The sequence below is a fragment of the Pararhizobium mangrovi genome, from assembly GCF_006516965.1.
GTDB classification, from domain to species: Bacteria; Pseudomonadota; Alphaproteobacteria; order Rhizobiales; family Rhizobiaceae; genus Pararhizobium_B; species Pararhizobium_B mangrovi.
This window is the reverse complement of the sequence record NZ_VHLH01000025.1, coordinates 1-55,492: the sequence shown is the minus strand read 5'-3', so window position 1 is coordinate 55,492 and position 55,492 is coordinate 1. Positions and strand designations below refer to the sequence as shown.

Annotated in this window: 56 protein-coding genes and 2 tRNA genes (1 of these 58 cut by a window edge); 17 read left to right on the top strand and 41 right to left on the bottom strand. The window is 65.4% G+C overall.

What is annotated here, in order from left to right:
- The 3 genes from FJU11_RS13285 to dinB form a co-directional block, all read left to right on the top strand.
- Nucleotides 1-148, top strand: partial view of a TIGR02300 family protein gene (locus FJU11_RS13285; protein WP_141167549.1) — the final stretch only. 263 nt of this gene lie to the left of the window's left edge; 148 of the gene's 411 nt are visible here — the last part of the coding sequence; the start codon falls outside the window, past its left edge; its stop codon occupies nt 146-148.
- A 149-nt stretch (nt 149-297) separates the two neighbouring features.
- Nucleotides 298-373 (top strand) — tRNA-Ala (locus tag FJU11_RS13280).
- Nucleotides 374-750: 377 nt separating this feature from the next.
- Nucleotides 751-1,884, top strand: coding sequence for a DNA polymerase IV (gene dinB, locus FJU11_RS13275; RefSeq protein ID WP_141167548.1), 1,134 nt, complete (start codon nt 751-753; stop codon nt 1,882-1,884).
- 187 nt (nt 1,885-2,071) lie between these two features.
- Here the strand turns inward: dinB and FJU11_RS13270 are convergent, their stop codons facing one another.
- Nucleotides 2,072-2,782 (bottom strand): nucleoside hydrolase, encoded by a 711-nt coding sequence (locus FJU11_RS13270; RefSeq protein WP_235891026.1) that lies wholly within the window; start codon nt 2,780-2,782, stop codon nt 2,072-2,074.
- Between the two features lie 237 nt (nt 2,783-3,019).
- Between FJU11_RS13270 and FJU11_RS13265 the strand changes: the two genes are divergently transcribed.
- The 3 genes from FJU11_RS13265 (at nt 3,020) to FJU11_RS13255 (ending at nt 4,435) form a co-directional block, all read left to right on the top strand.
- Nucleotides 3,020-3,346 (top strand): TOBE domain-containing protein, encoded by a 327-nt coding sequence (locus FJU11_RS13265; RefSeq protein WP_141167547.1) that lies wholly within the window; start codon nt 3,020-3,022, stop codon nt 3,344-3,346.
- A 461-nt stretch (nt 3,347-3,807) separates the two neighbouring features.
- Nucleotides 3,808-4,053 (top strand): hypothetical protein, encoded by a 246-nt coding sequence (locus tag FJU11_RS13260; RefSeq protein WP_141167546.1) that lies wholly within the window; start codon nt 3,808-3,810, stop codon nt 4,051-4,053.
- A 169-nt stretch (nt 4,054-4,222) separates the two neighbouring features.
- Entirely contained in the window at nt 4,223-4,435 is a 213-nt protein-coding gene (locus FJU11_RS13255; RefSeq protein WP_141167545.1) for a cold-shock protein, read from the top strand.
- A gap of 646 nt (nt 4,436-5,081) precedes the next feature.
- On the opposite strand, the gene FJU11_RS13250 is transcribed toward FJU11_RS13255, so the two are convergent.
- The 5 genes from FJU11_RS13250 to FJU11_RS13230 all read right to left on the bottom strand — a co-directional run bounded on the left by FJU11_RS13250 (nt 5,082) and on the right by FJU11_RS13230 (nt 8,928).
- Nucleotides 5,082-5,166: transfer RNA gene (locus FJU11_RS13250), tRNA-Leu, on the bottom strand.
- 36 nt (nt 5,167-5,202) lie between these two features.
- The gene (locus tag FJU11_RS13245; protein ID WP_141167544.1) at nt 5,203-5,898 is read right to left on the bottom strand and encodes a nucleoside triphosphate hydrolase; all 696 of its coding nucleotides are present in this window, start codon (nt 5,896-5,898) and stop codon (nt 5,203-5,205) included.
- The gene (locus FJU11_RS13240; protein WP_141167562.1) at nt 5,895-6,683 is read right to left on the bottom strand and encodes an ATP-binding cassette domain-containing protein; all 789 of its coding nucleotides are present in this window, start codon (nt 6,681-6,683) and stop codon (nt 5,895-5,897) included. The genes FJU11_RS13245 and FJU11_RS13240 overlap by 4 nt, the downstream gene beginning before the upstream one ends.
- Entirely contained in the window at nt 6,680-7,726 is a 1,047-nt protein-coding gene (locus FJU11_RS13235; RefSeq protein ID WP_141167543.1) for an ABC transporter permease, read from the bottom strand. Before FJU11_RS13235 ends, FJU11_RS13240 begins: the two co-directional genes overlap by 4 nt.
- 137 nt (nt 7,727-7,863) lie before the next feature.
- A complete protein-coding gene (locus FJU11_RS13230; protein WP_141167542.1) occupies nt 7,864-8,928 on the bottom strand; it encodes a sugar ABC transporter substrate-binding protein in 1,065 nt (354 codons plus the stop codon).
- 282 nt (nt 8,929-9,210) lie between these two features.
- Here FJU11_RS13230 and FJU11_RS13225 point away from each other — a divergent pair, with 282 nt between their 5' ends.
- From FJU11_RS13225 to FJU11_RS13205, 5 genes are all read left to right on the top strand, one after another.
- Nucleotides 9,211-10,362, top strand: a complete 1,152-nt coding sequence (locus FJU11_RS13225) for an ROK family transcriptional regulator (protein ID WP_141167561.1) — start codon at nt 9,211-9,213, stop codon at nt 10,360-10,362.
- A 166-nt stretch (nt 10,363-10,528) separates the two neighbouring features.
- Complete coding sequence (gene doeA / locus FJU11_RS13220; RefSeq protein ID WP_141167541.1) at nt 10,529-11,713, top strand: ectoine hydrolase DoeA; 1,185 nt, start codon at nt 10,529-10,531, stop codon at nt 11,711-11,713.
- 8 nt (nt 11,714-11,721) lie between these two features.
- Entirely contained in the window at nt 11,722-12,897 is a 1,176-nt protein-coding gene (argE, locus tag FJU11_RS13215; protein ID WP_328591728.1) for an acetylornithine deacetylase, read from the top strand.
- Between the two features lie 165 nt (nt 12,898-13,062).
- Entirely contained in the window at nt 13,063-15,360 is a 2,298-nt protein-coding gene (locus tag FJU11_RS13210) for a putative bifunctional diguanylate cyclase/phosphodiesterase (protein WP_141167540.1), read from the top strand.
- Between the two features lie 308 nt (nt 15,361-15,668).
- Nucleotides 15,669-16,445 (top strand): N-acyl amino acid synthase FeeM domain-containing protein, encoded by a 777-nt coding sequence (locus tag FJU11_RS13205; RefSeq protein WP_235891025.1) that lies wholly within the window; start codon nt 15,669-15,671, stop codon nt 16,443-16,445.
- A 133-nt stretch (nt 16,446-16,578) separates the two neighbouring features.
- On the opposite strand, the gene FJU11_RS13200 is transcribed toward FJU11_RS13205, so the two are convergent.
- From FJU11_RS13200 to FJU11_RS13190, 3 genes are all read right to left on the bottom strand, one after another.
- Nucleotides 16,579-17,415, bottom strand: a complete 837-nt coding sequence (locus FJU11_RS13200) for an aldo/keto reductase (protein ID WP_141167539.1) — start codon at nt 17,413-17,415, stop codon at nt 16,579-16,581.
- 250 nt (nt 17,416-17,665) lie between these two features.
- On the bottom strand, nt 17,666-19,447 hold the full coding sequence (gene recQ / locus FJU11_RS13195) for a DNA helicase RecQ (protein WP_141167538.1): 1,782 nt from the start codon (nt 19,445-19,447) through the stop codon (nt 17,666-17,668).
- Between the two features lie 78 nt (nt 19,448-19,525).
- On the bottom strand, nt 19,526-19,864 hold the full coding sequence (locus FJU11_RS13190) for a BLUF domain-containing protein (protein ID WP_141167537.1): 339 nt from the start codon (nt 19,862-19,864) through the stop codon (nt 19,526-19,528).
- Nucleotides 19,865-20,065: 201 nt separating this feature from the next.
- Between FJU11_RS13190 and FJU11_RS13185 the strand changes: the two genes are divergently transcribed.
- From FJU11_RS13185 to FJU11_RS13175, 3 genes are all read left to right on the top strand, one after another.
- Nucleotides 20,066-21,781: an AMP-binding protein gene (locus FJU11_RS13185; RefSeq protein ID WP_141167536.1), complete on the top strand. Its 1,716-nt coding sequence runs from the start codon at nt 20,066-20,068 to the stop codon at nt 21,779-21,781.
- Between the two features lie 66 nt (nt 21,782-21,847).
- On the top strand, nt 21,848-23,500 hold the full coding sequence (pgi, locus tag FJU11_RS13180) for a glucose-6-phosphate isomerase (RefSeq protein WP_141167535.1): 1,653 nt from the start codon (nt 21,848-21,850) through the stop codon (nt 23,498-23,500).
- Nucleotides 23,501-23,621: 121 nt separating this feature from the next.
- A complete protein-coding gene (locus FJU11_RS13175; RefSeq protein ID WP_141167534.1) occupies nt 23,622-23,810 on the top strand; it encodes a hypothetical protein in 189 nt (62 codons plus the stop codon).
- A gap of 76 nt (nt 23,811-23,886) precedes the next feature.
- Here the strand turns inward: FJU11_RS13175 and FJU11_RS13170 are convergent, their stop codons facing one another.
- The gene (locus FJU11_RS13170) at nt 23,887-24,465 is read right to left on the bottom strand and encodes a hypothetical protein (RefSeq protein ID WP_141167533.1); all 579 of its coding nucleotides are present in this window, start codon (nt 24,463-24,465) and stop codon (nt 23,887-23,889) included.
- A gap of 219 nt (nt 24,466-24,684) precedes the next feature.
- Here FJU11_RS13170 and FJU11_RS13165 point away from each other — a divergent pair, with 219 nt between their 5' ends.
- The 3 genes from FJU11_RS13165 (at nt 24,685) to FJU11_RS13155 (ending at nt 30,619) form a co-directional block, all read left to right on the top strand.
- Nucleotides 24,685-28,566: a peptidoglycan-binding protein gene (locus FJU11_RS13165; protein WP_181408183.1), complete on the top strand. Its 3,882-nt coding sequence runs from the start codon at nt 24,685-24,687 to the stop codon at nt 28,564-28,566.
- A 224-nt stretch (nt 28,567-28,790) separates the two neighbouring features.
- Complete coding sequence (locus FJU11_RS13160; RefSeq protein WP_141167531.1) at nt 28,791-29,735, top strand: sulfite exporter TauE/SafE family protein; 945 nt, start codon at nt 28,791-28,793, stop codon at nt 29,733-29,735.
- Entirely contained in the window at nt 29,732-30,619 is an 888-nt protein-coding gene (locus FJU11_RS13155; RefSeq protein WP_181408182.1) for a TIGR02186 family protein, read from the top strand. The genes FJU11_RS13160 and FJU11_RS13155 overlap by 4 nt, the downstream gene beginning before the upstream one ends.
- A 22-nt stretch (nt 30,620-30,641) precedes the next feature.
- Here FJU11_RS13155 and FJU11_RS13150 read toward each other — a convergent pair whose 3' ends face one another.
- The 31 genes from FJU11_RS13150 to flgB form a co-directional block, all read right to left on the bottom strand.
- Nucleotides 30,642-31,163: a hypothetical protein gene (locus FJU11_RS13150; protein ID WP_141167529.1), complete on the bottom strand. Its 522-nt coding sequence runs from the start codon at nt 31,161-31,163 to the stop codon at nt 30,642-30,644.
- A 35-nt stretch (nt 31,164-31,198) separates the two neighbouring features.
- Complete coding sequence (locus FJU11_RS13145) at nt 31,199-31,567, bottom strand: hypothetical protein (protein WP_141167528.1); 369 nt, start codon at nt 31,565-31,567, stop codon at nt 31,199-31,201.
- Nucleotides 31,567-32,139 (bottom strand): rod-binding protein, encoded by a 573-nt coding sequence (locus FJU11_RS13140; protein WP_141167527.1) that lies wholly within the window; start codon nt 32,137-32,139, stop codon nt 31,567-31,569. The genes FJU11_RS13145 and FJU11_RS13140 overlap by 1 nt, the downstream gene beginning before the upstream one ends.
- Nucleotides 32,140-32,248: 109 nt before the next feature.
- A complete protein-coding gene (locus tag FJU11_RS13135) occupies nt 32,249-32,650 on the bottom strand; it encodes a hypothetical protein (RefSeq protein WP_141167526.1) in 402 nt (133 codons plus the stop codon).
- Between the two features lie 10 nt (nt 32,651-32,660).
- A complete protein-coding gene (fliR, locus tag FJU11_RS13130) occupies nt 32,661-33,425 on the bottom strand; it encodes a flagellar biosynthetic protein FliR (RefSeq protein WP_141167525.1) in 765 nt (254 codons plus the stop codon).
- Complete coding sequence (gene flhA / locus FJU11_RS13125; protein ID WP_141167524.1) at nt 33,422-35,512, bottom strand: flagellar biosynthesis protein FlhA; 2,091 nt, start codon at nt 35,510-35,512, stop codon at nt 33,422-33,424. Before flhA ends, fliR begins: the two co-directional genes overlap by 4 nt.
- A gap of 138 nt (nt 35,513-35,650) precedes the next feature.
- On the bottom strand, nt 35,651-35,917 hold the full coding sequence (gene fliQ / locus FJU11_RS13120) for a flagellar biosynthesis protein FliQ (protein WP_141167523.1): 267 nt from the start codon (nt 35,915-35,917) through the stop codon (nt 35,651-35,653).
- Between the two features lies 1 nt (nt 35,918).
- On the bottom strand, nt 35,919-36,338 hold the full coding sequence (gene flgD / locus FJU11_RS13115) for a flagellar hook assembly protein FlgD (RefSeq protein WP_141167522.1): 420 nt from the start codon (nt 36,336-36,338) through the stop codon (nt 35,919-35,921).
- Nucleotides 36,329-36,781 (bottom strand): flagellar biosynthesis repressor FlbT, encoded by a 453-nt coding sequence (flbT, locus tag FJU11_RS13110; protein WP_141167521.1) that lies wholly within the window; start codon nt 36,779-36,781, stop codon nt 36,329-36,331. Before flbT ends, flgD begins: the two co-directional genes overlap by 10 nt.
- Entirely contained in the window at nt 36,778-37,125 is a 348-nt protein-coding gene (gene flaF, locus FJU11_RS13105; RefSeq protein ID WP_141167520.1) for a flagellar biosynthesis regulator FlaF, read from the bottom strand. The genes flbT and flaF overlap by 4 nt, the downstream gene beginning before the upstream one ends.
- A 30-nt stretch (nt 37,126-37,155) precedes the next feature.
- On the bottom strand, nt 37,156-38,181 hold the full coding sequence (locus FJU11_RS13100) for a flagellar hook-associated family protein (RefSeq protein ID WP_141167519.1): 1,026 nt from the start codon (nt 38,179-38,181) through the stop codon (nt 37,156-37,158).
- A 4-nt stretch (nt 38,182-38,185) separates the two neighbouring features.
- On the bottom strand, nt 38,186-39,595 hold the full coding sequence (flgK, locus tag FJU11_RS13095; protein ID WP_141167518.1) for a flagellar hook-associated protein FlgK: 1,410 nt from the start codon (nt 39,593-39,595) through the stop codon (nt 38,186-38,188).
- 27 nt (nt 39,596-39,622) lie between these two features.
- Nucleotides 39,623-40,837, bottom strand: coding sequence for a flagellar hook protein FlgE (locus FJU11_RS13090; protein WP_141167517.1), 1,215 nt, complete (start codon nt 40,835-40,837; stop codon nt 39,623-39,625).
- Between the two features lie 155 nt (nt 40,838-40,992).
- On the bottom strand, nt 40,993-41,664 hold the full coding sequence (locus FJU11_RS13085) for a response regulator transcription factor (RefSeq protein WP_141167516.1): 672 nt from the start codon (nt 41,662-41,664) through the stop codon (nt 40,993-40,995).
- Nucleotides 41,665-41,920: 256 nt separating this feature from the next.
- Nucleotides 41,921-42,544: a transglycosylase SLT domain-containing protein gene (locus tag FJU11_RS13080; protein WP_141167515.1), complete on the bottom strand. Its 624-nt coding sequence runs from the start codon at nt 42,542-42,544 to the stop codon at nt 41,921-41,923.
- Nucleotides 42,441-44,381, bottom strand: coding sequence for a flagellar hook-length control protein FliK (locus FJU11_RS13075; protein WP_141167514.1), 1,941 nt, complete (start codon nt 44,379-44,381; stop codon nt 42,441-42,443). Before FJU11_RS13075 ends, FJU11_RS13080 begins: the two co-directional genes overlap by 104 nt.
- On the bottom strand, nt 44,378-45,574 hold the full coding sequence (locus FJU11_RS13070) for a chemotaxis protein (protein WP_141167513.1): 1,197 nt from the start codon (nt 45,572-45,574) through the stop codon (nt 44,378-44,380). Before FJU11_RS13070 ends, FJU11_RS13075 begins: the two co-directional genes overlap by 4 nt.
- Complete coding sequence (locus FJU11_RS13065) at nt 45,571-46,755, bottom strand: MotB family protein (protein ID WP_235891024.1); 1,185 nt, start codon at nt 46,753-46,755, stop codon at nt 45,571-45,573. The genes FJU11_RS13070 and FJU11_RS13065 overlap by 4 nt, the downstream gene beginning before the upstream one ends.
- Entirely contained in the window at nt 46,752-47,363 is a 612-nt protein-coding gene (locus FJU11_RS18630) for a hypothetical protein (RefSeq protein WP_235891023.1), read from the bottom strand. The genes FJU11_RS13065 and FJU11_RS18630 overlap by 4 nt, the downstream gene beginning before the upstream one ends.
- Nucleotides 47,360-47,491, bottom strand: a complete 132-nt coding sequence (locus FJU11_RS18750) for a hypothetical protein (RefSeq protein WP_268935215.1) — start codon at nt 47,489-47,491, stop codon at nt 47,360-47,362. The genes FJU11_RS18630 and FJU11_RS18750 overlap by 4 nt, the downstream gene beginning before the upstream one ends.
- 138 nt (nt 47,492-47,629) lie before the next feature.
- Nucleotides 47,630-48,979, bottom strand: coding sequence for a flagellin N-terminal helical domain-containing protein (locus FJU11_RS13060; protein ID WP_141167511.1), 1,350 nt, complete (start codon nt 48,977-48,979; stop codon nt 47,630-47,632).
- A 225-nt stretch (nt 48,980-49,204) separates the two neighbouring features.
- Complete coding sequence (fliP, locus tag FJU11_RS13055) at nt 49,205-49,942, bottom strand: flagellar type III secretion system pore protein FliP (RefSeq protein WP_141167510.1); 738 nt, start codon at nt 49,940-49,942, stop codon at nt 49,205-49,207.
- On the bottom strand, nt 49,939-50,460 hold the full coding sequence (locus FJU11_RS13050; protein ID WP_141167509.1) for a flagellar basal body-associated FliL family protein: 522 nt from the start codon (nt 50,458-50,460) through the stop codon (nt 49,939-49,941). The genes fliP and FJU11_RS13050 overlap by 4 nt, the downstream gene beginning before the upstream one ends.
- A 24-nt stretch (nt 50,461-50,484) precedes the next feature.
- Nucleotides 50,485-51,171, bottom strand: coding sequence for a flagellar basal body L-ring protein FlgH (gene flgH / locus FJU11_RS13045; RefSeq protein ID WP_235891027.1), 687 nt, complete (start codon nt 51,169-51,171; stop codon nt 50,485-50,487).
- 38 nt (nt 51,172-51,209) lie between these two features.
- Entirely contained in the window at nt 51,210-51,737 is a 528-nt protein-coding gene (locus tag FJU11_RS13040; protein WP_141167508.1) for a MotE family protein, read from the bottom strand.
- Nucleotides 51,734-52,849 (bottom strand): flagellar basal body P-ring protein FlgI, encoded by a 1,116-nt coding sequence (locus FJU11_RS13035; RefSeq protein WP_141167507.1) that lies wholly within the window; start codon nt 52,847-52,849, stop codon nt 51,734-51,736. Before FJU11_RS13035 ends, FJU11_RS13040 begins: the two co-directional genes overlap by 4 nt.
- Nucleotides 52,846-53,346: a flagellar basal body P-ring formation chaperone FlgA gene (gene flgA / locus FJU11_RS13030; RefSeq protein WP_141167506.1), complete on the bottom strand. Its 501-nt coding sequence runs from the start codon at nt 53,344-53,346 to the stop codon at nt 52,846-52,848. The genes FJU11_RS13035 and flgA overlap by 4 nt, the downstream gene beginning before the upstream one ends.
- Before the next feature lie 7 nt (nt 53,347-53,353).
- On the bottom strand, nt 53,354-54,139 hold the full coding sequence (gene flgG / locus FJU11_RS13025) for a flagellar basal-body rod protein FlgG (protein WP_141167505.1): 786 nt from the start codon (nt 54,137-54,139) through the stop codon (nt 53,354-53,356).
- Between the two features lie 11 nt (nt 54,140-54,150).
- Nucleotides 54,151-54,498 carry a flagellar hook-basal body complex protein FliE gene (locus FJU11_RS13020; RefSeq protein WP_141167504.1) on the bottom strand — a complete coding sequence of 116 codons (348 nt, stop codon included), beginning with the start codon at nt 54,496-54,498 and terminating at the stop codon, nt 54,151-54,153.
- A gap of 5 nt (nt 54,499-54,503) precedes the next feature.
- On the bottom strand, nt 54,504-54,920 hold the full coding sequence (flgC, locus tag FJU11_RS13015; RefSeq protein ID WP_141167503.1) for a flagellar basal body rod protein FlgC: 417 nt from the start codon (nt 54,918-54,920) through the stop codon (nt 54,504-54,506).
- Nucleotides 54,917-55,303, bottom strand: a complete 387-nt coding sequence (gene flgB / locus FJU11_RS13010) for a flagellar basal body rod protein FlgB (protein WP_141167502.1) — start codon at nt 55,301-55,303, stop codon at nt 54,917-54,919. Before flgB ends, flgC begins: the two co-directional genes overlap by 4 nt.
- Between the last annotated feature and the right edge of the window lie 189 nt (nt 55,304-55,492).

Below are 55,492 nucleotides of genomic sequence, written 5' to 3'. Positions count from 1 at the left end.
CTCGACCTCGAACTCGAACGACGACAGCGAAGTCGATCTCGACGACGACGATTCCGACACGTTCATCGAGGATGCCGACGACGACGAGAACGACGATGTCAGCGACATCATCGGCGAGCGTTCCGACGACAACGAGGAAGACCGCTGAGCCGTCCACGGCACACCGGAATCTTCGCCCGCCGATCGATTTTCGACACGCCGGCCCTTGATCGCAAGGCTCGGCGGAAGTAAGAGACGGCCCGGCCCACACGGGCCGCGGACCCGGCCGGAGCCCCAACTCCAAGGCCGAGAAACGATGGGGCCATAGCTCAGTTGGGAGAGCGCTACAATGGCATTGTAGAGGTCGGGGGTTCGACTCCCCCTGGCTCCACCAATCTCTCTCTTTTTAATCGATGAGAGCTGAGCGAAGTCTGTTTTAGCTTGGCGCGAATTTCTTAGTTTTGACAGCCGGTTTTATGGCACGGCATCAGTTGCCAAGATCGCTTTAAACGGCTCCCAGACGCCCTTCGAAGACACGATAAGCGCTCGGGCCTTTTTTTACCGGCACCGCGTGCTGCCGCGTAGGGCACTTCGACCTCGGTGATGCTGAAGTGTCCCGGATCTCCGCTTTGGCAACGGTCGTCCTTGCGAAGGGCACCCGGAACTGCGATCAGCTTCCTGCGCAAAATTTGTTCTAGCTTTGTTCGTCTGAACTATGGAATCAATCTCTGTTCGGATAAGCCGTGTGCGAAGGTAGTATGGGCTCGCGGGATGAAAGACGCGCCATCGGCAACAGCGGAACCGGACGACGACGACGTCGAGCGACGTGACGATGGCCGCAAGATCGTCCATGTCGATATGGATGCCTTCTTCGCCTCGGTCGAACAGCGCGACGATCCGGCGCTTCGCGGGCTACCGGTCGCCGTCGGTGGGTCGGCCGCGCGCGGGGTCGTCGCTGCGGCGAGCTACGAGGCGCGCGTCTTCGGTGTGCGCTCCGCTATGCCCTCCGTCACCGCGCGGCGCCGCTGCCCGGACCTGATCTTCGTGAAGTCCCGTTTCGACGTCTACCGTTCCGTCTCCAACCAGATCCGCGAGATCTTCGCCGAGTTCACCGACCTGATCGAGCCGCTCTCGCTCGACGAGGCCTATCTGGACGTGACCGAGAACAAGCAGGGCATTCCCCATGCGAGCGCCGTGGCGCTCGAGGTGCGCAAGCGCATCAAGGAGGTGACCGGCCTCAACGCGTCGGCGGGTATTTCCTACAACAAGTTCCTCGCCAAGATGGCGAGCGATCTCAACAAGCCGAACGGTCAGGCCGTCATCACGCCGGCGATGGGTCCGGCCTTCGTCGCGGACCTGCCGGTGAAGAAGTTCCACGGCGTCGGGCCGGCGACGGCCAGGCGCATGGAAGCGCACGGGCTGTTGACGGGCAGGGACCTGCGGGACAAGCCGCTTGGCTGGCTGCGCGAACATTTCGGCAAGTCCGGCCAATGGTACTACCGCATCTCGCGCGGGATCGACCACCGACCGGTGCAATCCCATCGCGAGCGCAAGTCCGTCGGTTCGGAAGATACGTTCTCGCAGGACATCGCGGACCTGGCGCCGGCATGCGCCGAACTCGGCAAGCTCGCCGCGAAAGTATGGGAAAGCTGCGAGGCGAAGGGGCTTTCCGGACGAACGGTGACCGTAAAGGTCAAGTACAACGATTTCCGGCAGATCACCCGCCGATCGACGCAGCCGGGGCCGTTGCGTTCGGCGAGTGAACTCGAAGACGCCGCGGTGGCACTGCTCGCACCGCTCTACCCGTTCGAACGAAGCGTCAGGCTGCTCGGCGTCACGGTCTCGACCTTCGACCGTCCCGACACCGCCGTCCCCGAGCTCCACGAACAGTTGTCGCTCTGGTAGACCAGGCGTTTCCCGATGCCTGGAAAGCAGCCATGGCCATGAACGCGTGGCGCCGCGCATCCGGTGGCCTGAAGGCGACGGCATGCATGCGGCGTCCGTCGTCGGGTACGACGTCGAGGACGCGATAGCGGTCACGCTCAGGCACGGGCAGGTGTCCGGCGACGATCCGAAGCGAAAGGTCTCGATCCTACGGTTGCCGTGCCTTCAGTTTCGCAAAGAAGTCGCGCAGGATACCGTCCCGATCGATCCAGTTGACGTAGCGGATGGGATGGCGGCTTCGGTCGACGCTCCATGTGACCTGATCCGTCAGGATCGGCCTCGGAACGATGACGCTGCGTGCCCAGCTTTCGTCCAGAAGCCAGCCGATCGGCGCCATGTCCCAGATCTCTTTCGTCCAGCCGACATGGTCGTCCGAATACGACTTGAATCGCATCGCGAGAAACTCGCCGATGGCGCCGTGCGGTTCGACGTAGCGTTCGATCTCCGGAACGCTGGCATGCAGATGGGAGACGACGCCCATGCAGGGAACGAGGACGAGCGGCACGCCGCTGTCGAAGAGGACCTGCGCTCCGCCGACATCCTGGCGCAGGTTGAATTCCCGCGTATCCGGCCATTCCAGGGCATGCCCGCCGAGCCAGACGACCACGATGCGCTCGATGATGTCGGGCGCCTTCAGGAGTGCCGAAGCGATGTTGCTGATCGCGGCGATCGCGACGACGTAAAGCGGATCTTCGGGCGTCCTCGCGCGGGCCCGTTCGATGAGATCGTCGACGGCGGGCGCTTCCCGCACGACTTTTTCCTTGCCGACATAGGCCCTGACGCCCTTGAAGACGAAGTCGTCCGGGCTGCGATCGAGGCGTTCGAGCAAACGCAGGATCTCGTCGTAGCTGAGCTCCATGCCGTCTTCGGGGCCGCTCGACTTCGCATTGTGAAAGGGCGCGGCGTAGATGGCCTGCAGGTCGATCTTCTCCGGCGAAAGCAGCGCCTGGACGATCGCGAACTGGTCGAGGCGAGCGCTTGATCGGAGGATGTGAGGAAGCGCTGTTCGGGCAGGCCGAGGGCTGCGAGCAGGGCGTTTACGGGCCCGTCCGGACGCAGGACAACGCCCCACAGGACGGCCGACACGCTCTGGGGAATGGCAACGGGAAGAAAGATCATCGTCCGCCAGAAGCCGATCAGCAGAATCGATGCCTATTCGAGTCGATCCGGACGGACCGTTGTTCTCGGTCTGCGGCCGGAGCACCTGAAAACGAGCAGTTCCAACGGTATCTCGGCGACATTGTCCCAGATAGAGCCTACCGGCGCATTTACGATCCAACTTTTTGATGTCGATGGCGTTGAAGTTACTCAGATGTTCGAGGGACTGCCGAGTGCACGGATCGGCGATCAGACCTTTCTCACGTCTTCGCCGGATCTCATCCACCTCTTCGATCCTGACGACGGCTCTCGTATTCAGAGTTAGTCATTGGAATCGTCCTTTCCGAGTCGGGCGCAGTACCGTCCGTTCGTAAATGCGACCGCCGCTTCGCCATCGACCGGCAACGCGTTCGCAGATGCCGGAGCGGTCGACCACGCCGCCCTTGCACTGCTCGACGCAGCGACGACGGCGAAGTGTCGATGCGTTGCGAACTCGCCCGGACGTGGCCACCGAGCGCTCCGGTTCCCGTCTCAGGCGACGTTTGTCCGCGTAGCAGCCACGTGATCGCCATCGCGGCGCAGGCGCATGTTGCGATAGCCGTCTGTGGTGGGCGGAGGCGGGCCAAGAAAAGTGGAGCTTCTCCGCGTTTGGCGGTAATCGGATCGAGGACCATGACGGTGGGCACCGACCGCATGCTGGAAGCGGATGCATATAACCGTCGCGCTCATTGCCGTGGTCGCGGTATGAGGCGGATGATCGAAAGCCGATTTCGGAAGGTACCGCAGGTGAGCGAAAAGACGCTTTACATCGTTCAGCAGTTCGAAAAGCAGGGGCGAAAGCTCGTTCAGGGGAGGCAGATGGAGTTCAAGACGTCCGACGAGGCGAGAGGCAGGGCCGAGCGAGACGCCGAGCGTGTGGCCGGTGTGGTCGCCGTCGCACAGACCGTCGACACCGAGACCGGCGAAGTGCTGGAAGAGCCCGAGATCCTGGCGCATTACGGCGAGCTTCCGCCCGGCATGCTCGGCGACTGAAGACGAGGCTTGTGTAGAAGCGTCGCAGCCCCTATATGAACATCTCGATCTTGTCGTTGAACTTTGTTCCCGCGTCCCGAAGGGCGCTTACGATCTTCCCTCTTCAAAATCGATAGGCAAACCCGTCGCCAATGGCGGGCATTCTCATGTGCGATTGAAAGGAAATCGTATGGCTACTGGTACCGTTAAGTTCTTCAACTCGACCAAGGGTTTCGGGTTCATTCAGCCCGACGACGGCAATCAGGACGTTTTTGTCCATATCTCCGCCGTCGAGCGCGCTGGCATGGGTACCCTGGTCGAAGGCCAGAAGGTCCACTTCGACGTCGTCCAGGACAAGCGCAGCGGCAAGTCCGCGGCGGACAATCTCGAAGCTGCCGATTGATCAACTCGACCGCATGACGCGATGGCCACGGATGTACTGGCATCGCGACATGCGGTCGGGACAGGTCGGGGTTCCCTCTGGCCTTTAATTTACGATTTTACTTTATCACGTGCACAAAGACGCGGCGCTCCTACGTTCTCGGCTACCCGATAGAACGCAAATGGCGGCGACGTCGAGTTCGGCTGGCCAATTCTCCCGGAAAGCTCCTCCGCCTCACGCGGAGGATCGCTTGATTCAGCCATTGTTCTCCGGCGCATTGTCACCGTTCTAGCGTAGCGGTACGCAGCCCACCGGAATGTTCTGCTCGTCCGGCATCTTCCGGCTGACGAAGCATCGGCGCGAAAACGAGATTTTCGCTCGTCGGAAGCAATAGGCGCCTCGCCACAGCTCCGAGCCAATCGTCGATATCACAGGAATGGCGACTGCAATCCCTGTGTTTCTCACGCCGTTCCGAAGCCCTTACATCCTTGTTTTGCGATCCGAAGAAGCCATGCCGGCATCCATATGTTGGCGTCGGATCGACGTACGCCATCATGAAAGCCGCGATACCGACAGACCGCGTCGGACACGGTAGAATCGAAAAGTTGGAATTTTCAGGGGAATGAAGAGCTGTTCGGGCTGGATCGGACGATCTCGAACAGGGGAATGGTGCCCAGAAGAGGACTCGAACCTCCACGCCTTTCGGCACACGGACCTGAACCGTGCGCGTCTACCAATTCCGCCATCTGGGCAGCGCTGCGTGACATAGAGGGTTGCGTGGCGGGTTGTCAACCGGACGGGACGGGGCGTCCGGTGGGACGGGTGGCCTGGTCTTCCGGGTCAGGCGGGCTTTGGAAGACCATCGTGGCAGGGCGGCTTGCCGACTGGACGAGGTCGGCGTTCGGGGCGTCGTTTTCTTCGACTTTGGCGCGGGCTGCGGCTTCGTCCAGGCCATGGCCGAGCCAGCGTTCCGTCAGGCGGCGGCGGAGTGTTGTCCGGTCCGATTCGATCATGATCGTCATGTCGAAGAGGGGTGCGAGATCGCACCATGGCGCCTCTTCGAGAAGAAGGTAATTGCCTTCGACGAGGACGATGCGATGCCTTGGCTCGACGATGCAGGCGCCGGCGCGTGCGAGCTCGAGGCTACGATCGAAGACGGGGACGGCGACCGCTTCCTTGCCGTTTTCGATGCGTGCGAGCGTGGCGTGAAGACCCGCGACGTCGAAGGTGAACGGGGCGCCCTTGCGCGCGCGATGGCCACGCGCCTCGAGCACCGTGTCGTCGAGATGGAACCCGTCCATGCCGACGACGATCGCCGTGCCGCTGCCGGCCCCAGTCTCGAGCGTATCGGCGAGATGGCCGGCGAGCGTCGACTTTCCGGCGCCGGGCGGGCCGGCGATGGCGACGATGAGGCGGTCTTTCCGCACGTTCGCAAGGGCTGCAAGCAGGTGCTCGGCGAGTGCTTCGGCCGTTACCGGCATCATGCGGCGGCCAGTTCCTGCGGCTTCATTGCGCCCGTCATGATGGCCACCGCGTCGGAGGCCGACATCTGCTTCGGGTCGACGACGGCGATGCGCCGGCCGAGGCGGTGGATGTGCACCCGGTCGGCCACCTCGAAGACATGCGGCATGTTGTGCGAGATAAGCACGATCGGCAGGCCGCGCTTCTTCACGTCGCGGATGAGTTCGAGCACGCGGCCGGACTCCTTCACGCCGAGGGCGGCCGTCGGCTCGTCCATGATGATGACCTTCGCTGCGAAGGCCGCGGCGCGGGCGACGGCGACGCCCTGGCGCTGGCCGCCGGAAAGCGTTTCAACGGCCTGGCCGATGTTCTGGATCGTCATCAGCCCGAGGTCGGAGAGCTTCTCGCGCGAGTAGCGCTCCATCTCCGGCCGGTCGAGCATGCGGAAAACCTTGCCGAGCATGCCTTTCTTGCGGATTTCGCGACCGAGGAACATGTTGTCTGAAATAGAAAGGGCAGGCGAGAGCGCAAGCGTCTGGTAGACGGTCTCGATGCCCGCGGCGCGCGCCTGCATGGGCGAGGTGAACTGCACCGGCTGGCCGTTCAGCCGGATCTCGCCTTCGTCGGGGATCACCGCGCCTGAGATCGCCTTGATGAGCGTCGATTTGCCGGCGCCGTTGTCGCCGATGACCGCCAGCACTTCGCCCGGATAAAGATCAAAATCGGCGTTGTTGAGTGCGGTCACGCGGCCATAGCGTTTCACGAGGTTGCGGGCCGAAAGGATCGGCTCTTGCGCACGGTCGCTCATGTCGAGACCTTTCTGATCCACTGGTCGGTCGCCACGGCGACGATGATGAGGGCGCCGACGGTAAGCTGCGTCCATTGCGGGTCGGTGCCGACGAGCCTCAGGCCGAGCGAGAAGACGCCGACGATGAGGGCGCCGAAGAGCGTGCCGAGGATCGAGCCGCGACCGCCGAAGAGCGACGTGCCGCCGATCACGACGGCGGTGATGGCGTTGATGTTCTCGAGCTGGCCAGCCTGCGGCGAGACCGAACCGATACGCCCGATGAGCGTCCAGCCGGCGACGGCGCAGATGAGCCCGGCGACGGCGTAGACGGAAATCAGCACGCGCGAGACGCGAATGCCGGAAAGAAGCGAGGCATCCTTGTCGTCACCGACGGCATAGAGATGCCGGCCCCATGCGGTATGGTTCAGCGCGTACCAGAGGATCGCGGCGATCACGACCATGAGCACGACGCCATAGGTGAAGACGGCGCCGCCGATGCGGAAGGACTGGCCGAAGAAATGCAGGATCGGCGCCGTGGCGTCGATGTCCTGGCTGCGCACGGTCTCGTTGCCCGAATAGATGAAGGTCGCCGCGCCGTAGATCGACCAGGTGCCGAGCGTGACGATGAAGGGCGGCAGTCTCACGAAGGCGACGAGAAGCCCGTTGATGACGCCGCACAGCGTTCCGACTGCAAGCCCGGCAAGGACGGCGATCGGCCCGGGAAAGCCGTAATGCATGGCACACTGGCCCATGACGACGGAGGAAAGCACCATCATCGCACCGACGGAAAGGTCGATGCCGGCCGTCAGGATCACCAATGTCTGACCCGCGCTGACGATGCCGGTGATCGCCACCTGCTGCAGGATCAGGGTCAGCGTGAAGGCGGAATAAAAGCGCGGGCCGATGATGAACGCAAAGACGATCGTGGAGACGACGAGCACGATCAGCGGAACGGCGGCGGGATTGGAGTGCAGGAAGTGCTGGATTTTCTGCAGGAACGTCCGTTCGTGCTCGTCGAACGAGGGGCGTTCGCTCTCGCCGGCTGCAAGGGTCTGCTCGCTCATGCGCTCCTCCCTGAAGCGTGCATCGCGATCGGCCACCGAATTTCACCGTAGGGGCCGGACGGCACAGGATTTCGGATGCCGGACGCCGGGACGGGATGCCCTGACGGCGTCCGGCCCTTCTCATGCGGCCGGGCGGATCAGCCCCAGCACTTATCGAGGCCTTCCTTGACGCTGATCGACGGCACCCCGTCGACGGGCTTGTCGGTCACGAGGTTGACGCCGGTATTGTGGAAATCGAGGCCTTCGCTCTTTTGCGGCTTCGCGCCGGTCTCGACGTATTTCTGGATCGCCTCGATGCCCTGTGCGGCCATCTGCAGGGGATACTGCTGCGAGGTCGCACCAATGACGCCGTCCTGCACGTTCTTCACGCCCGGGCAGCCGCCGTCGATCGAGACGATCGTCGCCTGTTTCTCGAGGCCCACAGCCTTCAAAGCCTGATAGGCGCCGGCTGCGGCCGGTTCGTTGATGGTGTAGACGAGATTGGTGCCCGGATCCTCCTGCAGGAGGTTTTCCATCGCCGTACGCCCGCCGTCCTCGGCCCCGCCGGTGACGTCATGGCCGACAATGCGCTTGTCGTCCTCGTCGCCCCATTTGTTCTTGTCCTTCGGGTCGATGCCGAAGCCGACCATGAAACCCTGGTCGCGCTGGACGTCGACGGAAGGCTGGCTCGTGGCGAGATCGAGGAAGGCGATGTGGGCTTCCTTGTCCCCCAGCGTCTTCTTCGCCCATTCGCCAATCAGCTTGCCGGCCTGGAAATTGTCAGTCGCGAAGGTGGCGTCGGCCGCATCCGTCGGCTCGAGCGTCGTGTCGAGAGCGATGACGAGGATGCCGGCGTCGCGCGCCTTCTTGACCGTCGGCACGATCGCCTTCGTGTCGGAGGGGGTGATGAGAATGCCGTTCGCCTTGTCGGCCATGCAGGATTCGATGGCGTCGACCTGGGACTGGTTGTCGCCGTCGTACTTGCCGGCATAGGTCTTGAGGTCGACGCCGAGTTCCTTGGCCTTCTCGACGGCGCCCTTCTTCATCGTCACGAAATAGGGGTTCGTATCGGTCTTGGTGATCAGGCAGGCGCTGGCCTTCTTGCCGGAACCCGAGCTGCCGCCGGAGCCGCTGTCGCTCTGCGCGAGCGCCGGTGCGGCAGCGAATGCGCCAGCTACCGCGCCGCCGATGAGCGTCGTTACGACGATGGATGGAAATCGCATCGGTATTCTCCTCCCGGATGGTGAATTTCGGCAGCGATGACTGTCCTCCCGCATCGCCCATGGAGAAGAGAATACCACCGTCCGTCATAAGTCAATAAATAAATCAATCTTAATTATTAACTCCTTGACAGAACGCGTACCCGGCGCAAGGTGGGCCGCGATCGATACGCCCGACCTTCGGAATATCGGCGCCGAAGGGAGGCTTTCGTGGAGGACGGAACGGACGGGGAGGGCGAAGGGGCAGAGCGCGCCCCGTCGCCGCGAGGCTCCAACCAGAGCGGAATGCGCGCGCACAACGCGCGGCTGGCGCTCAGCCTCGTGCGGCGTCACGGCCGGCTGACGAAGACCGAGCTCGCCCGGATGACGGGCCTTTCGGCGCAGACGATCTCCGTCATCATGCGCGATCTCGAAGGGGAGGGGCTCTTCGTGCGCGGCGAGCCGATCCGGGGGCGGGTCGGCCAGCCGTCGGTGCCGCTTTCGATCAATCCCGAGGGCGCGTTCTTCGTCGGGCTGAAGGTGGGCAGGCGCAGTGCCGACATCGTGCTCGTCGACTTTCTCGGACGGTCCCTGGCCGCCCTGCGGCGCAGCTACGCCTGGCCGCGGCCCGCGGAGATCGTGTCCTTCGCGAAGAGCGGGATCGCCGCCTTCGAGGAGAAGCTTGCGCCGGCCTTGAGGGCGCGCATCGCCGGACTCGGCATCGCCATTCCCTTCGAACCCTGGAACTGGGCACACGAGATGGGCGTGCCGGCGCACGAACTCGATGTCTGGCGTACCGTCGATCTGCGCAGCGAGATCGAGGCCGTGTGCGCCTATACGGTCTATCTCCAGAACGATGCGACGGCGGCATGTGCGGCCGAGCTCGTCTTCGGCGATCATACCGGCCATGGCGACTTCATCTATTTCTATCTCGGCACGTTCGTCGGCGGCGGCATCGTGCTCGACGGGCATCTTTATGCCGGACGGACGGGCAATGCCGGTGCGCTCGGCTCCATCCCGGTTCCCGATCCATCGGGCGACGGCGTCGCGCAGCTCATCGACGTCGCCTCGATCATCCTGCTGGAACGCATGCTCGTCGCCGACGGCATCGATGCTTCCCCGCTCTGGCGGACACCGGACGACTGGAGCGGCATCGAGCGCTATGCCGAAGCCTGGGTCGAGCAGGCCGCGGCCGGGCTCTCGCGCGCGGTCGTCGCCGCCGTTGCGGTGATCGATTTTTCGACCGTGATCATCGACGGCGGATTGCCGGTGGCCTACCGCGATGCCGTCGTTGAGGCGACGCGCCGGCACATGGACGATCTCGATTGCGCCGGCATAACGGTGCCCGAAATTCGTGCCGGATCGATCGGCTCGCTCGCGCGCGCGCTCGGCGCGGCGAGCCTGCCGCTCTTCGACCGCTACCTGCTCGACCCGAAGGCGCTGACGCGCGAGCGATAGGGCGCGCGTGCCCGTCGCACCACCAAAAGCACAAAGCGAAGAAAACATGGCACATTTCGTCGCCGTGTTCGCGGCTGCGAATTGACTTGCACGCATGACATGTTTCTATCGGTGCGCCGGATCGTCCGGCTTTCTCGCGCGCACATAACTGTCTCGGGGTATTGCGATGCCGGCGTCCACGCTTCCCTTCACCATGGTCGAATACGAGCGGCGGCTCACCAAGGTGCGTGCCGCCATGCAGGAATGGGAGGTCGACGTCCTGTTCGTCGAAGACCCGTCGAACATGGCATGGCTGACCGGCTACGACGGCTGGTCCTTCTACGTGCACCAGGGCGTGCTCGTCTTCCTCGACGAGGATCCGATCTGGTGGGGACGGCTGCAGGACGCGAACGGCGCGATCCGCACCTGCTGGATGGACGACGACCGGGCGTCGGGCTACGCGGACTATTTCGTGCAGGCCAAGGACTGCCACCCGATGGAGGATCTGGCCGCGATCCTCACGCGCAAGGGCTATGCCAACAAGCGCATCGGCGTCGAACTCGACAATTACTACTTCTCCGCCAAGGCCTTCCTGACGTTGCAGAAGGAGCTGCCGAACGCGAACTTCGTCGATGCGACGGCGCTCGTGAACTGGCAGCGCGGCGTGAAGTCGGACGAGGAAATCCTTTTCATGCGCCGTGCCGCGCGCATTTCCGAAAAGATCATCGATGGCATCCTGGAGCGCATCGAGCCGGGCGTGAAGAAGCACGAGCTCGTCGCCGAGATCTATGCCGACGCGGTACGCGGCGTCGACGATTCTTGGGGCGACTATCCGGCGATCGTGCCGCTCCTGCCTTCGGGCTCGGACGCTGCCGCGCCGCATCTCACCTGGAGCTGGACATCGTTCGAAAAGGGCGAGGCGACCTTCTTCGAGATTTCGGGCTGCTACCGCCGCTACCATGCGCCGTTCTGCCGGACCGTCTTTCTCGGCAAGCCGCCGCAGCATCTGGTCGATGCGGAAAAGGCGCTGGTCGACGGGCTTCACGCGGGGCTCGATGCGGCGCGGCCGGGCAATTGCGCGGGCGACGTCTCCCGGGCGCTTCACGCCGAACTCGCCAAGGGCGGCATCGAACGCTCGGCACGCTGCGGCTATCCGATCGGCATCTCCTATCCGCCGGACTGGGGCGAGCGCACGATCTCGTTCCGCGACAACGACAATACCGAGCTGCAGGCGGGCATGACCTTCCACTTCATGCCGGGGCTGTGGATGAAGGATTGGGGCATGGAGATCACCGAAAGCATCCTCGTGCGCGAGGGTGCGGCGGCGGAGTGCCTGTGCAACCGGCCGCGCAAGATGTTCGTGAAGGACTGAGCCGGAAGGTGAGCCAGACAGCGCACATGCTCGAACGCACGCGGGCGATCCTCGCCGATCTCGTCGCCTTTCCGACGGTCTCGGCCGACGGCAACACGGCGCTGATCGGCTACGCGGATTCCATCCTGCGCGAAGCGGGCGCGCGCAGCTTCGTCACCTTCGACGAGACGGGCACGAAGGCGAACCTCTTCGCCACGCTCGGTCCGGATGGCGACGGCGGCATCGTCCTTTCCGGTCATTCCGACGTCGTGCCGACGGACGGGCAGGAATGGACGAGCGACCCGTTCGAACTGCGAGAGGAGGACGGAAAGCTTCACGCGCGCGGCGCCTGCGACATGAAGGGCTTCATTGCCTGCTGCCTTGCCATGGTGCCGGCCTTCGCCGAGGCCGAGCTGAAGCGGCCGATCCACTTCGCCTTCACCTATGACGAGGAGGTCGGCTGCTTCGGCGCGCGCGCCCTGATGGAGGAACTGGAGCGCGCCGCCATCAAGCCGTCCGTCTGCATCATCGGCGAGCCGACCTCGATGCGCATCATCGAGGGGCACAAGGGCTGCTTCGAATACACGACCGAGTTCACCGGCACCGGCGGCCACGGTTCGCAGCCCGACAAGGGCGTCAACGCGGTGGAAATCGCCGTGCGTTACGTTACCCGGCTGATGGAACTCGGCGAGGCCTTGAAGAGGAAGGCACCGGCCGAAAGTCCGTTCGAGCCACCCTGGACGACGGTTCAGGTCGGCCGCATGGAAGGCGGTTCGGCACGCAACGTCATCGCCGGCCACTGCGCCGTCGAATGGGAAATGCGGCCCGTCGTCGACGAGGACGCGGCCTTCGTCAAGGACGCGCTCGCGCGCTATGTCGAAACCGATCTCCTGCCCGCGATGCAAGCGATCGCGCCGGAGACGGGCATTGCCGTGCGCACGATCGGCGAGGTGGCCGGTCTCGAACCGATGCCGGATTCAGAGGCGCTCGCCCTCGTCAGCGAACTGACCGGCGGGCGCGAGCGCGACGTCGTCGCCTTCGGCACGGAAGCCGGCCTCTTCCAGGACGCCGGTATCGCGACGGTGGTGTGCGGGCCCGGTTCGATCGACCAGGCGCACCAGCCCGACGAATACGTCGACCTCGATCAGCTCGAAGCCTGTCTCGAGATGCTCGCCAGGCTCGTAAAGCGCCTCGCCGAAACTTGAGAAGCTCTCGCTTTACTGCTCGTTTTATCCCAAACGACCGGTCCGCTCTTTAACCATCGACTGAAATGGCGCCGTTTGCGAACGGGCATCGTGATATCGATCGATTTGAGAAGCATTTCTTAAACGTGTGTCGATAGAACGGGCCCAAGAAGAGGCGGCCGCATAATGGTTGAGAACGATCGGCACATTCCAAGAGACGTCTATCAGTCGCTGGTCTGTTCTCTATATGCCGATAGGGGAACGCTGACGGCGGGGTTGTTCCTGCATGTCGGCGCCGGCCTTCTCATCGGTTTCAAGCTCTCCGATCCGGTCTACGCGGTCAGTTCGCTCGTCTTCATCGTCATCTGGCTCGCCCGTCGCATCCAGATGCGCAGCTTCGATCTTGGCGACGGCGAACAGCACAGCCGGGCCGAAATCCTTTACTGGGAACGCAGCTATATCCTGGCGGCGAGTTCCGTCGCGCTCACATTGGGCTTCCTGTCGGGCTACAGCATTCTCACCTCGCGGGATCCGTTCGCCGAGTTCCTGCTCTTCTCGCTGACGTTTGCGACACTCGTTTCGGCCGTCGGGCGCAATTACGGCTCGCGTCACGTGGTCAGCGCTGCCCTGCTTGCGTCTTTCGTACCGATCATCGCCTGCCTCCTGTCGAAGCTGAACATCTATTTCGCTTTCGTCGCGATCTTCATCGTCGTGTTCGGCCTGCTCGTGCGCAAGATGGCCGCCGGCGTGCGGGAGTTCCTGGTCGAGAACTTCATGGCGAGCCGGGAGATCGCCGAGATCGCGCAGCAGTTCGACACGGCGCTGAACAACATGCCGAACGGCCTGTTCATGCTCGACGTCAACGAGCGGATCGTGGTCGCCAACGAGAAGGCCGGCCGCCTGCTGCAGATCGACGATGTCGACCAGATCGTCAATCACTCGCTGAAGGCGGTGCTGCGCCTTGCCGTTTCACGGAAGGTCTTCGACCAGGACCGGGCGAGCGTCATCGAAACGCAGCTCGTCGATCTGATCCGCGGCCGGCAGTCGCGAGCGCTCGTGCGCCTGTCCGACGATCTCCTGGTCGAGTTCACGGCCAAGCACGATTCCGAGAGCGGCACCGTCTTGAACTTCGAGGACGTCACGGCGCGTGTGAAGGCCGAAGAGCAGGTCGTCGAGATGGCACGCTACGACAGCCTGACGAGGCTTGCGAACCGGGCCTATTTCGTCGAGCTCATCGGGGGCGCCCTGAAGGGCCGCGCCGATGGGCGAAAGATTGCCGTCGCGGTGTTCGACATCGACGACTTCAAGCATATCAACGACACGACGGGCCACCTGACCGGCGACCGCCTGCTGTGCGAATTCGCCATGCGCCTGGGGCAGGTCGCGCCCGAGCGCCTGATCCTGTCGCGCTTCGGCGGCGACGAATTCGTCGTCTTCATCGGGGACGTGGCCGGCGAAGACGATGCGCACGAACTGATGGCCACCATCCACGAGGCCATGCGGGGTACCTATTTCGTCAACGGCCACCGTCTGTCGGTCGGCGTCAGCGGCGGCGTGGCGGTGTTGTCCGCGCACGAGTTCCACCTCGAGACGGCGCAGATCAAGGCCGATCTGGCGCTCTACGAATCCAAGCGCAACGGCAAGAACACGTGGACCGCTTTCGTGCAGGAGATGGACGACGAGTATCGCCACCGACAGAGCCTGATGGAGGATCTGCGCGAAGCGATCGCAACCGATGCGCTTTCGTTGGTCTACCAGCCGATCATCGACCCCGACCGCATGCACGTCGATTGTTGCGAGGCGCTGTCGCGCTGGACCCACCCCGAGCACGGGTCGATATCCCCGGTCGTCTTCATCGAACTCGCCGAGGAGATGGGCATCATCGGCGACCTGACGCGAAGCGTGCTCCACACCGCCTGCCGCGACTGCATGACGTGGATCGGCGACGTCAGCGTCTCCGTCAACCTGTCGGCGATCGACCTCCGGGACGAAGGCATTTTGGCGACGATCCGCTCGGCGCTCGATGCGAGCGGCCTTCCCGCGCGCCGCCTGCGGGTCGAGGTGACCGAAAGCGCCTTCGTGCGCGACCCCTCGAAGGCGCACGGGATCCTGCGCGAGATCATGGAGATGGGTGCCAGCGTCTCGATCGACGACTTCGGCACGGGATATTCCAGCCTCAGCTACCTCAACACGCTGCCGTTCGACACCGTCAAGATCGACCGCTCCTTCGTCGACGACGTACCGGCGGACGAGCGGCAGCTCAAGCTCCTGAAGGGCATCTTCCGGCTCTCGCGCGATCTCGGCTTCGACGTGGTGATCGAAGGCGTCGAGACGGAGGAGCAGCTTCAGGCCCTTCGATCGGCCGAGTGCGTCGATCAGATACAGGGCTACGTGTTCGGCCTGCCCCTGCCTTCCGCCTCGGTCAGCGAACTGGTGGCGACGACCGAATTCCGGAGCATTCCGGCCCTGCGCAACGTCTCTTAAAAGCCCTTCGGATCATGCATTCATGATCCTTCATGCGGTCCGGTCTGCGCGATGACGCTCCGGCAGACGGGCGAACCGTATCACCGGTACGCTCGACGCGGTTCTTGTCGCACCTGACGCAACCCCGTCCGGCCTGAAAGGCTCTGGCGCTTCCGTATCGTTCCGAAAGCCTCTCGAAGCCTTCGAATGCGCGCAATCGCCACGGCGCCGGCAATCACGGAATTGTGTCGCAATTATATCAAATTGTTTGTAAACGCCGTCACCCTGTCGTAACTTTTCGTTGAACAAGTTTAACGAGGGGTAAACGAGTGACGACGTTCATCACCAAACCGGACCTTGAGGCAAAGCCGGATTTCAACGCACGCATCTTCGATCTTCTCGATCGCGTCGAGTACCGCCGCATCGAGACGGCCGAAGACATGGAAGAGGTCGGGCGCATCCGCGCCAAGGCGTACAAGCTCGCCGACATCATGCCGATTTCCGGGAACGTCATCATCGACGATCTCGACTTCGATCCCCAGTCCTACGTCTTCGGGATCTACTACGACGAGCGGCTGATCAGCACGATGCGCATCCACCACGTGACGCCGGAGCACCGCGTCAGCGCATCGGCGGGCATCTTCTCGTCGGCGATCGACTCGTTTCTCGATGCCGGAATGTCGCTGATCGACCCGGCGCGCTTCGCCGCCGATCCGGAGGAGATGCGCCACCTTCGCGGCATGCACATGCTGACGATCCGCCTGGCGCTGATCGCCACCGAATTCTTCGATGCCGATCGGTGCCTCTCGATGGTGGTGCCGCAGCATGCGGCGTTCTACGAGCGAACGATCGAATCCCGGGTGGTCGTACCGGCGACGAGCGAAACCGGTGGCTACAACGTATCGGCGACGCTGCTTGCCGCGGACCTTCGCAGCTCGCGCCATCGCATCAACGAGCGCTTCCCGTTCTTCCGTGCACAGCGTCACGAGATGCGCATGCTCTACGGAAAGCCGAACGACGTCGCCTCGACGCCGCTGACGATCCTTCCGACCGCACGCTACGCCGCGAACATCCGTCGTGCACCGAGCGCAGCCTTGCCGGCGTAAGGCGGTTCCAGCGATCGAAGGACATTGGGGATACGGCGTCGCAAACGCGACGCCGTAGTGTCAGTCAAAACCTACCGAAAGCGAACGGTGTCCCTTTTTCGAACGAGCGTCGGGGATCGAAGCTGGCCTCTCGCTAGAGGATCGGCAGGCTTGCCGGCTCCTTCCCGAGTACGAATGCCGTGTCGATACGGTCGATCTCGTCTTCCGAGAGGTGCAGATCGCTCGCTGCGGCGTTGTCCTCGACGTGGTTCGTCTTCGACGCCTTCGGAATCGCGAAGACGGCAGGATTGCGGGTGAGGAAGGCGAGCACGACCTGGCGCGGCGTCGCATCGCGCGTAGCGGCGATCTCCGACAGGACATGGCCGCCCTCGCTCGCCTCGTCGGGGAAGGCGTCGTGGCCGAACGGGCTGTAGGCGGTCAGCGCGATACCGTGTTCGACGCACCACGGCAGGACGGAATGCTCGATGGTGCGCTCCTTCAGATGGTAGAGCACCTGGTTGCAGGCGATACGATCGCCGGCGATGCGATAGGCCCGGTCGAGATCCTTCGTACCGAAATTGCTGACGCCGAACGAGCGGATCTTGCCGTCCGACTGGAGCCGGTCGAACGCTTCGAAGGTTTCCTCGAGGCGAAACCGGCCGGGCCAGTGCAGCAGATAGCTATCGAGCCGGTCCGTGCGCAGCCGGCGCAGCGAACGCTCGCAGGCCTCGATCGTGCCCGACCGGGACGCGTTGTGCGGCAGCACCTTGGAAACGAGGAACACCTCGTCCCGCCGGCCTTCGATCGCCTCGCCGATGACGGGCTCCGCTTCGCCGTACATCTCCGCCGTATCGATATGGCTCATGCCGTAGTCGAGCCCGTGGCGCAGCGCGGCAACGGCGCTCGCCCGGTCTGCATGGTCGAGATGCCAGGTGCCCTGGCCGATTACCGATGTTTCGAAGGCGGTCGTTCCGAAACGTCGCGTCTGCATCGGATGTTCTCCTTGCCGACCGGTCGGCCAGCATCGTCGCGTCTGTATGGGGTGAACAGGAACAACGCGAGACAACCTTCGCGAGTTCGTCTGTTTTCGGACTTTTTTGGATCGCACGATCATGAAAGCCGCCGGGCGGGACAGCGTCCCGGTTGCCTTTCGATCGGCGGAAGATCGCGGGAAACGAGGGGTTCTGGAACGGGCTCCCCCGGCAGCGTCCGTGAGGCCGTTCTGCAGGGTGTGCCGCCGTTCAGCCGGCGCGCAGGATTTCCAGGAATGTGGTCCCGTAGCGCTCCAGCTTCTTTGCCCCGATGCCGTTCAGTCCGGCCATCTCGTCGAGCGTCGAAGGCTTGGCCGCCGCCATCTCGATCAGCGTACGGTCGGGAAAGACGACATAGGCCGGAACGCCCTGCTCGTCGGCGAGCGTGCGCCGGCGCTTCTTCAGGAGCGCAAGCAGGTCCTGATCGAGATCGTCGGGCATCGGCGGGCGTTCGCGCCGGGAGGCCTTTTCGCCGCGGGCGCGCTTGACCGGCACCTTGAGTTCGACGGTCTGCTTCCCCTTGAGGACCGCCCAGCCCTCCGGCGTCACGCGCCAGCTTCCGTGCTGCATGTCGACGGCGGCGAGTCCCAGCGCGTAGATCTGACGGAAGAGGTCCTGCCATGCGCCGCGTTCGATATCGGCACCGACGCCGAAGGTGGGCAACTGGTCGTGGCCGAGTTCGCGGATGCGATCGCCGTCCTCCCCGCGCAGCACCGCGATCAGGTGGCCGATGCCGAAGCGCTCGCCGGTCCGAACGATCGCCGAGAGCGCCTTTTGCGCATCCACCGTCGCGTCGTAGCGAGCCGGCGGCGAAAGGCAGAGATCGCAATGCCCGCAGGCGGCAGCCTCTTCTTCGAAATAGGCGAGAAGCGTCTGGCGCCGGCAGCGCGGCGCCTCGGCGAGCGCAAGCAGGGCGGAAAGGCGGGCATGGTCGGTGCGCTTGCGTTCGTCCGGCGCATCGGAATCGTCGATCTGCGCACGGCGAAGCTTGATGTCGTCGACGCCGAAGAGCGTCAGCGTTTCGGCCTGCAGCCCGTCGCGGCCCGCACGCCCGATCTCCTGATAGTAGTTCTCGACCGTCTTCGGCAGGTCGGCGTGCACGACGAAGCGCACATCGGGCTTGTCGACGCCCATGCCGAAGGCGACGGTCGCCACCATCACGAGATCGTCCTCGCGGCCGAAGCGCGCCTCGGCGAGCTTGCGCGTCTCGGCCTCGAGCCCGGCATGGTAGGCCAGCGCGTTGACGCCTTCGCCGCGCAGATGTTCGGCGAAATCCTCGCATTTGCGTCGCGAGGAGCAGTAGACGATGCCGGCCTGCCCCTTGCGCCGCGTCACGTAGTCGCAAACCTGCCGGCGCGCGTTCGCCTTCGGCTCGAAGGCGAGGAAGAGGTTCGGCCGGTCGAAGCCGCGCAGGAATTCCGCCGGCGGACCGTCGAAGAGCTTGGCGACGATGTCGGCGCGCGTCTCGCCGTCTGCCGTCGCGGTGAAGGCGGCCGTCTGCACGCCGCCGAGTTCGCCGCGAAGCGTGCCGACGGTCAGGTAGTCCGGCCGAAAGTCGTGGCCCCACTGGCTGACGCAGTGCGCCTCGTCGACGGCGAGAAGCGAGACGCCGGCGCGCCTTAAAAGTCCGATGCTGCCGGAAAGCCGCTCCGGCGCCATATAGAGAAGCTTCATTTCGCCCGAAGCGATCGCGCTCAGGATCGCCTCGTTCTCGTCCGGTGCGTTCGCGGAGGTCAGCGCACCGGCCGAAACGCCGCTTGCGCGAAGGGCCGCCACCTGGTCGCGCATCAGCGCGATCAGCGGCGAGACGACGACCGTCATGCCCTTCCGCGTCAGGGCGGGAAGCTGGTAGCACAGCGACTTGCCGCCGCCCGTCGGCATGACGGCCAGCACGTCGCGGCCCGCCTCGATCGCCGAGACGATCTCTTCCTGTCCCGGTCGGAAATCGTCGAAGCCGAAGGTTTCCTTGAGAATCGCGCGCGCTGAAGCCATGGCCGGTGGTAGCCGTGCCGCCGGCGGCGTTCAATGCGACGCGAGCGTCAATCCACCGCTCTCGGGCGTGGAAGCGCCCTACAGGTCGCTTTCCGCCATGTCGTGGATGAGCACGAGATCGGAAAGGCTGCGATAGCCCATCGACCAATCGGGAAACCGGCGTTCCTCGATCGTCGAGAAGGAAAGCCGGACGCAGCCCGAATGCCGCGGATCCCGGGCGATGCGCGCATAGAGGCTTTCCACGGTCTTCGTCTCGCCCTCGATGATCTGTGCGAAGCCGTTGCCGTCGAAAGCGAGAACGCCGGTGATGCCAAGCGCCGAATTGTTGCGTGCCGCATCGGTGAGGATGGCGTCGATCTCGCCGCGCGTCAGACCGGGACGGGCGGTGCTTGCGTAGAGAAGCGAACTCAGGGCCATGACCGACACTTCCGGAGGCGAGCCCCTCGATCTTCGGCGCCGGCTCGCAAAAACGCGCGTGCTGTCATAAGTATTCGAGGAAGCGACGTCCAGTCGTGGCCGCTCGGCCGGTTCCGACGTGGTTTACGGCGGCGCGACGGGCGACCGGGAGCGAGCAGAAAGGCGCGGGGCGCAGGGCGTCCGGCGCGGGAGAAGGGCGACATGGAGGTCGAAGAGGGCGAGCGCGTGCACGCCAGGCGGTGGCTCGCCAGCTATCCGGCAAGCGTCGCGGCCGAGATCGGGCCGGAGCGCCCGCGCGATCTCGCGACGCTGATCACGCGTTCATGCGCGCGCAACGCCGACCGCGCGGCCTTCACCTGCCTCGGCGTGACGATCGACTACGCGACCTTCGAGACCCTATGCGACGCTTTCGCCGCCTGGCTTGCAGGGCTTGAACTTCCGGCCGGAACGCGCGTCGCGGTGATGATGCCGAACATCCTCGCCTGGCCGGTCGCCGCGGCCGGTACGCTCAAGGCCGGCATGATCCTCGTGCCCGTCAATCCGCTCTATACGGCGCGTGAGCTCAAGCACCAGCTCGCCGATTCCGGCGCGACCGTGCTGGTCGTGATGGAAAATTTCGCGCACACGTTCGAGGCGGTCGCGAAGGAGACGCCCGTCGAGCATGTCTGCGTGGCCAGTGCGGGCGATTGCATGGGGGCTCGGGGCCGGCTCGTCGATTTCGTCGCGCGCCACGTGAAGCGCATGGTGCCGGCGTGGCGCGTTCCGGGTCATGTCCCTTTCCGGGCCGCGCTCGAGGCCGGCCGGAAGGCGTGCCGCGAAGGGCGGGGTGCCAGGGCGGTGCCGAAGCCGGAAGACGTCGCGCTCCTTCAATATACAGGCGGGACGACCGGCGTCGCCAAGGGCGCGGTGCTGACCCATGCCAACATCGCCTCGAACGTCGCGCAGAACCTTTCCTGGCTGCAGAGCGCCTTCACGAGCCGGCGCGAGCCGCGCCAGCTCACCTATCTCTGCGCTCTGCCGCTCTACCATGTCTTCGCGCTGACGGTGACGCTCTTCACCGGCATCGAGCACGGCACGCATATCGTGCTCGCGCCCAATGCGCGCGACATCGGCTCGCTGATCGCGATCCTCAAGCGCTACCCGATCAGCGTGCTGCCGGGGCTGAGCACGCTCTTCGCCGCCATGCTGCGGCACAAGGGTTTCGACCGCATCAACTTCTCGAGGCTGATCCTGACGCTCGGCGGCGGCATGGCGACCGAACCGGATGTCGCGAAGCGCTGGCAGGCGGTCACGGGCTGCGCGATCGCGGAGGGCTACGGCCTTTCCGAAGCCTCGCCCGTCGTCTCCGCCAACCGCTTCGATCTTACCGCCTTCACCGGCACCATCGGCGTGCCGCTTCCTTCGACCGACATCGTCGTTCTGGACGATGCGGGATGCGAGATGGCAGCGGGCGAACGGGGCGAGATCTGCGTCAAGGGACCGCAGGTCATGCGTGAATACTGGAAACAGCCCGACGAGACGCGCGCCGCCTTCACGGAAAACGGCTATCTGCGCACCGGCGACATCGGCATGATGGCGCACGACGGAACGCTCACCCTCATCGATCGGCGCAAGGACATGATCGTCGTTTCCGGCTTCAACGTCTATCCGAGCGAGATCGAGGCAGTGGTGTGCGAGCATCCCGGCGTGCGCGACGCGGCGGCCATCGCCATGCCGGACGCGATGTCGGGCGAAGTCGTGAAACTCTTCGTCGTCGCCGGCGACGAAAACCTCGACGAAGCGACGATCCGTGCATGGTGCCGCGAGAGGCTGACGAACTACAAGCGGCCGAGAAGCATTGTGTTTGCGAACGACCTGCCGAGGAGCGCGTTGGGCAAGGTGCTCCGCCGCAAACTGCGCACGGGCGAGCCCGCTTGATCTGTCCACCGTTCGCGCCATACCGCCTTTTGCGCGCGGCGCGCTTACGAGGAGCCTGGGAAAAGAATGAACGAAGCCACCGACAAGGCCATCGCGAAGTTGAGGACGACGGCCGGGGATGCCGCACCGAAGAGCATGCGCGACGCGTTCGCCGACGATCCGCAGCGTTTCGACCGTTTTTCCGCCCGGTTCGAGGACGTGACGCTCGACTATTCGAAATGCGCCGTCAGCGACGCGGTGATGGACGGCCTCTACGCCGTGGCGCGTGCGGCCGACGTCGAGGGCCGGCGTGACGCGATGTTTTCCGGCGAGAAGATCAATACGACGGAAGACCGTGCCGTCCTGCACGTCGCGCTGCGCAACCGTTCGAACCGCCCGATCGACGTCGACGGCGAAGACGTGATGCCCGAGGTGAACGCCGTCCTCGACGCGATGGGCCAATTCGCCGAAGCCGTGCGCTCCGGCGAGATCACGGGCGCGACCGGCAAGAAAATCACCGACATCGTCAATATCGGCATCGGCGGATCGGATCTCGGTCCCGTCATGGCGACGATCGCGCTCAAGCCCTATCACGACGGGCCGCGAGCGCATTTCGTCTCGAATGTCGACGGCGCCCATATCGCCGATACACTGGAAGGCCTCGATCCGGCGACGACGCTCGTCATCGTCGCGTCGAAGACCTTCACGACCGTCGAGACGATGACGAACGCGCACACCGCGCGCCGCTGGATCGCCGGCGCTCTCGGCGAGGAAGCCGTCATCGACCATTTCGCCGCCGTCTCGACCGCGCTCGACAAGGTGCGCGAATTCGGCATGGACGAAAAGCGCACCTTCGGCTTCTGGGACTGGGTCGGCGGGCGCTATTCCGTCTGGTCGGCGATCGGCCTGCCGGTGATGATCGCCGTCGGACGCGACGATTTCGGCCGATTCCTCGACGGCGCGCACGCGATCGACGAGCATTTCCGCACCGCGCCGATGGAAGAGAACCTGCCGATCCTGCTCGGCCTCGTCGGCTTCTACCATCGGGAAATCTGCGATTACGGCTCGCGCGCCGTCATCCCCTACGACCAGCGGCTTTCACGCTTTCCGGCTTATCTCCAGCAGCTCGACATGGAATCGAACGGCAAGGGCGTGGATCGCGACGGGGAAACGCTCGACCGCCATTCCGGTCCGGTGACGTGGGGCGAGCCGGGGACCAACGGCCAGCATGCCTTCTTCCAGCTGCTCCATCAGGGCACCGATCCGGTGCCGGTGGAGTTCATGGTCGCCGCCAGGGGGCACGAGCCGGAGCTCGACCACCAGCAGCGGCTTCTGCTCGCCAACTGTCTGGCGCAGTCGGAGGCCTTCATGCGCGGGCGTTCGCTCGACGAAGCGCGCCGGCAGCTTCTCGACAAGGGCATGGGCGAGGACGAAGCGAACCGCATCGCGCCGCACCGCGTCTTCACCGGCAACCGGCCGTCGGTCACGATCCTCTACGAGGAACTGACGCCCTACGCGCTCGGCCGCCTGATCGCGCTCTACGAGCACCGCGTCTTCACCGAAGCGCAGATCTTCGGCATCAACGCGTTCGACCAGTGGGGCGTGGAACTCGGCAAGGAACTGGCGACGGGCCTGCTGCCGGTGGTGGAAGGTAAGGAGGATACGCAAGGCCACGATTCCTCGACCGCCGGCCTCGTCGCGATCGTCCGCAGGATGCGGGGCGAGACTGCATCCGGATAGTCGGGTAACGCTCGCCGCGTTGTTCGGGCGTTCTATCTATCGGCAAAGGGAGGGCGCCCGGGGAAGGGCGCTTGTCGGGGGGCGGCTTTGCTGGCATCCTTTGCGAAAAGGGGGAGGAGCGATGTTCCTCGATCTCAAGAACTACGATCCGCCGCCGGAGCCCTGGCATCCGGAGCCGCAGAAGAAGGGTCTGTCGCCGCGCGGCGAAAAGGTCCTTCTGTGGCTGCTTTTCTTGAACTTCCTCATGCTGCTGATCGCGCCGATCGGCGGCGCGACCATCGTTCAGGGCATCATCGCAATTTTCCAGTAGTGCGTTAAGTCGGTTCGCCTATTCGCTACGTGAGCGATCCGCCCGGCCGACAGGACGCGCTATTGGCTGGGGTGCTCTAACGTGAGGGAGTCTTTGGCGAAGAACCCGTAGCCGTGGCGGGGTCCGTTGCCGCCCTGGCCGTCTTCGCCTCGTCTTCCCTCGCGCCGGCCCTTCCGTCGAAGAACTTCGTCTTCCCGCCTTTCCACAAGACCGCGTCGACGCAGATGCGGGCCTTCAGATACGCCTTGTCGGTGATGGTCAAGCGATCGACGCCGGTGACGAGGCGCTTGTCCGTGCGTGTCCTGCCCGGCGCGAGCTTCGGGTCCGGGTTCAGCGGCACGCCGCCGATGCTCTGGCCGAGGACGTCTTCGAACCAGGCCGTGGCGTCGGCGATCTCCACCTGTGCGTCGGCGACGTTGCGGTAGGTGATCGAGACTTCCGTCCCGGGGCCGTCGTGCTTGTCGGCCGACCACTTCTCGACCTTGAAGATCGAATCGCTGCCGCTCGGACAGTCGGCGGCACTGGCCGCGATCGGCATCGCGGCAAGCGTGGCCGATGCAGCCATCAGGACGATCATGCGCATGGCGGTCTCCTTCGGATCGGGTCCGCCGAGCATGCGGCGAGCGGCGGACGGTTTCAAGCGCGTCGTACTCACCGGTCGCCACCGACGCGATCACCATGCAATCACCGGCAACCAAAGCGCGTATTAACGCGGTATTTACCATATCCGGTGAATGTTCGGTCCAAGTCGAAGGGCTGCACGATACTGGAGCGACATCGTCCTCCAGCGTCCTCCTGTTCAGGGGGCGCGCCTCGTTCGGGGCGGTGGGGCCATTCATTGCGAATGCAGTCGGGTTGGGGCGACGTAACGATCATGACACCTTCACGAGACAGCCGCGGACGTTCTTCGTCCCTCGATGCATTGAGCCGGACGATCGACGGGCTCGAAGCGCGTATCGAGGGCCTGATGGTGCGCCAGGGCGGCACGAGTGGCGACCACACGGAGCATCGGACAGCCAGGGCGCCGGGGGACAAAGCGATTGCCGAGCGCGAAGGCGCGGCACGCACCGCCGGTGCTGCCGGCCCCGACGACTCGGATTCGGCGATGCGGGAGATCGCGGAGAAGCTGCTGGGCCTGCGTGGCGACCTGAAGCGCGATTTCTCCGACAGCCTCTCCCGCGAACTTTCGGGCCTGCGCGACGAACTCGCCGATCTTTCCGAACGGGCGAGCCAACCGCTTTCCAATGCCTTGCGCGGCGAACTCGGCCGTCTGGCCGGCGCGATCGAACGGCTGGGTGCACAGCCCTCGGACCCTTCCGATACGGCTTTGGCCGAAGAGGTCGCCGGCCTGCGCGAGACGGTCGGCGCCGTGGCGCGCGAGACCGAACGCGGCTGGAGCGTCCTCGATGAACGCCTTTCGAAGCTCGACGACGGCTCGCTGCGCGAGGAGGTCGGCGCGCTCGCCGGAAGGCTCGAGGAGATCAAGGTTTCCATCGCAGGGCTCGGCGAGAGCCCGGAAGCGGAGGAGACCGAGACGCAGCTCAAGGCCGTCGCTTCGGCACTCGAAACGCTCGCCGAACAGGTCAATCTCGACGAGGCCTCGATCGACCACCGCTTTTCCGAGCTCGGCGAACGGCTCGACGAGATCAGTCGCGCCGTGATCGCGGTCGGCGATTCGGGAAACAGCGAAGAAACGCTTTCGCGGATCGAAAGCCGCATGGAAGGCCTTTCCGCGCAGCTCGAAGGCACCGGCGACGGCGAGGCGATCGAACGGCTTGCCGACCGCCTGAGCGGCCTTTCGGAAAAGCTGGACGGGGTTGCGAGCGAAGGCAGCGTACGCGCGCTCGGCGACCGGGTGGAAAGCCTCTCCGGCCTGATCGGCGATGCAGGAGATCCGGAAAACGCGACGGGGCTCGCTGCACGGCTCGCCGAAATCTCGACGCGGATCGAAGGCCTCGACCACGGCACGCTCGACGAGGCGCTCGCCGGTCGGCTCGACGATCTCGCGGAGCGGATCGATGCGCTCGGCACGGCCAACCAGGCCGGGCAGGACGGGCTCGTCAGCCGCATCGAAGCGGTTATGGAACGCGCCCAGTCGCGCGGCGAGGCGTCCGTCGGCGCGCCGGACCTTTCCGGTCTCGAACAGCGTCTCGACGACATCGCCCGCCGGCTCGACGAAAGCCAGAGCGCTCCCCACGATGCGGGCGCGATGGATCGGCTCGAAGAACAGCTGGTCGGCCTCAGCCAGATGATGGCAAAGGGCCCGTCCATGGGCGAGACGCATCTCGAACCGCGCATCAGCGCGATCGAGGAGCATCTGGAGACCAACGACGACTACATCGTCGAGGCCGCGCGCCAGGCGGCCGAAGCGGTGATCGAGGCCTATGCGCAACGGCCGGTCGGATCGTCGCAGGACCGCGAGGGCGAGATCGCCGCGATGTCGGAACTCGCGCGCGATCTGCGCACGCTCGAGAATCTCGGCCGGCACAGCGAGAAGCGTACCGCGCAGGCCTTCGAGGCGGTGCACGATACGCTGATCAAGATCGCCGAGCACCTGCAGGCACTGAACGACACGCGCCACGGCGGGAAGCCGTCGGTGCCGCCGGTCACCCCTCTTTCGGTACCCGGCGAAGAGGCCGACGCGTATGCCGGCGAGCATGCCGCGCAGGCCGAAACGCCGGTCGCACGCGGCGACGTCGATGCGCGCGAGGAAGGCGCGGCGGCTGCAGCCGGGTTCGCCGGTCTCGACGTGATGGCGCTCGACGACGATCGCGACGATCCGTTTACCGGCGGGGACGAGATGCCGGCAGCACGGGCGCATGACGACGCCAAGACGCGCAACGCGCTCGCCGAAACGCCCGCTCTTGACCCTGCGGACGCCTTCGACCGCGAAAACGAGGACGAACGCGACGATCTCGATGCGGCGGTGCTCAATGAGCCCCTCGAACCCGGCTCCGGCCAGCCCGACATTCGCGGGCTCCTGCGCCAGAGCCGGCGCAGCGACGACGAACGATCCGCGGCAGGCGGGGATTCCGCTGCCGGTGCGAACGAAAGCCAGACGGACTTCATCGCCGCCGCGCGCCGTGCCGCCCAGGCAGCGGTGAGCGAAGCGGACACGACGAAGGGTGCGAAGGAAAAGACCGGTTCCGGTTTCACCGGAACGGCCAAGCGCCACCGCCGCCCGATCCTGCTCGGTGCCGGTGCGGTGCTCCTCGCGCTCCTCGCCTGGCCGCTCGCCAACGACTTCTTCGAGCAGCCGGACCAGCCGGTCGCGGCCATCGGCGCGCAGGATGCCGGCACGCCGGGCGTTTCCAACGAACAGACCGCTTCGACGACGTCGCGCGCCTCGGACGCCGAAGCCGATCTCGACACCGTTCCTTCCATCGATGGCGGGGGCAAATCGCCGGCCGCGAAGCCCGACGACGCGACGGGCGCGTCGACCGCGCCGGCGGCAGACGCCAAGGCACCGCTCGTCAAGGACGCCGAGCCGGCCGATCAGGCGGTGGACGGCGATGCGGCGGCGAGCGCGCCGAACGATACGCAGGCCGATACGCCGAGCAAGCCCCAACGGGCGGCACGCGACCTTCCCGCACCGCCGTTCGGAACGAACGCCGGTTCTCCGACGAAGGGCGAGACGGCCGATGGCGAACCGGCTTCGCAGGTACTGACGCCGCAGCGGATGCTTGCCGACGGCGCGCTTTCGCTCGGCTCCGCCCAGGCGGTCAAGGACGCCTCCCGCCTGAGTGCGGCCGACGCCGCAAACGGCGACGACGGCGATCCGGTGGCCACGGCGCAAACTTCGAACGCGAAAGATACGGGGTCGGAAGCGGGCAAGCAGACGGCCGATGCCGGCAGCACGAGCCCCGTTCCGGCCGTGCCGGAAGCGATCGGTCCGGCGGCACTTCGCAAGGCGGCCGAAAAGGGCGATCCGAAGGCGCTGTTCGAGATCGGTGCGCGCTACACCGAGGGTCGCGGTGTCGACACCGACCTCGGCGAAGCGGCCAAGTGGTACGAGGCGGCCGCCACGCGCGGTTTCGCGCCGGCCGAATACCGGCTCGCGAATTTCTACGAGAAGGGCTCTGGCGTCGACCGCAACGTCGACACGGCGAAGAACTGGTACACGAAGGCGGCGAAAGCCGGCAACATCAGTGCCATGCACAATCTCGCCGTGCTCTACGCCATGGGCGAGGACGGCAAGCCTTCCTACGACAACGCGGTGCGGTGGTTCCAGGATGCCGCCGAACATGGCGTGAAGGACAGCCAGTTCAACCTCGCCATCCTCTACGCGCAGGGCAACGGCGTTCCCCGCGATCTGACGCAGTCCTACAAATGGTTCGCCATCGCGGCCCGGGGCGGCGACAAGGACGCGACCGACAAGAAGGAGCAGGTGGCCGCGGCGCTCGACAAGAGCGATCTCGCGAAGGCGCGCCAGGCGGCTACCGACTGGCAGGCCGAGCCCATCGATGCGAAGGCCAACGGCGCCGACATGCCGGCCGCCTGGAGCGGCAAGGAAGTGACGACCGGTTCGGTCGACATGAAGAAGGCCGTGCGCAACATCCAGGCGATCCTGAACAACAACGGCTACGATGCCGGCCCGACCGACGGGATGATGGGCGAACATACCCGTTCGGCCATCCGCGCCTTCCAGAAGTCGATCGGCGCCGAGCCTACCGGCAAGATCACCGACGGCCTCATCCGCAAGCTCATCGCGCTGAACGCCAAGCATGGTCCGAAGGCTTCCGGCACCGCCGGCTGAGCCGGCGCCGATGGTCGCAGCCGGCAGCCACGTTCGAGAAGGAAAGCGGGTGCCGGCGGCTGAGTTCGGCTCGTGCCGGCCCGGCCGCCGCGCCGGGCGATGGAGCGATGGGACGCACGGGTTCCTCAGCGATTGACACGTTCCAGGCGAGTGCGCATGAAGGGTGGGTGAAGCGTCTTTCCCGCCATGTCGATCGAGGGCGCGCATCCCTGGGAACGTGACCCGTGACGATCTACCTCCCGATCGCGGAACTGTCGGTCAATATCTTCGTGATTCTGGGGATGGGGGGTGCGGTCGGCTTTCTTTCCGGCCTGTTCGGCGTCGGCGGCGGCTTCCTGATCACGCCGCTCCTGATCTTCTACAACATCCCCCCCGCCGTCGCGGTCGCGACGGGCACCAACCAGGTGGTCGCTTCTTCCTTTTCGGGCGCGCTCTCCCACTTCCGCCGCGGCTCGCTCGACGTCAAGCTCGGGCTCGTGCTGCTCGTCGGCGGCCTTTCGGGTTCCACGGCCGGCATCTTCGCCTTCAAGCTCCTGAAGAGCCTCGGCCAGCTCGACCTCATCGTCTCGCTTGCCTACGTCACCTTCCTGACCATCGTCGGATCGCTGATGATGTGGGAGAGCGTCGGCGCGCTGAAGCGCCTGCGCGCGCAGTCCAGGTCGCCGGGTTCGTCGAGCGCGGCGCCGCGCCACAACCAGCATACCTGGGTGCACCGGCTGCCGCTGAAGATGCGTTTCCGGCGTTCCAAGATCTATCTGAGCGTCATTCCGGTAATCGGGCTCGGCTTCGGCATCGGTCTCCTGACCTCGATCATGGGTATCGGCGGTGGCTTCATGATCGTGCCGGCGATGATCTATCTCCTGCGCGTACCGACGAACGTCGTCATCGGCACGTCGCTCTTCATGGTCACCTTCACGACCGCCTTCGCGACGCTCGTGCAGGCGACGACGAACCATACCGTCGACGTGATGCTCGCCATCATGCTGATCGTCTCGTCGGTCATCGGCGTGCAGTACGGGGTTCGCGTCGGGCGAAAGCTGCGTGGCGAATGGCTGCGCGCGGGCCTCGCATTGCTGGTGCTCGCCGTCGGCGTGCGCCTGGCGGTCGGGCTGTTCCTGCGCCCGGAGGACATCTATTCCCTCATCGCCACGGGGGCGACGGCGCAATGATCGGCCGCGCACCCCTTCGGCGCGGCATCGCCGCCTTCGGTCTGGGGCTCGCGCTCGCCTGCCTCGCGCTCGTCTCCGGCGCGGCCGCCGCACCGGGCGACGCGCGCATGCCGGAACTGCGCGGTGGGCCGCTCGATCCGACGAACGACAACGGCGCCCTGACGCTCGACGACGGCGAGACGCTCGAACTCGGCATCTCGACGAGCGAGATCGCCGTGAAATCGAACTTTTCCGGCGCGGAAATCACCATCTTCGGCGCCATCGTCGACGCCAACCCCTTCGCGCTCGCGCTCGACCAGTACGATCTGGTCGTCACGCTGGAAGGGCCGAAGCTCGCGACGACGGTGCGGCGCAAGCAGCGCGTCTTCGGCATCTGGATCAATCGCCATTCGGTCGACTTCCACCCGATCCCGACCTCCTACTCGCTGTCGAGCACGCGTCCGCTCGGTGCGCTTGCGACCGAGGCGACGCTGGAGAAATACGGGATCGGGACGGAAAACCTGAAGGTCGCGCCGCTCCAGAGTTCGGCCGATAGCCAGGTGAACGTCGCCGCCTTCCGAGAAGCGCTCCTGCGGCGCAAGGAGAGCCTCGGCCTTTATCGCAGCGATCCGAAGGGCGTGAACTTCGTCTCGTCGACCCTTTTTAAGGCTTCGATCAGCCTGCCGGCGAACATCCCCGTCGGCACCCATACGGTACACGGCTATCTCTTCCGCAACGGCAATTTCGTAGCCGAAAAGCGCCTGCCGCTGCACATCGTGAAGACCGGTCTGGAACAGGCGATCAACACCTATGCCACCAACGACGCCTTCCTCTACGGCATCTTCGCGGTCCTGCTCGCGGCACTGACCGGCTGGCTCGGCAGCGTCATCTTCCGGCGGGACTGAAGGGTCGGCCGCTCGATCCGGCTCAATGTCCGCCGTCGTCTCCCGCTTCGGCGACCTTTTCGGTGGAGACGACCGTGCTTCCCTGGTTGAGGCGGTTTTCGATGTCCTTCTTGGTCAGGTAGTCGATCTGATTGACGAGGACATCGTGGAAGGCCGGTGCGCCGACCCTTGCGTTCAGCGCTTCCTTGACGCGGGCGCGGAAGGTCGCGAGGTCGAAATGGTCCATCTGCGACGGGTCGATGATGCGGTTGCCGACGAGCAGCGTATAGAGCGTGTCGGTGATCAGCGACTTGGCCGGCACGGTGAGCTTCGCCTCGAGGTCGGGATCGATCGTGTAGCCGAGGCGGGCCAGGAAGTAGCCGTTCACCTTTCCGCCGTCGATAACGGGGATCGAGAACATGTCGGCGGCGACGTGATCGAGCCCGCCGAGCATGGGGGCGGGTTCTGCGCCCTTCGGCTCGGGTTTGGCCATCTGCATGGAGAAATACACCGAGGCGAGCGACAGGGCGCAGATCCACACGCCCGAAACGACGAGGCGAAGCATCACGAATCTCCGGCTAAAGCGCGCATCGTCGGGCCCTAGAACTCGGCATAGCGGTACTGTTCGGCGGAGTAGGTACCGTCGGCTTCCGCCTCGCGCATGGCGTCCTTGATGAGATCGCTGACGGCGCGCACGGCCGCGACATGGGCGCCGACCTTGCGTTCGTTCTCGACGAGAAGCCCCTTCGCCGCTTCGAGGCGGCGAGCGGCGGTGGCGCTGAAGCTCTGGTTGTCGACGGCCCGCGCGATCTGCGTCAGGTCGTAGAGGCAGCGCGACTTCGCCGCGTTCGAGGCCTTGAGGTCGAAATCGACGTCGCGGCCGATGCGGCGGTTTTCCTCGTGGAGCACGGTTTCGAGACGCGTCAGAACCGCCTCCAGTCGCACGTCGTCCCGCGTCTCGGCATCCATCAACCGGCCTCCATCCATGATTTCGTCTTCGTGTCGTCCCCGGTGGCCAGTTCGTCGAGGCCCTGCATCTGGAGCTGGTGGACGAGCCCGCGCGAAACGTTCAGATCGTCGCCCGAAACGCGGGATTGCGGCATGCCGCGCAGGCCGAGCGACGAACTCTGCGAAAGCTTGTCGGCGATGCCGATGCCGCCCCGGTCGGCGACGACCGAGGCGACCTGCTGGGCCATCATGCTCTTCCAGATGTTGCCGGCGGTTCCCTTGCCGTAGACGTCCGAGCTGTCGCTCGGCAGCATTTCCTTGATGAAGCTCTGGAGCACCATCGCCTCGAACTTGCGGTAGGCAGGCGGCGTCGCCGTCTCCCCGGCGGCGGTTCCGGCGTTCGCGGCGTGGCCGGCGGACGCGTTTCGGTCGAAATGGCTTTCGAAGGCCTGGCTCGCCTGAAGCGTCGCGGCCGGAGAGGCCGGCGCCTTCGTCGTGCCGGTCGCCAGGCGCTCGCTCGCTTCGCGCACCGAGACGGGATCGGCGGCGCGGACCACGTCGAGGACGATATCGCCGGGCGGGGAGATGGACACGGGGGCGGTGCACCTTGTCTGCTGTTCGGTTCGCCGGACGTCGCGGACGGGCCGCGTCCCACGTTCCGGCTACCGGGAAAGACCTGGCCGGCACTATGCGTGGCGAAGCTTACGGGAGGCTGGCGTCGCCGCGATGGACGCGCTGATCGAGCAGGTCGTAGAGGTCCTCTTCCTCGCCTGCGCGGGTTTCGTGCGCGCGCGCCTCGGCATGCCGCTCGTCGAGGCGGTCGCCGCGGGCGCGTTCGGCGAGGGCGTTCTTCTCCTTCACGCGTGCGAGCCCCTGAAGCCGGGTGCGTTGCGCGCCGAGCGCCATTGCGCGCCGGGCGTAGTCCTTCGAAAAGAGCGGATGCGGTCCGCGCATCGAACCGATCGCCTCGAGCGTGTCCTCGATCTGGCGTTCGACCCTAGCGATCTCGCGATTGGCGTCGGCGAGTTCGAGCTCGGCCATGGTTTCGATCTGCCGTTGAACGGCGGCGAGGCGCTTGAGCTTGTCGGCGGGCGGCCTCTCCATGGCACGTCTCCTATTGGCCGAGAAAGACGGTGGGGAACTGGCGCACGAAGACGTCGAAGAACTCCGAGCTGCCGTAGTAGAAGAGGATGAGCCCGCCGGTGATGATGAAGGGCAGCGAGATGAAGTAGATCGGGATCTGCGGCGCGAGCTTGTTGATCATGCCGATCGTGATGTTGAAGACGAGGCTGTAGACGAGGAACGGGCTCGTCAGTTGCAGGATCACCATGAAGGCGCTCGAAAGCGTGTCGGCGAGCGTCGACAGCGCCATCTGCGGATCGAACACCTGTCCGAGCGGCATGAAGTCGTAGGAATTGACGAGCGCGCGGATGACGATGGCGTGGAAGTTGAGCACGAAGAGCAGGAGCAGGCCGACGAAGTTGATCAGCGTGGCGAGTTCGGTCTGCGGCGTCGCTTCGGGAATGTCGAGCGAGGACATGGAATTGAAGCCGATGAGCATGGAGACGGACACGCTCGCGAACTGCAGCGCGAGCACGTAGTACCGTGCGACGAGGCCGAGCGTCGCGCCGATCAGGACTTCGCTGCCGACCAGTCTCAGATAGCTGCTCGGTCCGGCCCCGAGGTCGGCGGTGACCTTCGGATAGACGGTGCTCCAGACCATCGGCAGGATGGCGAGCGAAAGGGCGAGCGCCAGGAGCGCGCGCACGCGCATCGGTACGCGCAGGCTGCCGAAGCCCGGCAGCGTCATGAAGCAGGCGCCGATCCGGCAGAAGGCGGCGAAGAGCGCCAGAACCGTGCCCTGCGGATCGGAAATCACGAGATGGCGCCGAGGATCTTGATCTCGATGCCCTTGGCGATCTCGACATGCGAGAGCACGGGCAGGGTGGGGAAGAGCCGCTCGACGATCATGCGTACATAGGGCCGCGCTTCCGGCGAGGTGACGAGGGCGAAGGGCGTGCCCTTGTCCATGTGCTCGCGGATGACGGCCGACGCCTGGTCGGAGAATTCCTCGAGCTGGCGCGGATCGATGTCGAACTCGACGATCTCGCCGCGATTGTCGCGCTTCAGCGCCTGGTGGAAGGCCATGTCCCAGCGGTTGCCGAGCCGCAGGATCCTCAGCACGCCGTTGTCGGCGAGGTCGCCGCAAAGCTGCTGCGCCATGCGCACCCGCACGTGCTCGGCGATCTGCTCGGACTTCTTCGTCTGCGGAGCGATCTCGGCGACGGCCTCGAGGATGAGGTGAAGGTTGCGCACCGAGACGCGCTCGGCGAGCAGCAGCTTCAGCACCGCTTGCAGGCCGGAATAGGATAGGCCGGACGTCGAGCACACCTCGTCGGCGAGCTTGCGATACTCGGGATCGAGCCGGTCGATCAGCACCTTCATGTCCTTGTAGGAAAGAAGCTGCGGCAGGTTGTTGCGGATCACCTCGCTGAGATGGGTAAGCACGATCGAAACGGTGTCGATCGGCTGGAACCCTTCGCGCTTGAGATCCTCGACGAACTGATCCGGCACGGAAAGAGCGGGCATGCCGAAGGCCGGCTCGCGGATCTCGTCGCCGGGCACGCTCGGCATCCGGCCGCCGGCGGTGATTACCATCACCTCGCCGACGCGCACGGTGTTGGAGGCGATCGTCGTGCCGTGGATGCGGATCTGGTAGCTTTTCTCGGGAATGGAGATGTCGTCGGTGACCCTGATCTCCGGCACGACGAACCCGTACTGGCCGGCGAACTTCTTGCGCATCTTGCCGACGCGAAAGGCCAGTTCCTGATGCGAACCGAGGAGCTTGGCCGACACCTGCTTGCCGAGCAGCAGCTCCACCTCGGCGGTGTGCAGGATCGACTTCACCGAATCCTTCTCTTCCGCCTCCGCCTCGCGAATCTGGCGTTCCTCCTCCTGCCGTCCGGCGTTTTCGCGCTCGGCGATCTTGCGCGGGACGAACCATGCGCCGAAGGCCATGACGCCGCCGAGCGCCACGAAGGGCAGGAACGGCAGGCCGGGCAGAAGGGCCAGGATGAACATCAGGATCGACGCGACGAAGAGGGCGCGCGGATAGGCGGAAAGCTGGCCGATGACGGCCTGGTCGGCGGTGCCGATCGAGCCGCCGCGCGAGACGAGAAGGCCGGCGGCGAGCGAGACGATGAGGGCCGGCACCTGGGAGACGAGGCCGTCGCCGACCGAAAGCTTGACGAAGGCGTCCGCCGCCTCGCCGATCGGCATGTTATGGCGGGTATAGCCGATGACGATGCCGCCGAAGATGTTGATGCCGGTGATGATCAGGCCGGCGATGGCGTCGCCGCGCACGAATTTCGACGCACCGTCCATGGCGCCGAAGAAGGACGATTCCTCCTGCAGCTCGCTACGGCGGATCTGCGCTTCCTTCTCGTCGATGGTGCCGGCGGAAAGATCTGCGTCGATCGACATCTGCTTGCCGGGAATGGCGTCGAGGGTGAAGCGCGCGCCGACTTCCGCGATGCGCGTCGCGCCTTTGGTGATGACGATGAAGTTCACCGTGATCAGGATCAGGAAGACGATCACGCCGATGACGAAGTCGCCCGACATCACCATCGAGGCGAAGCCGGCGATCACGTGGCCGGCGGCGTCCGTGCCCTCGTTGCCGCGCGAAAGGATCATGCGGGTCGTCGCGATGTTCAGCGATAGCCGCGTCATCGTGGCGATCAGGAGGACGGTCGGAAACGAGGAGAAGTCGAGCGGCCGCTGGATCCACAGCGACGTCATCAGGATCAGCACCGAAAAGGCGATCGAGAAGGCGAGGCCGACGTCGATCAGGAACGCCGGGATCGGCAGGAACAGGATCGACAGGATCATCACGATCCCGCAGGCGAAGCCGATGTCGCGCCCTGGCGTGCTGAAGGCGGGCAGGGCGAATGCGGAAGGCTGGGCCATGGCTTCGAGCAGGTTCCCGGTCGCGACGTGGTGCACGCCGAACGACGGCGCGCGTTACGGGCAGACTAGGCAGCGAAGCTTGCGCGAAGGGTGAGACATGGTCGTGCCTTCTGCCCGAGGCGCAGAAGAGGGGTGTGGCTAGAAGCCGTTCTGGATATGGGAGAAGACGAGGTTCGTGAAGCTGGCGATCTGGGCGCCGACGAAGGGTGCCGAAAGGGCGACGGTCAGCAGGATCGCGACGATCTTCGGCACGAAGGTCAGCGTGATCTCCTGAACCTGGGTCAGCGCCTGCACGAAAGCGATGCCGACCCCCACCAGCATGGCGACGAGGACGGCCGGGCCGGAGGCGATCAGCACCGTCCAGATCAGCTGCTGGGTCAGGTCGAGGGCGTCGGCTTCGTTCATCTCATTCGATCGTCACGCCGTCGGCAATGTCGATCTGCTGGCCGCCTTCGAGCACGGCCGTCAGCGTGCCGTCCTTCATCGCGACCTGCTTGACGACGCCGCTCGTCTCACCGTCGGCCGAGGTGAGCGTTCGACCGATCGCCGAGCCGGCATCCGAAAGCGCCGACTGGGAAAGCAGGGTTTCGAGATGCTTGTTGGTCTGGATCGTCTGCTCGACCTGGGAGAAGGTCGCAAGCTGCTGGACCTGCTGGGTCGCGTCCATCGGATCGGTCGGATCCTGGTTGTTCATCTGGGCGATGAGCAGCTTGAGAAAGGTGTTGTAGTCGACGTTGAGCGCGCTCGAAGCCTGGTCGGACTTGTTCGCGTCCGCGCTCGTCTGGGTCTGCGTCTGGGCGACGCCGGCCGCTGCACTTACTGCCATGATGCGAACTCCCTTTGCATGTGGGCCAGCTCGCCGGCCGGGATGTCGGGTCTTTCGAGGATCTCGTCCTCGCGCGGATAAAGCGTGCGGATCGCCTTCAGCGCCTCGAAATGGCGCTCGCGGGCGATCATCTGCTCGATCGCCATGACCTCGTTGCGCATGCGCTCGTCCTCGAAGCATTCGAGAAGCAGGGCGACCGACTTTTCGAACATTCGCCGGGCCTGGCCGGCGGCGGCCGGCTCGATCAGCATCATCTGCACGATGAAGTAGAGCTGGCGCAATGGCGTCGTCGCTTCTTCCGGCTGGATCACGTGGCTTTCCAGAAGGAAGGTGACGTCGTTCAGGAACTCCAGCGACGTCTTGCGGTCCACCCGCAGCACGGCGCCGTTGACGAAGATCTTTTCGCCGGGTTTCAGCGATATACGCAGCGTGGTGCTCGTCATTTCAGGCCGTCCCGGATGATCTCGGAAATCTCGATGATGCCGGAAAGGTCGTCGACCTCGCCACGGCGCACCTTCTCCGCCTCCTTGAGGATCCAGATGCCGACGGAGATGAGGTTGGCGCGTAGTTCGGCGTCGAGCTCGTTCTCCGAAGAGCCGAGGTCCTCGATGAAACGCACCCAGATGCGCCGCGCGAAGAACAGCGCGTTGGCCGCCTCCGGCGAGCGCACGCCCTTCTCCTGCGCACGGCGCATCAGCTCGATGGAGCGGTCGATCAGTTGTCGTTCGCGGTCCTTCGCCTCGGAAACGTCGTCCTGCTGGATCTCGGCGTAGGAAAACTGGTACATAATGCGCCCTTCTTGGCCGGCGGCCGTCTCTTAGAGGTAGTTCATGAGGCTGAGCTGCGAAATCCGGGCCGTAATCGCGTAGGACGTCTCGACCTGGTTCATCAGCGTGTTCACGCGGGTGGCGGCGTCGTAGGGATCGACCCCCTCGAGGTTGTCGATCTGGGTGTTGACGGTATCGATCTGGTCCTTCATCGCGCTCGTCGCCTTGGTGACGCGAGACTGCACGACGCCAAGGGTGCTGCGATCCGAATCGATGCCGGAAAGGGCCTCGCGCATCGTCGCGCTGGCGCTCGTAACGACGGTGCTTCGCGTCGAAGCCGGAACGTCGTCGCCGAGCAGCGCGGTCGAAAGTGCCGAGGCCATGGCAAGCTTGCGCACGCCTTCGGAATTGGCCGTCGTCGAGGTGTCGATCACCTCGTTCGTCCCGATGCGCGTCTGCACGGGATCGTCGCTCGCGTTCGACCAGGTCTGCCAGTTCGTCTCGTCGAACATCGGCGCGACGGTCTTGTCGATGAAGTCCTCGACGTCGTCCGCACTCGGCTCGGGCCCGTCCGGCGGGAAGGCGGCGTCGTAGGCGGAGCGGATCTCATCGCTCGCATCGCCGAGGCGGTCGTTGAGTGCCGGCTGGTCGCTCTGCGTTCCCGAAAAGACAAAGTTTCCGGCGACCGAGGCGTTCATCGCGCCGAGGGAACTCTGGAATGCGTTTCGCACCTGATCGACGACGCTCGAAAGCTGCGTGTCGTCGGACCCGCCGGTAACGGTCAGAAGGCCGTCGAGGGCGGTCTGGGTGTTGTCGGAAACGGATTCGAGCGCGCTCTGCGCCGTCGACAGCCGCGTCTGCACGATGCTGTTGGAATCGATGATCGCGTTCAGGCGGCTGACGCCGTTCGCAAGGCTGACAGACTGCGAGGTCCGGCCGCCGAGCGACTGGCCGATATCGGCATAGCGCCCGGTCGCCGCTTCCTTCTGCGCGTCGGCGAGCGAGGACTGACCGGAGACAAGGTTCTGGCGAAGGGCGCTTCTGAGCGCCAGGGTGGAGACCGTCGTCGTCTTCATCGGCCTAGCGCACCGCCGCCATCAGTGAATCGAGCATGGTGCCCACCGTCGAGATCATCTTGGCGGACGCCTTATAGGACTGTTCGAGATCGAGCAGCCGGGACATCTCCTCGTCGAGATTGACGCCGGTCTTGTTGGATAGCGCGTCGCTGCTTCGCGAGGTCATCGCGCTCTTGGTGTCGGATGCGCTGGAGGCGTCGCTGCGCATCTGTTCCAGCCAGCCGACGGAATCGGAAGCGTAGGAAAGGACGCTCGAATTGGAATCGAGGCCGGCCGGATCGGTGATCGCCTGCGGCGTGTCCAGTGCGTCGACAAGCGAATTCAGCCAGCGCGCGTCGCCCGGTCCCGTGGTGGCCGACGACGTCGAGGAGATCGTGCCGTCGCGCAGCTTCGAAGGGTCCGCCTCGACCCACGAGGCGACCGAAAGCGTCGCCGCGGCGTCGCTCGACCCGCCGGAGACGGTGAAGAGGCCCGCAACGTTGCCTCCGTTGCCGTCGCTCTCGCTGAATGCAGAAACGAGGCCGTTCGCAATCGAATCGAGCTGGCGGCCGAACTGCGGCGCGACGTCGTCGCGAAGCTGGAGAAGGCCCTGGAGCGAACCGCGCGCCGTGGTGTTGGCGCCGGTGCCCGCGGCGAGCGGCTCGCCGTCGATGAGCACGGCGTTGCCCGTCGTTGCGCCGTCATAGGCGCTCTTCGGCTCGAAGGTGACGCTGCGCGCGGTCGTTTCGAAGAGCGTCGTACCGTCCTTGGTGTAGAGCGCCACGTCGTTGCCCGAACGCTTCACTTGGTCGACGCCGACATACTGCGAGATGTTCTTGAGAAGCGTATCGCGCTCGTCGAGCGCATCGTTGACGTCGCGTCCGGCGTGGGTGCCGCTGACGATGCGGTCGTTCACGGTCTGGAAGCGCGAGAGGAGGTCGTTCAGGTCCGAAACGCCCGAGGCGATCTTCGCATCGGTCTCGGTCCGGGTCGTCTGCACGGCCTTTGCCGCATCGTTGATGCCGTTCGCCACGTCCTTGGCGGAGGCGACGGCCGAACCGGCGGCGGCGACGTCGCTCGGGTCGGCTGCATAGGTCTGGAGGGCGTCGCGCAGGTTGGCGATCAGGGTCGCGGGTGCATTCTCGTAGTCGTTGCCGCCGAGCGTGCGCGAGAGGCTTTCCAGCCCGTCGAGGAGGGCGTCCTGGCCGCTCGAGCCCGACGTGCTGGAAAGCATCTCGCGCAGCAGGGCGCTATCCTGCGAGCGGCTGACGGATGCGATCCGCGAACCGCCGCCCGCCGTCGTCGTCAGGTCCGCGCTGCGACGGACGTAGTTCTCGTTGCCGGCATTGGAAATGTTGCCGGAAACGACGGACGTCTGCCGCGCCGTGTTGGATAGCAGCGACTGCGCGGTGTTGATGGCGGAAGAAAGCGACACGGCGAGAAGCTCGACCCTTCGGCGAAATCAGCGCTGGAGATTGACGAGGACGTTCAGCAGGTCCGAACCGGTCTGGAAGACCTTGGAATTGGCCGTGTAGCTGCGCTGCGAGGAGATCATGTTGGTGAGCTCGCTCGCGAGGTCGACGTTCGAGTTTTCGAGCGCACCGGAGATCAGCGATCCGTAGCCGCCCGTTTCAGGCGTGCGGATCTGCAGATCGCCGCTTTCGTTGGTGAGTGCGAACGCATCGCCGGTGGTCGGCGACAGATTGTCCGGGCTCGCCACCTTGGCGAGCGCGACCGTGCCGAGGTCGATGGTCTTCGAGTTCGCCAGCATCGCCTGAACCTTGCCGTCCGACGAGATCGTGTAGTTCGAGACCGCGGTCGTCCCGGAACCGTCGATCGAGCCGCTCGAGACCGAAAAGTCGCTCTTGAGCTGCGAGGTGCCGGCAAAGCTCATCGAAAGAGCCTGAAGCGTACTGCCGCCGAGATCGTCGGCGCTGGTCGCAAGGTCTCCACCGCCGACCAGGGCGCCGTTGTCGTCGAAGTCGAGCATCCGCGTGCCGAGCACGTTGCCGGTGCTGCGATTGGTGACGGTGACGTTCCACTGGTTCGGAATGGCAGCCTGCGTTCCTGTGGTATCGGCCTCGGTCTTCTCGAAGGTGAAGTCGAGCGTCTGGCTTCCGCCCTGGCTGTCATAGGCGGTGAGCGATGTCCGGTAGGAGGAGCCGTCGGCAGCGCCCGCGGGCAGGTTCAGCGAAAGCGTGCCGGCCGAGGAGGGGAACGGCACGGCGGCGTTATACTTCATTATCAGCGGCGTCAGGCTGGTCGCCGAAAGGTTCGTGGTGTCCGCGTCCGATGCCGCGCCCAGAAGCTTGTAGCCGGCTGAATTGACGAGGTAGCCGTCGGCGTCCGGCGAGAACGAGCCCGCCCGCGTCAGCATCTGCTCGCCGTTCGGGCTCTCCACCATGAAGAAGCCCTCGCCGTCGATCGCCAGATCGGTGTTGGAGGAGGTGTAGGTGTAGGAGCCCTGCTCGGAAATGTCGTGGCGGATCGAGGTCTTCACGCCGCCGGAATTGTAGGAGCTTTCGGTGCCGGGCAGTATCATCGAACTGAATTCGGCGCTGGAGCGCTTGTACCCGGTGGTATCGGCATTGGCGATGTTGTCCGACACCGTGCCGAGCCGGTTCGACTGGGCGTTCATGCCCGACACGCCCGTGCGCATCATTCCGTAAAGACCCATAACGCGACCTCATGTTGCCTGGGATCGCGAGCATGCGCGGTCGAGCTTGTGCGAGGCTGGCTACCGGCCCGAACGTCGCCCTGAAGACCGGCAAGAACGCGAAAGGGCCCGCACCATCCGGGCGGGCCCTTTCGAAGCGTTCGTTTCCTGCGGTTTCAGCCGATATCGAGCGTGTAGCCAAGGAAGCGCTTGGAATCGATCGGATCGTAGCCGACGCGCTTGCGCAGCTTCTTGCGCAGCTTGGAGATGTGGCTCTCGACGACGTTCTCTTCGACGTCCTCGTCGAAGATGCCGTAGATCGCGTTGAAGATCTGCGTCTTCGTCACGCGGCGGCCCTGGTTGGAAACGAGATATTCCAGAATGCGGCGCTCGCGGCGCGGCAGCGCAAAGGTCTCGCCGGCGACCTCCGGGTCGCGACCGTCGGAAAACACGCGGATCGCCCCGGCGTCGGTGTGGTTGGCGAGTGCCGTCAGTCGCCGGCGGATCGCCGCCGCGCGTGCGAGGATCTCGCGCGGGTGGACGGGCTTGCGCACGACGTCGTCGACGCCGGCATCGAAGAGGGCGAGCGTCGTTTCGAGCGCCGGCGTGTCGCTGACGGCGATGACCGGCGCATCCGACCGGCCGCGGATGACGCCCGGCAGGTCGCTCGTGCGTTGCCCTTCGCCGAGAAGGAAGGCCTCGACCGCATCGATGTCGCCGTCGGCTGCGGTCTCGACCCACTCGCCGAAATCGCCCGGTTCGAAGCCGGTGGCGGAGATGCCTTCACGGGCGAACAGGCAGGAATAGCCCTTCGTTACGAGTTCGCGCTCGTCCACTACTACGATCATGCCGGTCAGCCTCCGAACCGTCGTGTTGCCTCGATGACGGGTGAAGGCAGGGCCGGATCCGCGACACGCCTGTAGAGCGCGTCGCGAATTCCCGGCACCCGTTCCGCTGCGATCGCGTTCGATCGAAGCGGTGTCCCCAACCCCGTTTCGACCCTCATTTTTTTGGAGAATGGTTAACGGCGCGTTAAGCCGCGTTTACACGTTCCCGTGCAGCGGGCGATCGTCGTTTATCGTCAATGGGTTGGAAGTTACACTGCTACGAGCAGAAGCGACGGGCCGCAGGCGTCCAGCGCCCGTAGCCGGTCGCCACGAGATTGCGAATCACGCGGCAGACATACTGTTTTTGCGCGGGGTTGTTGTTCGGCCCCGCGTGATAGCGCGCGACCGCCATCGTCCAGCTCACGTGCTGGCGGTGAAGCCTCGCAAGGAAGCGGGCGGCGTAGTCGACGTTGCGGGCGGGATCGAGCATGGCCGCAACCGAGGGAAACGCCTCATGGTGGTAATGATAGTTGATCTGCATGCAGCCGAGGTCGATGAGCTTCGTGCCGGCACGGCGCGCGGCTTCGAACTCGGCCAACGCGGCGCTGCGCGAACCGGCGAAGACGGCCTTGCCGGCGATGTTGAGCGCGAAGGGGTGGAGCGAACCCTTGTGCCCGGTTTCGGCGAGGCCGACGGAATAAAGGATGCCGGCCGGCACCGAATAGCGCTGCGCCGCCGCCAGGATCTGGCGTTCGCACGCCCCGGCCGGTGCAGCGGCGATGGTGGCCGCCGCGGCGCTAGAGATAGACGCCGCCAGAAGGGTTGCGGCGAGAAGGCTCGTCTTCGCGCGAAACTGCCGGCTCGCCGGGAGCGACGACCCGCTCGAACCCGTTGCCGGCATTGCCCCGCCGGCCGGAACCGCCGCCGGCGTGCTGCTGGCCGCCATGGCCGCCATGGGCGCCGTTCTGGCCGTGACCGGCATTCTGTCCGGTGTGCTGCCCGCCGTTCTGTCCACCGTTCTGGCCGGAACCCGGTTGCTGTCCCGCGCCGGCGTTCTGGTTCGTGCCGGGTTGCCCGCCGGTCGTAGCCGCCGCTGCGGACGGATCGCTTGCCACGTGCTGCACGGTGATCTTCTCGACGGCATAACCGTGCCCCTTGAGCTTGTCGATGATGGCGTCGTTGCCGCTGGAAAGCTGACGAAGCGCCTCGGCGGTTTGCACCTGCAGATGGATGACGAGCTGGTCGCCGTTTGCCTGGAGGTGAGCCGTGACGGCGCCGAGCGAGCCGGGATTGAGCTGCAGCGTCAGGCTGCTGACCTTCGCGCCGGCATTGGCGCCCCCCGTCGCGCCGGTCCCCGCGGTGCCTCTGGCGAGCGCCTGCGACCAGTCCGCCCGCTCGACCAGTGCGTTACCCACCTGGCTAGCGGGATTGCCGCCGCGCGCTGCCGCCATGCCGGCGGAAGCGACGGGCGCCGGCATGGTCGTTTCCTTCGCCGCCGTGCTCTTCGACGGTTTGGTTTCCGCGTCGTCGTCGAGGCGGATGGCATGGTCGACGACCTGCTTGTCGCCGCCCTTGTCGGAGGCATTGCGTGCCGCCGGCGTTTCCGCCGACGACGCAGCCTGCTTCCTGACGGTCGCCTTCACCGGCTCGGCCGGCCGGGCGTCTGTGTCGCCGCGCGAAGTAAGCGCATGCGAAAGCATGGTGCGAAGGTCGGCAAGGGCGGAGCCGACGCTGCGCGCGGCGACGACGCGCACCGCATGGTTTCCGCCGCCGCCGGAACCGGCGTTTAACGCGGCCTTTGCGGTGTCGCCTGTGCCCTTGTCGCGGGTCGGGTGCGCGGAAGCCTCGCCCGCGGGCTTGCCGGTTGCCGCGCTGCCCTGCCGGTCGGCCGACACGGGTGCGTTCGCTCTCGCGTTCGCGCCGCCGCTGCGATCCGTGGCGTCGGTCCTGTCCGAAGGGGCACGGGCCTTTGCTGCGGCTTCTTTCGGTACGGGCACGACGGCGGGGGCAACCGCGTCGTCGTCCTTGCGCTTTCGCTTCTTGGGATCGTGACGCGAAGCGGTGTCCGCGCTCTTGCCTTCGTCCTTCGCGGCGATGTCGGCAACAGGCGTGTCTTTCGTTTCTGGATCAGTCTGGTGTTCGACCCCGTCCGTCATCTCGTCCACGCGCGTACGACCCTTCCCGTCCTTCGAAGGCACGGAAGCGGCCTCGCTTGAAGCGTGCGGAAGCACCGCTTTCTCTCCTGCTTCGTCCTCGACCGGGTGCGCCGCACTCTCGTCCGTCGACGCCGAAGCCTGATCGGGCTCGCTCCCGCCTTCGGCCTTTACGCCTTGCCCTGTGCGGTTCCCGGCGGAACGGGCCGCATTGTCGCCCTGCCGCGCCGAAGACTTCTTCGGTGCATCGCTCTCGGCATCGCGTTTTCGGGCGTCGACTCCTGTTCGGTCTCGATCGCCGTCCTTCTTCGCAATGCCGTCTCGGCTGTGCTCATCGGAACCCGTTTGCGTTTCGGCACGCTCTCCTTCGGTCTTCACCGCGTTCCGGTCGCTCGTCTTGTCCGGATCGGCGTTGGCCCCGGCGCGAACGGGTGCCGTTTCGCCATCCGTCGGAGCGGCCTTCCGGTCGACGACCTCGGAGAACGCGGAGCCGTCTTCCCCCCGGCCACGCTGGTTCGCGTTCGCGGCGGTGCCCTTTGCCGACAGTGCGACGGGCAGGCGGTTCGGGGCGATCGATGGGCTCACGGCGTCTTCTCCTGCAGGAGGGCATCGATAGCGGCGATCTTTTCTTGGCCGGCCGTGACGAAAGCGCTCTGCGCCGACGAGCCCTTCGAAGGCTTCGCCGGCGGCGCGGCAGCCTGCGCGCCGTCGTCGGCAAGCGGCTGCGGTTGCCGGGTGATCGCCCTGCCGATCGCTTCGGCCGCGGCGCGAAGCGCCTGGTCGCGTTCGGAAAGGGTCTTGTCGTCGGGCGTCGCGACCGCGGTGAGTGCGCGCGAGACCGAACCGTTCGCGAGACCCGCGATGCCGCCGTAGAAGGTCGCCATGCTCGCCATGGCACCATCGTTCTTCGAGAGCGCTTCGGCGCGCCGGGCCGACGCCGCTGCGAGTTCGAACCGGCCGGCGATGGCCGCCGCCCGGGCGACCCGCAGATAGAGCCCGCTCTGCCGGCGCAAATCCATCGGCGCGAGCACGGAGGAGACGTCCTGTTCGTCGATCGCGTCGGTGTGGTCGATGACGAGCTGCACGAAGAGGTCAGCGAACTGGCCGGCATAGGGTGAATGCAGGAAGCGCGTCGCGTAGTCGTGGGCGAAGGCGAGCCCGCGATCGACATCGCCGAGCCGGTCGGCGAGCGCGAGGGAACGGCGCAGAGCTGATTCCTCGAGGATCGAGCCCGGCGCCAGGAGCCGCACCCAGTCGTAGAGTTCCAGTGCCGTCTTCGGCTCCTGCGGCGCGCTCGCATTGGCGACCACGAGCGTGAGATAGGGGCCGATGGCGCTGTTGCGCAGATCCGGTTCGATCGGCGCGAGGATCTGCCGTGCCGCCACCGGACGGCCGGTGAAATAGGCGTTCAGCCCGCGCACGAGCTGATGGTCGAAATAGCCCTGCGTGTCGTGGCCCGCGAGCTCGGCCAGGGTCTTGGGGTTGCCGCCGCTCATCGCGTAGACGAGGACTGCGTCGACGTTGCGCGGATCGGTGAAGAGCGTCTCGTCGGCCGATTGCAGGCGCTTGTCGATGCGCTTCAGGAGGTAGGATTGCATCGCCTGCGCCCCCTGGTCGCCATGGACGATGCGATCCTGCACGTATTCGAGCGTATCGACGACCTTGAAGAGCGGCAACCCATCCGTGTCGCCCGGCGAGACCGTCGCTTCGGCATGCGCGGCACCGGCAAGGGCGACGAGGGCCGCGACGACGGCGAGCGCGCGGCGCACGCGCGTCACGACTTGTCCCCGCCGGTGGCAATCAGGATCTCGATGCGCCGGTTGGCGGCGGCGAGCGGCTGGTCCGGCAGGAGCGGCCGCCTGTCGGCAAAGCCCGAGATCTGCTCGACGCGCTTCTTCTCCAGCCCGCCACGCACCAGCATGTAATAGGCGCTTTCGGCGCGCTTGGTGGAAAGGCGCCAATTGTCGCGATCCGTACCGTGGTAGGGCCGCGCGTCGGTGAAGCCGCGGATGACGACGGCGCCCTTGCGCTTTGCGAGCACGCTGCCGATCTTCTGCATCGCCACCACCATGTCGTGGCGCGGCACCGCCGAACCAACGTTGAACATGCCGTCTTCGACGTGATCGGTGATGCTGACGAGGAGACCGCCCTCGGACGGCTTCACGCTGATGCCTTCGGCAAGCGTGCCGGCGAGGCCGCCGGTCGCGGCCTCGATCTGTTCCTGCAGGGCTTTCGCCTCGATCGCGGCACTTTCCTTGGCGGCGCCCTTTCCGCTCGCAGGCGATTTCGTGTCGGTGGCGACGGGTCCGGTTTCACCAGCCTTTCCGTCCTCGTCGGCCGGCCTGGCCTTCGACGTCTCCCCCGTCTTCTTCTCGGGCCGATCGGGCGCGACGTCGGTTTCCGCCGCCGGCTTTTCGGGCTTCGATGCGACCTGCTGCACCCAGTACGCCGGATCGAACGGGTCGCGATAGGCCGTCCCGCCGGAAGCGCCGGTGGCCGCGCCGGAATCGCTCGCTCCGCCTTCGCCGGCTTGCGAGATGTTGGCCTTGTCGCCGGTCTGGTCGGCAATTTCGGCGAGCACGGCGTAGGGGTCGTCGAAGAACTCCTTCTCGCCGTCGCCGGTCTTCGCAGCGTCGGAGGCGTGTTCCTGCTTGCCCGCGCCCGCCTTTTCGTCCCGGCCGGCTTTGGTTGCCGAACCGGCCTCAGAGGCCGACGTCTCGTCGTGGATGCTGCGCGCGACGGGGCGCCGGTCGGTCAGCTTGATCGGGTTGAAATAGCTGGCGACGGCCTGTTTCGTCTGGTCGTTCGCGGCGTTGACGAGCCACATGATCAGGAAGAAGGCCATCATCGCCGTCATGAAGTCGGCATAGGCGATCTTCCAGACGCCGCCGTGGTGGCCGTCCTCTTCGGGCGCGACGCGCTTGACGATGATGATTTCCTGATGCTCGTCGTCGCTCACGGCGTCACCTCCGCAAGCGCGGCGCGTAGCGGCTCGAGCCGCGTCGCGAGCACGCTGCCGTCGATCTCCGCATGAAGGTCGTGCGTTTCGCTTTCCACGTGGGCGAGCGCGATTTCGGCAAGCGCGGGAAGCGCGGCGACGCGTGCGAAGAACCATGCCGGCCCGCTGATCGAGACCGTTGGCGCCCCGTCGCCGGCAAGCGCCTCGCGGATCGTCTCCGCGAAAGTCTCGGCAAGCCGGCCGGCGATCGCCTCGTCGACGAAGGGCGCCACGATGCGGGCTGCCTCGGCGCCGATCGCGCGTGAAACTTCGCCTCGCATGCGTTCGAGGCCGGCCGCAAGGGCGGCGCCGGCCGCCTCGGCATGGTCCGCATGCGCGGCTGCCAGCGCCTCGGAATGTTCGTTCCTCAGGGTCGCGAGCGCCGCTTCATGTTCCCCGGCGAGTGCCGCTTCGGCCGCGCGGTAGCCCTCCTCGTAGGCCGCTGTCCGCTCCGCTTCGATGTCGACGGGCGCTGGCGTCGGTGCCGGGTCGCCCGCGGCACTGGCGCGCGCCACTGGCCGCACCGGTGCCGAAAAGTCCTGAAGATGACGGGCGAGCGCGGCGCTCATGCGACCGCCCCTGCGCCGCCCGTCGAAACGGCCGGCGTCGTCGTGCGGCGGGTAAGGTCGGGGTCGAGCGTCATCGGATTGCGCGCGGGTCCTTGCGGAACGAGGATCGGGCCGATCATGGCCGGCAAGCTAGACAGCCAGCCTTGCGCGAGGGTGACGGGGAGCGGAATGCGGAAAGCCGCGCCCTCCGATCAGGAAGGACGCGGCTTCAAGGAGCGATCCGGACGGGGCGGCCGAAACCGTCCGTCCGGTCGGGAGCGAGACCCTTAGCGGAAGAGCGAAAGGATCTGCTGCGAGGAGGAGTTGGCGATCGAAAGCGCCTGGATGCCAAGCTGCTGCTGCGTCTGCAGCGCCTTCAGCTTGGTCGACTCCTGGTTCATGTTGGCGTCGACGAGACGGCCGACACCGGTGTCGATCGAGTCCATCAGGTTGGAGACGAAATCGCCCTGATTGTCGATCTGCGTCTTGGTGGAGCCGAGGCTCGATGCGGCCGAGGTGACGCTTTGGATCATGGTGTCAACGTCGTGGATGTAGTTGTCGATGTCGTCGCCGCTGGCATTGGTGACATTGATGTCGTCCAAGCCCGCGGTCAGGAACTGGCCGTTGCTGCTCGAAGTCGCAGCAGTGGATTTGATCGATGTCTTAGCACCTGTCGCGTTCGTCGTGATGTTTACATTGTCAGAACTGATCTCGAGTTTAACATCGTTGCTACTTCCATCACCAACGGTGAAGCCGGCGTCGCCGATCGCCTGGGCGAGAACGCTTTTGATGTCGTCCTTCGAATCAATCGTGCCGTTGGCATCGTTGCCGAGGGCTGCGTTGACCGTGGCTGCATCGATCTTAACCGTCTTCGTGCTGCCGTTCACGGAAAGATCGAACTCGATGGTGTCCTTCCCGGAAAGGGTTACGCTATTTCCGTTTCCTGCGATACCGGACGCGTCGAAAGAGATACTGGCGCCCATCGCATCAACGGCCGGATCAGCATCCCTATCTGCATCCGAACCGTTGCCTGTCTTTATTGCGATCCCCAGATTCGACACATTCGCGACGTCCTTGCCCTTCTGCAGCAAGCCAGATGCGTTTTCGTTCGCATCGAAAAGCGCGGTGTCCTTCGTGTCGATATCGATCGTATCGAGCGAAATCTCTCCGTTCGTGCGCGAAAGCGAGGAGACGATACTCTGCTTTGTATCGCCGTCCGTGGAGTCGATCGACAGCAGGTTCGAGCCAGAGAAGCTCGCGGACTCGGACGTGCTCTTGATGGTGCTCGTAAGGCTATCCAGTTCGGACTGGATCTTGGACTTATCGACACCCGGCTGCTTGGCGGTCACGAGGCGCGACTTGATGTCGTTCAGCGAGTCGATCGTCGAGTTCAGTGCCGTGTAGCCGACATCGACGGTCGAGGCGCCGAGGCCGAGTGCGTCGGAGACGGCCGACAGCGACTGGTTGTCGGACTTCATCGTGGTGGCGATGGACCAGTAGGCGGCGTTGTCGGAGGCCGAGTTGACCTTCTTGCCGGTGGAGATGCGGCTCTGCGTGGTGTCCAGGCTTTCGTTGATCGAGCGCAGCGTCTGCAGCGCGGCCATGGACTGCGTGTTGGTGAGAATGCTCGTACCCATGAGGCGACCCCTTGTCGGTGACCGGGTTCAAAGGGACATGCCGGACTCTGAAAACTTACCGGCGATGGGAAAAGAAGGCATCATGCCGTTCGAACCGTGTTCATCCCCAGCGGTCCGATCCCCCAATGTTGCGGGCACATTCGCACCGCGGGCGTTTCAATTTCCTTAAGGGCGGGGAACGCCGGAATGCGACATGGTTACCGCGGGGTTAAGCCGGCCCCGCGTTCAGCTGAACGAGCGCACCATCGAGCCGACGAGCAGGTTCCAGCCGTCGATCATCACGAAGAAGAGGATCTTGAAGGGAAGCGCGATCGTCGTCGGCGGCAGCATCATCATGCCCATCGACATCGTCAGCGTGGCAACGACGAGGTCGATGACGAGGAAGGGAAGGACGACGAGGAAGCCGATCTCGAAGCCGCGTCTGAGTTCGGAGATCATGAAGGCGGGGATGAGCACGCGAAGGTCGATGTTCTGCGGCGTGCCGACGGACTGGCCCCGCTCGCGGGCGAGATCGACGAAGAGCGACAGATCCTCGTCTCGCACGTTCGCGGCCATGAAGGTGCGGAACGGATCGGCGATGCGGGTCGCAGCCTGTTCCTCGGTGATCTGGTTGTTGAGAAGCGGCTGGACGCCGTCGTTCCACGCTTTGTCGAAGGTCGGCGTCATGACGTAGAAGGTCATGAAGAGCGCCAGCGAGATGAGGATGAGGTTCGCCGGCGTCGTCTGCAGGCCCATGCCCGACCGCAGGATCGAGAACGCGATGATGAAGCGCGGGAAACTCGTGACCATGACGAGGATGCCCGGCGCCAGCGAGAGCACGGTGATGACGCCGAAGGTGCGGATGATGAAGCTCGCCGCCGAACCGTCGATCGGCCCGTCGAAGAGGTTCGAGGGAAAGGTCTGCGCACCGGCGACGGCCGTCGTGGCGAAGAGGGCAGCAAGGACGAGGAGGAAGCGCTTCATTGGATGACGAAGGTCCGGACGAGGACGTCGTCCACCTTGCCCTTCGAGCGCAGCTTCGCCCGCTCGCCGAGCGCGTTGCGCAGGTTCTCGAAACCGCGCGGACCGGAGATCTGCTGCAGCGACACGGTGCGCATGTAGGCCATCAGGTCGTTGTGGATCGCCTCGGCTTCGGCGGTGTCCGGCTCGCCCTTGAAGACGAGCGATACGGCAAGCCGCACCCAGGTGTCGGCGGGATAGGCGAGATTGGTGGTCATCGGATCAAGCGCGACGAGGTGCGCGTTCGCTTCGCTCAAGGCCTGGTCGCCCTCGGCTTCCTCCTTGCCGTGGCCTTCCGCCTTCTCGCCATGGGCGGCTGCCGGTGCGGTCTTCGCGGTCGCGTCCTCCGGCGCGAGCATGCCGCCGAGCACGAAGCCGCCGGCGACGGCAAGCAGCGACAGCCCGCCGACGGCGGCGAGCGTCACGACGAGCGAACCCTTGCCGCCCTTGCCTTCGGATTTTTCGGCCTTCTTGCCTGCCATGGTCATCGATCTCCCGGCGCGCGATCAGAACGGCGCATATCTGTCGACGACCTGCTGGCCGACGGGCGGGTTCTGGATCTCGCTCAGCCTGCCGCGCCCGCCGTAGGAAATACGCGCTTCGGCGATCTTCTCGTAGGAGATCGTGTTGTAGGCGGAGACGTCGCGCGGGCGCACGATACCGGCGATGTTGAGGATCCTGAGCTCGTGGTTGACGCGCACCTCCTGCGAGCCGGAGATGATCAGGTTGCCGTTGCCGAGCTTGCCGGTGACGACGGCCGCCACCTGCAGGTTCAGCTGTTCGGATCGCTTGATCGAGCCGTCGCCGTCGGTCGAGGTGTTGGAGCCGTAGGTCAGGTTGCCCTTGGCGCTGTCGGCCGCGCCGGAGACGTCGTAGCTGCCGCCGAAATTGAAGCCGCTGTCGTTCTTGCGGCTGCGTTCGGTCTCGTTGTCGAAGGAGGCGAAGTCGTTGATGGCGATGTTGACGGTCAGGATGTCGCCGACATCCATGGCGCGGGCATCCTTGAAGAGCGCGCTCTGGCGATCCTGCCACAGGGAAAAGGTGCGCGGGCTCTTGGCCGTGCGCTCGGGATAGGCGGCCATTTGCGGCGTCTGCCCGAATTCCAGCCCGCTGCCGATCGGGCTCATGGCCGGCGCGCGGCCGATGTCGCTCGCGCAGCCGGCAAGCGGCAGGGCGAGGCAGGCGAAGGCCATGCGGCACCAGGGGGCACGGATCATGGAGAGACGAGCGGTCACGAGGCGCTTCCCGAAGTCTTCGGATCGCCGGCGCTGGCGATGATCGCGGCGAGGCGTGCTGCCTTTTCCGCCTTCATCTCGTTGAGGATGGCGCCGGCCCGGTCGGATTTCAGCTTCATCAGGATGGCGGCTGCGACGCTCGGATCGATGAGGGAAAGCTGGTCGGCCGCCGCGTCGGCATCCATGTTGGTATAGATATCGACGAGCCGCTGGCGGGCGGACTTCACGAAGTCGTCGCGGCGCTTCAGCCAGTCCTCGTACTCGCCCTTGCGCTTTTCGAGCGCCGTCATGCGCGTGTCGATGGCCGCGCGCAGGTCGTCGAGCGCCTTCTTCTGGCGGCGATAGCGCTCCTCGCGCGCCGGCTCGGCGATGTTGGAGCAGTAGCGCTCGACCTCGGTCGCGGTCGTGGCCGATGGTGCCTTCGCGGCATCGTCGGCGGCATTCGCAGGCGCGGCGAAGCCGAGCGTCGCGAAACCGACGCCGGCAATGGCGCTGACGAGGGTGATGCGCTGTATCAGGCTCATTGGACCACCAGCTTGGCATGGAGGGCGCCGGCCGACTTGATCGCCTGCAGGATGGCGATGATGCCGTCGGGCTTGACGCCGATGCGGTTGAGACCGGCGACGAGGGTGCGAAGATCGGGCCCCTGCATGATCGCCACCCTGCCGCCTTCGGTCTGCGCGGCGATGTCGGTCTGCGGCGTAACGACGGTCGCGCCGTCGGAAAAGGGCGCCGGCTGCGAGACCTGCGGGTTTTCCTGAACCTGCACCGTCAGCGTGCCGTAGCTCACGGCGACTTTCGAGATCTGCACGTTGGCGCCGATGACGATCGTGCCCGTACGCTCGTTGACGACGACCTTGGCCGGCGTCTCGGTGTCGACGGTCAGGTCCTCGATATTGGCCATCAGCCGCGTCAGATGGCTGCCGTGCGGGGGGCGAACGGTGACGACCGTCGAGTTCTTCGCCCGGGCGAGCGGCGTACCGTAGCGCTGGCGGGCGAAAGCGTTGATGCGGTCTGCGACGCGCACGGCGGTGGTGAAATCGGGATTGTGGAGCTGCAGGACGAGCTGGCCGTCGGACTCCAGATCCTTCGGAAGTTCGCGCTCGACGATCGCGCCTTCGGGCACGCGGCCGGCGGTCGTCGTGCCCTGGTTGAGCGTCGCGCCCTGGCCCTGCGCGTTGAAACCGGAGACGACGAGCGACCCTTGCGCCACGGCGTAGATTTCGCCGTCGGCGGCGCTTAGCGACGTCATGACCAGCTGGCCGCCGCGAAGCGACGTCGCGTCGCCGAGCGAGGCGACCTCGACGTCGATGCGCGAGCCGCCGCTTGCGAACGGCGGCAGCGTCGCTGTGACCATGACGGCGGCGATGTTCTTCGAGCGCACCGCCTGGGCACGTGTCGCCACGCCGAGATTCTCGAGCATGGCCTGCAGCGACTGGCCGGTGAAGGGCGAGTTGCGCAGGCTGTCGCCGGTGCCCTGGAGCCCGACGACGAGGCCGTAGCCGATGAGCTGGTTGTCGCGCGCGGCCTGCAGCGAGGCGATGTCCTTGATGCGCGAGCCGGCCGTCGCGTGCCCAGGAGCGAACGCGACGAGGGCGGCGAAAAGGCCGGCGGCGATGGCGCGGAGCCGTCTCATCGCGCGGCGACCTCGACGGTGTCGTCCGCCGTCACGGTGCCGGAGACGGTCACGCCGGTGTCGACGTTGCGCACGCGGATGAAGTCGCCGACCGTGGCGTTGGCAAGGGGCATGCCGGGTGCGGAGATCGTCAGCCCGTCGGTGGCGAACACGATGCGCACCTTGCTGCCGCGCTTCACCGCGTAGGGCTCGCGCACGGAAGCGGCCGGGATGACCCGGCCGGGAAGCAGCGTGCGGGTCGCGACCTTGCCCTGAAGCTCGGCTGCCGTGTGCACGTAGTCGTCGCGAATGTTCGGGTTCGTGACCGTCACTTCCTTCAGCGCATGGGTCGCGATCTCCTGCCCGGGGTAGATGACCGATTGCGGCACCACCGCCGTCGGCGCGCCGGCGAAAGCGGACGCCGGCACGAACGTCAGTCCCGCAGCGAGCGCGAGCTCGACGGACACGCGAAGGGAGAAGCGCTTGATATCCGCAACGGTCGTGGTCGAGGCACCCATGAAAAACCTAGCCGAGGCTGCGCGAGATGGTGGAGGACATTTCGTCGGCCGCCTTGATGACCTTCGAGTTCATCTCGTAGGCGCGCTGCGCGGAGATGAGATCGGTGATCTCCTTCACCGGATCGACGTTCGAGGATTCCAGATAGCCCTGCTGGATATGGGCGTATCCCGGATCGTCGGGGGCGCCGACCGTCGGCGCGCCGGAAGCCTCGGTCTGCTTGAAGAGGTTGTCGCCCTGCGGATCGAGGCCCGCCTCGTTGGCGAAGTTGGCGATGGTAATCTGGCCGATGTTGTTCATCGTGCCGGTGCCGTCCTTGGCGTAGACGTTGCCGTCGCGCGAGACACTGACGTCGGTCGTGTTCGCCGGCACGGTGATCGGCGGCTGGACGGTGTAGCCGTCCGCCGTCACGAGCTGGCCGGTGGCGTTGGTGTTGAAGGCGCCGGCGCGCGTATAGAGCGTATTGCCCTGCGCGTCCTGCACCTGGAACCATCCGCGCCCGACGAGCGCCATGTCGAGATCGTTGCCCGTCTGCGTCAGCGAACCCTGGATGTGCAGGTTGCGCACGGCGACGGTGCGCACGCCGAGGCCGACATTGACGCCTTCCGGCACGATCGCCTGATCGGCGGCGTTCGGGACGCCGGCACTGCGTTCGGTCTGGTAGAGCAGGTCCGAGAACTCCGCGCGCGAACGTTTGAAGCCGGTCGTGTTGATGTTGGCGATGTTGTTGGCGATGACGTCGAGATTGGTCTGCTGGGCGTTCATGCCCGTTGCCGCGATGGCAAGCGCTTTCATGGCGGTTTTCCTCAGATCGACATGCGGGAAACATCGAGATAGGCGGTGACGATCTTGTCGCGGATCGCCAGGGCCGTCTGGAGCGACTGCTGCGCGGACATGACGGCGTCGACGACCTGGCGCGTGTCGGCCTTGCCCTGGATGCCCTGAACGGACATGGTCTCGGCATTGCGAAGACTGTCGAGCGTGTCGGAGGCCATGGAGTTCAGCGTGTCGGCGAAGCTCGTGCCGGTAGCGCCGCCCGTTCCGCCGGCACTTTCGGCCGTCGCGGTCTCGCTCGATTGCGCACCGTCGAGCGCCGCGCCGCCGAGGCCGCGCGTGAGCGAAAGGGACGAGACGCTTTGAAGACCGGGCATCATGGCGGTTACGACCTCAACAGTCCGATGGTCATGGAAATGAGGTCGCGTGCCTGCTTGATGGTCTGCAGGTTCGCCTCGTAGGAGCGGTTGGCCTCGCGCATGTCGGCCATTTCCGAGATCATGTTGACGTTCGGCATCTTGACCATGCCCTTGTCGTCGGCGGCCGGGTTGCCGGGATCGTACTCGCTCGTGAAATCGCTCGGATCGGTGTCGACCCGGTCGATCTTCACTTCCGAGACGCCCGTCGCGCGGTCGAGCACGGAGGAGAAGTCGACGACCTTGCGCCGGTAGGGGTCGGAGCCCGGCGTCGAACCCGTGGACTGGGCGTTCGCCATGTTCTCCGAGACGACGCGAAGGCGCGTCGATTGGGCGTCGAGGCCGGATGCGGCCACTTTCATCGCGGCGTTGAGGGCATCGCTCATGACTTCACCGCCATCATCATCATCTGGTGAAAGGATTTCACGATGGAGGTGTTGAGCTCGAAGGAGCGGCGGATATCGGTCGATTCCATCAGTTCGTGCGAAAGGCTGACGGAGTTGCCCGAAGGCTTGATCGCCACGTTCGCCTGATCCGGCGCGACGGCGACGTCGTTTCGCATCGTGTCGTCGACGAAGTGGCGGGGATCGTCCGCGGCCATGCGATCGGAGACGTTCGCGCGCTCAAGCACCTGCGAGAAGGGCTCGACCTCGCGCGCCTCGTAGCCGGGCGTATCGGTGTTCGCCACGTTGCCGGCCACGACGTCCTGGCGCACGGAAAGCCAGTGCGCCTGCTTCGCTGCGAGATTGAAAAGATGGATCGGCTGCATGCCGGTGCTCCCGTCGCTATGGGCAGAAGCTAGCCGGACAATCTTGCGTCAGCCTTGCGAGGTCCCAGCCGCTGCCGGTTTCGGGGGAGGCCAAGTGCCTAGATGTGAGCTTTCATTAGGTTGTCCATCCGGTCCGGACCGGGGATGCTGAGGTTGTGAGACTTCAGAGTCCAGGGAGGGACCGGATGA

What these genes read in the sequence shown, in the direction of transcription:
- FJU11_RS13255 (WP_141167545.1), top strand. Translation starts at nt 4,223, where the DNA reads ATGGCTACTGGTACCGTTAAGTTCTTCAACTCGACCAAGGGTTTCGGG.
- flaF (WP_141167520.1), bottom strand. Translation starts at nt 37,125, where the DNA reads ATGTACCAGTTTTCCTACGCCGAGATCCAGCAGGACGACGTTTCCGAG.
- FJU11_RS13150 (WP_141167529.1), bottom strand. Translation starts at nt 31,163, where the DNA reads ATGCTTCGCCTCGTCGTTTCGGGCGTGTGGATCTGCGCCCTGTCGCTC.
- FJU11_RS13240 (WP_141167562.1), bottom strand. Translation starts at nt 6,683, where the DNA reads ATGAGCGACCGTGCGCAAGAGCCGATCCTTTCGGCCCGCAACCTCGTG.
- FJU11_RS13235 (WP_141167543.1), bottom strand. Translation starts at nt 7,726, where the DNA reads ATGAGCGAGCAGACCCTTGCAGCCGGCGAGAGCGAACGCCCCTCGTTC.
- FJU11_RS13270 (WP_235891026.1), bottom strand. Translation starts at nt 2,782, where the DNA reads ATGGAGCTCAGCTACGACGAGATCCTGCGTTTGCTCGAACGCCTCGAT.
- FJU11_RS13155 (WP_181408182.1), top strand. Translation starts at nt 29,732, where the DNA reads ATGATCGGCCGCGCACCCCTTCGGCGCGGCATCGCCGCCTTCGGTCTG.
- flgA (WP_141167506.1), bottom strand. Translation starts at nt 53,346, where the DNA reads ATGGGTGCCTCGACCACGACCGTTGCGGATATCAAGCGCTTCTCCCTT.
- FJU11_RS13035 (WP_141167507.1), bottom strand. Translation starts at nt 52,849, where the DNA reads ATGAGACGGCTCCGCGCCATCGCCGCCGGCCTTTTCGCCGCCCTCGTC.
- FJU11_RS13135 (WP_141167526.1), bottom strand. Translation starts at nt 32,650, where the DNA reads ATGGAGAGGCCGCCCGCCGACAAGCTCAAGCGCCTCGCCGCCGTTCAA.
- FJU11_RS13145 (WP_141167528.1), bottom strand. Translation starts at nt 31,567, where the DNA reads ATGGATGCCGAGACGCGGGACGACGTGCGACTGGAGGCGGTTCTGACG.
- flgH (WP_235891027.1), bottom strand. Translation starts at nt 51,171, where the DNA reads ATGGCCTTCGCCTGCCTCGCCCTGCCGCTTGCCGGCTGCGCGAGCGAC.
- flgD (WP_141167522.1), bottom strand. Translation starts at nt 36,338, where the DNA reads ATGGCAGTAAGTGCAGCGGCCGGCGTCGCCCAGACGCAGACCCAGACG.
- FJU11_RS13210 (WP_141167540.1), top strand. Translation starts at nt 13,063, where the DNA reads ATGGTTGAGAACGATCGGCACATTCCAAGAGACGTCTATCAGTCGCTG.
- FJU11_RS13040 (WP_141167508.1), bottom strand. Translation starts at nt 51,737, where the DNA reads ATGAGCCTGATACAGCGCATCACCCTCGTCAGCGCCATTGCCGGCGTC.
- FJU11_RS13185 (WP_141167536.1), top strand. Translation starts at nt 20,066, where the DNA reads ATGGAGGTCGAAGAGGGCGAGCGCGTGCACGCCAGGCGGTGGCTCGCC.
- FJU11_RS13225 (WP_141167561.1), top strand. Translation starts at nt 9,211, where the DNA reads ATGCGCGCGCACAACGCGCGGCTGGCGCTCAGCCTCGTGCGGCGTCAC.
- FJU11_RS13200 (WP_141167539.1), bottom strand. Translation starts at nt 17,415, where the DNA reads ATGCAGACGCGACGTTTCGGAACGACCGCCTTCGAAACATCGGTAATC.
- flgB (WP_141167502.1), bottom strand. Translation starts at nt 55,303, where the DNA reads ATGCAGCCGATCCATCTTTTCAATCTCGCAGCGAAGCAGGCGCACTGG.
- FJU11_RS13175 (WP_141167534.1), top strand. Translation starts at nt 23,622, where the DNA reads ATGTTCCTCGATCTCAAGAACTACGATCCGCCGCCGGAGCCCTGGCAT.
- fliP (WP_141167510.1), bottom strand. Translation starts at nt 49,942, where the DNA reads ATGAAGCGCTTCCTCCTCGTCCTTGCTGCCCTCTTCGCCACGACGGCC.
- FJU11_RS13230 (WP_141167542.1), bottom strand. Translation starts at nt 8,928, where the DNA reads ATGCGATTTCCATCCATCGTCGTAACGACGCTCATCGGCGGCGCGGTA.
- dinB (WP_141167548.1), top strand. Translation starts at nt 751, where the DNA reads ATGAAAGACGCGCCATCGGCAACAGCGGAACCGGACGACGACGACGTC.
- FJU11_RS13245 (WP_141167544.1), bottom strand. Translation starts at nt 5,898, where the DNA reads ATGATGCCGGTAACGGCCGAAGCACTCGCCGAGCACCTGCTTGCAGCC.
- fliQ (WP_141167523.1), bottom strand. Translation starts at nt 35,917, where the DNA reads ATGAACGAAGCCGACGCCCTCGACCTGACCCAGCAGCTGATCTGGACG.
- flgG (WP_141167505.1), bottom strand. Translation starts at nt 54,139, where the DNA reads ATGAAAGCGCTTGCCATCGCGGCAACGGGCATGAACGCCCAGCAGACC.
- flgC (WP_141167503.1), bottom strand. Translation starts at nt 54,920, where the DNA reads ATGAGCGATGCCCTCAACGCCGCGATGAAAGTGGCCGCATCCGGCCTC.
- FJU11_RS13265 (WP_141167547.1), top strand. Translation starts at nt 3,020, where the DNA reads ATGGCAACGGGAAGAAAGATCATCGTCCGCCAGAAGCCGATCAGCAGA.
- FJU11_RS13020 (WP_141167504.1), bottom strand. Translation starts at nt 54,498, where the DNA reads ATGATGCCCGGTCTTCAAAGCGTCTCGTCCCTTTCGCTCACGCGCGGC.
- FJU11_RS18630 (WP_235891023.1), bottom strand. Translation starts at nt 47,363, where the DNA reads ATGAGCGCCGCGCTCGCCCGTCATCTTCAGGACTTTTCGGCACCGGTG.
- flbT (WP_141167521.1), bottom strand. Translation starts at nt 36,781, where the DNA reads ATGACGAGCACCACGCTGCGTATATCGCTGAAACCCGGCGAAAAGATC.
- pgi (WP_141167535.1), top strand. Translation starts at nt 21,848, where the DNA reads ATGAACGAAGCCACCGACAAGGCCATCGCGAAGTTGAGGACGACGGCC.
- FJU11_RS13085 (WP_141167516.1), bottom strand. Translation starts at nt 41,664, where the DNA reads ATGATCGTAGTAGTGGACGAGCGCGAACTCGTAACGAAGGGCTATTCC.
- FJU11_RS13050 (WP_141167509.1), bottom strand. Translation starts at nt 50,460, where the DNA reads ATGGCAGGCAAGAAGGCCGAAAAATCCGAAGGCAAGGGCGGCAAGGGT.
- doeA (WP_141167541.1), top strand. Translation starts at nt 10,529, where the DNA reads ATGCCGGCGTCCACGCTTCCCTTCACCATGGTCGAATACGAGCGGCGG.
- FJU11_RS13100 (WP_141167519.1), bottom strand. Translation starts at nt 38,181, where the DNA reads ATGAAGACGACGACGGTCTCCACCCTGGCGCTCAGAAGCGCCCTTCGC.
- FJU11_RS13060 (WP_141167511.1), bottom strand. Translation starts at nt 48,979, where the DNA reads ATGGGTACGAGCATTCTCACCAACACGCAGTCCATGGCCGCGCTGCAG.
- FJU11_RS13190 (WP_141167537.1), bottom strand. Translation starts at nt 19,864, where the DNA reads ATGGCCCTGAGTTCGCTTCTCTACGCAAGCACCGCCCGTCCCGGTCTG.
- FJU11_RS13090 (WP_141167517.1), bottom strand. Translation starts at nt 40,837, where the DNA reads ATGGGTCTTTACGGAATGATGCGCACGGGCGTGTCGGGCATGAACGCC.
- flhA (WP_141167524.1), bottom strand. Translation starts at nt 35,512, where the DNA reads ATGGCCCAGCCTTCCGCATTCGCCCTGCCCGCCTTCAGCACGCCAGGG.
- FJU11_RS13165 (WP_181408183.1), top strand. Translation starts at nt 24,685, where the DNA reads ATGACACCTTCACGAGACAGCCGCGGACGTTCTTCGTCCCTCGATGCA.
- recQ (WP_141167538.1), bottom strand. Translation starts at nt 19,447, where the DNA reads ATGGCTTCAGCGCGCGCGATTCTCAAGGAAACCTTCGGCTTCGACGAT.
- FJU11_RS13080 (WP_141167515.1), bottom strand. Translation starts at nt 42,544, where the DNA reads ATGCCGGCAACGGGTTCGAGCGGGTCGTCGCTCCCGGCGAGCCGGCAG.